Source organism: Pseudomonas sp. EL_65y_Pfl2_R96, from assembly GCF_963970905.1.
Classification (GTDB): Bacteria; Pseudomonadota; Gammaproteobacteria; order Pseudomonadales; family Pseudomonadaceae; genus Aquipseudomonas.
This window is the reverse complement of the sequence record NZ_CAXAQH010000001.1, coordinates 112,464-170,134: the sequence shown is the minus strand read 5'-3', so window position 1 is coordinate 170,134 and position 57,671 is coordinate 112,464. Positions and strand designations below refer to the sequence as shown.

52 protein-coding genes (1 of these 52 only partly in view) are annotated in these 57,671 nt (G+C 60.2%); all 52 read left to right on the top strand.

Annotated features, from left to right (window positions below; genetic code table 11):
- Positions 1-35 precede the first annotated feature (35 nt).
- Entirely contained in the window at positions 36-1,595 is a 1,560-nt protein-coding gene (locus AACY49_RS00805) for a sigma-54-dependent transcriptional regulator (protein ID WP_258696991.1), read from the top strand.
- Positions 1,596-1,908: 313 nt separating this feature from the next.
- A complete protein-coding gene (locus tag AACY49_RS00800) occupies positions 1,909-2,649 on the top strand; it encodes a flagellar basal body rod protein FlgF (protein WP_339521378.1) in 741 nt (246 codons plus the stop codon).
- 45 nt (positions 2,650-2,694) lie between these two features.
- On the top strand, positions 2,695-3,480 hold the full coding sequence (gene flgG / locus AACY49_RS00795) for a flagellar basal-body rod protein FlgG (RefSeq protein WP_258696989.1): 786 nt from the start codon (positions 2,695-2,697) through the stop codon (positions 3,478-3,480).
- A 52-nt stretch (positions 3,481-3,532) separates the two neighbouring features.
- The gene (gene flgH / locus AACY49_RS00790; RefSeq protein ID WP_258696988.1) at positions 3,533-4,228 is read left to right on the top strand and encodes a flagellar basal body L-ring protein FlgH; all 696 of its coding nucleotides are present in this window, start codon (positions 3,533-3,535) and stop codon (positions 4,226-4,228) included.
- An 18-nt stretch (positions 4,229-4,246) separates the two neighbouring features.
- On the top strand, positions 4,247-5,356 hold the full coding sequence (locus AACY49_RS00785; RefSeq protein ID WP_258700773.1) for a flagellar basal body P-ring protein FlgI: 1,110 nt from the start codon (positions 4,247-4,249) through the stop codon (positions 5,354-5,356).
- Between the two features lie 11 nt (positions 5,357-5,367).
- Positions 5,368-6,675, top strand: a complete 1,308-nt coding sequence (gene flgJ / locus AACY49_RS00780; RefSeq protein WP_339521377.1) for a flagellar assembly peptidoglycan hydrolase FlgJ — start codon at positions 5,368-5,370, stop codon at positions 6,673-6,675.
- 10 nt (positions 6,676-6,685) lie between these two features.
- Positions 6,686-8,722, top strand: a complete 2,037-nt coding sequence (gene flgK / locus AACY49_RS00775; RefSeq protein WP_339521376.1) for a flagellar hook-associated protein FlgK — start codon at positions 6,686-6,688, stop codon at positions 8,720-8,722.
- A 13-nt stretch (positions 8,723-8,735) separates the two neighbouring features.
- Positions 8,736-10,301, top strand: a complete 1,566-nt coding sequence (locus AACY49_RS00770; RefSeq protein ID WP_258696985.1) for a flagellar hook-associated protein 3 — start codon at positions 8,736-8,738, stop codon at positions 10,299-10,301.
- A 120-nt stretch (positions 10,302-10,421) separates the two neighbouring features.
- A complete protein-coding gene (locus AACY49_RS00765; protein WP_339521375.1) occupies positions 10,422-14,018 on the top strand; it encodes a glycosyltransferase in 3,597 nt (1,198 codons plus the stop codon).
- Between the two features lie 134 nt (positions 14,019-14,152).
- Complete coding sequence (locus AACY49_RS00760; RefSeq protein ID WP_339521374.1) at positions 14,153-16,753, top strand: beta strand repeat-containing protein; 2,601 nt, start codon at positions 14,153-14,155, stop codon at positions 16,751-16,753.
- Positions 16,754-17,053: 300 nt separating this feature from the next.
- Positions 17,054-17,827, top strand: coding sequence for a glucose-1-phosphate cytidylyltransferase (gene rfbF, locus AACY49_RS00755; protein ID WP_258696983.1), 774 nt, complete (start codon positions 17,054-17,056; stop codon positions 17,825-17,827).
- Entirely contained in the window at positions 17,809-18,891 is a 1,083-nt protein-coding gene (rfbG, locus tag AACY49_RS00750; RefSeq protein WP_339521373.1) for a CDP-glucose 4,6-dehydratase, read from the top strand. Before rfbF ends, rfbG begins: the two co-directional genes overlap by 19 nt.
- Complete coding sequence (locus tag AACY49_RS00745; protein WP_339521372.1) at positions 18,888-19,448, top strand: dTDP-4-dehydrorhamnose 3,5-epimerase family protein; 561 nt, start codon at positions 18,888-18,890, stop codon at positions 19,446-19,448. The genes rfbG and AACY49_RS00745 overlap by 4 nt, the downstream gene beginning before the upstream one ends.
- Entirely contained in the window at positions 19,445-20,671 is a 1,227-nt protein-coding gene (locus AACY49_RS00740; protein ID WP_339521371.1) for a class I SAM-dependent methyltransferase, read from the top strand. Before AACY49_RS00745 ends, AACY49_RS00740 begins: the two co-directional genes overlap by 4 nt.
- Entirely contained in the window at positions 20,668-21,525 is an 858-nt protein-coding gene (locus AACY49_RS00735) for an NAD-dependent epimerase/dehydratase family protein (protein ID WP_339521370.1), read from the top strand. The genes AACY49_RS00740 and AACY49_RS00735 overlap by 4 nt, the downstream gene beginning before the upstream one ends.
- Complete coding sequence (locus tag AACY49_RS00730; protein ID WP_339521369.1) at positions 21,515-22,585, top strand: class I SAM-dependent methyltransferase; 1,071 nt, start codon at positions 21,515-21,517, stop codon at positions 22,583-22,585. The genes AACY49_RS00735 and AACY49_RS00730 overlap by 11 nt, the downstream gene beginning before the upstream one ends.
- Positions 22,586-22,602: 17 nt before the next feature.
- The gene (locus AACY49_RS00725; protein WP_258696977.1) at positions 22,603-23,340 is read left to right on the top strand and encodes a cephalosporin hydroxylase family protein; all 738 of its coding nucleotides are present in this window, start codon (positions 22,603-22,605) and stop codon (positions 23,338-23,340) included.
- Positions 23,341-23,395: 55 nt separating this feature from the next.
- Positions 23,396-26,314, top strand: a complete 2,919-nt coding sequence (locus AACY49_RS00720) for a glycosyltransferase family 2 protein (protein WP_258696976.1) — start codon at positions 23,396-23,398, stop codon at positions 26,312-26,314.
- 30 nt (positions 26,315-26,344) lie between these two features.
- The gene (pseB, locus tag AACY49_RS00715; protein WP_339521368.1) at positions 26,345-27,346 is read left to right on the top strand and encodes a UDP-N-acetylglucosamine 4,6-dehydratase (inverting); all 1,002 of its coding nucleotides are present in this window, start codon (positions 26,345-26,347) and stop codon (positions 27,344-27,346) included.
- Entirely contained in the window at positions 27,343-28,500 is a 1,158-nt protein-coding gene (gene pseC, locus AACY49_RS00710; protein ID WP_339521367.1) for a UDP-4-amino-4,6-dideoxy-N-acetyl-beta-L-altrosamine transaminase, read from the top strand. The genes pseB and pseC overlap by 4 nt, the downstream gene beginning before the upstream one ends.
- A gap of 32 nt (positions 28,501-28,532) precedes the next feature.
- Positions 28,533-29,153, top strand: coding sequence for a pseudaminic acid biosynthesis-associated methylase (locus AACY49_RS00705; RefSeq protein ID WP_258696973.1), 621 nt, complete (start codon positions 28,533-28,535; stop codon positions 29,151-29,153).
- Positions 29,150-29,857 carry a pseudaminic acid cytidylyltransferase gene (pseF, locus tag AACY49_RS00700; RefSeq protein ID WP_339521366.1) on the top strand — a complete coding sequence of 236 codons (708 nt, stop codon included), beginning with the start codon at positions 29,150-29,152 and terminating at the stop codon, positions 29,855-29,857. The genes AACY49_RS00705 and pseF overlap by 4 nt, the downstream gene beginning before the upstream one ends.
- A complete protein-coding gene (gene pseG / locus AACY49_RS00695) occupies positions 29,854-31,356 on the top strand; it encodes a UDP-2,4-diacetamido-2,4,6-trideoxy-beta-L-altropyranose hydrolase (protein WP_339521365.1) in 1,503 nt (500 codons plus the stop codon). Before pseF ends, pseG begins: the two co-directional genes overlap by 4 nt.
- Complete coding sequence (gene pseI / locus AACY49_RS00690) at positions 31,353-32,405, top strand: pseudaminic acid synthase (protein ID WP_258696970.1); 1,053 nt, start codon at positions 31,353-31,355, stop codon at positions 32,403-32,405. The genes pseG and pseI overlap by 4 nt, the downstream gene beginning before the upstream one ends.
- Positions 32,406-32,635: 230 nt before the next feature.
- A complete protein-coding gene (locus tag AACY49_RS00685) occupies positions 32,636-33,562 on the top strand; it encodes a ketoacyl-ACP synthase III (RefSeq protein WP_339521364.1) in 927 nt (308 codons plus the stop codon).
- 86 nt (positions 33,563-33,648) lie between these two features.
- Positions 33,649-34,941: a motility associated factor glycosyltransferase family protein gene (locus tag AACY49_RS00680; protein WP_339521363.1), complete on the top strand. Its 1,293-nt coding sequence runs from the start codon at positions 33,649-33,651 to the stop codon at positions 34,939-34,941.
- The gene (locus AACY49_RS00675; RefSeq protein ID WP_258696968.1) at positions 34,938-35,210 is read left to right on the top strand and encodes a hypothetical protein; all 273 of its coding nucleotides are present in this window, start codon (positions 34,938-34,940) and stop codon (positions 35,208-35,210) included. Before AACY49_RS00680 ends, AACY49_RS00675 begins: the two co-directional genes overlap by 4 nt.
- A 245-nt stretch (positions 35,211-35,455) precedes the next feature.
- Entirely contained in the window at positions 35,456-36,304 is an 849-nt protein-coding gene (locus AACY49_RS00670) for a flagellin domain-containing protein (protein ID WP_258696967.1), read from the top strand.
- 74 nt (positions 36,305-36,378) lie between these two features.
- Positions 36,379-36,735, top strand: a complete 357-nt coding sequence (locus AACY49_RS00665; protein ID WP_258696966.1) for a flagellar protein FlaG — start codon at positions 36,379-36,381, stop codon at positions 36,733-36,735.
- Positions 36,736-36,817: 82 nt separating this feature from the next.
- Complete coding sequence (gene fliD / locus AACY49_RS00660) at positions 36,818-38,233, top strand: flagellar filament capping protein FliD (protein ID WP_339521362.1); 1,416 nt, start codon at positions 36,818-36,820, stop codon at positions 38,231-38,233.
- A gap of 129 nt (positions 38,234-38,362) precedes the next feature.
- A complete protein-coding gene (fliS, locus tag AACY49_RS00655; protein ID WP_258696964.1) occupies positions 38,363-38,758 on the top strand; it encodes a flagellar export chaperone FliS in 396 nt (131 codons plus the stop codon).
- A gap of 10 nt (positions 38,759-38,768) precedes the next feature.
- Positions 38,769-39,065 carry a flagellar protein FliT gene (locus tag AACY49_RS00650; protein WP_258696963.1) on the top strand — a complete coding sequence of 99 codons (297 nt, stop codon included), beginning with the start codon at positions 38,769-38,771 and terminating at the stop codon, positions 39,063-39,065.
- Between the two features lie 172 nt (positions 39,066-39,237).
- Positions 39,238-40,713 carry a sigma-54 dependent transcriptional regulator gene (locus tag AACY49_RS00645; RefSeq protein WP_258696962.1) on the top strand — a complete coding sequence of 492 codons (1,476 nt, stop codon included), beginning with the start codon at positions 39,238-39,240 and terminating at the stop codon, positions 40,711-40,713.
- A gap of 128 nt (positions 40,714-40,841) precedes the next feature.
- Positions 40,842-42,047: a sensor histidine kinase gene (locus AACY49_RS00640; RefSeq protein ID WP_258700771.1), complete on the top strand. Its 1,206-nt coding sequence runs from the start codon at positions 40,842-40,844 to the stop codon at positions 42,045-42,047.
- A 5-nt stretch (positions 42,048-42,052) separates the two neighbouring features.
- Positions 42,053-43,438, top strand: coding sequence for a sigma-54-dependent response regulator transcription factor FleR (fleR, locus tag AACY49_RS00635; RefSeq protein WP_339521361.1), 1,386 nt, complete (start codon positions 42,053-42,055; stop codon positions 43,436-43,438).
- 276 nt (positions 43,439-43,714) lie between these two features.
- A complete protein-coding gene (gene fliE, locus AACY49_RS00630) occupies positions 43,715-44,044 on the top strand; it encodes a flagellar hook-basal body complex protein FliE (protein ID WP_258696960.1) in 330 nt (109 codons plus the stop codon).
- Positions 44,045-44,059: 15 nt separating this feature from the next.
- Positions 44,060-45,847, top strand: coding sequence for a flagellar basal-body MS-ring/collar protein FliF (gene fliF, locus AACY49_RS00625; RefSeq protein WP_339521360.1), 1,788 nt, complete (start codon positions 44,060-44,062; stop codon positions 45,845-45,847).
- Positions 45,840-46,859, top strand: coding sequence for a flagellar motor switch protein FliG (fliG, locus tag AACY49_RS00620; RefSeq protein WP_003184041.1), 1,020 nt, complete (start codon positions 45,840-45,842; stop codon positions 46,857-46,859). The genes fliF and fliG overlap by 8 nt, the downstream gene beginning before the upstream one ends.
- A gap of 7 nt (positions 46,860-46,866) precedes the next feature.
- Positions 46,867-47,676, top strand: a complete 810-nt coding sequence (fliH, locus tag AACY49_RS00615) for a flagellar assembly protein FliH (RefSeq protein ID WP_339521359.1) — start codon at positions 46,867-46,869, stop codon at positions 47,674-47,676.
- Positions 47,666-49,024, top strand: coding sequence for a flagellar protein export ATPase FliI (fliI, locus tag AACY49_RS00610; protein ID WP_258696958.1), 1,359 nt, complete (start codon positions 47,666-47,668; stop codon positions 49,022-49,024). The genes fliH and fliI overlap by 11 nt, the downstream gene beginning before the upstream one ends.
- Before the next feature lie 6 nt (positions 49,025-49,030).
- On the top strand, positions 49,031-49,480 hold the full coding sequence (gene fliJ, locus AACY49_RS00605; RefSeq protein ID WP_258696957.1) for a flagellar export protein FliJ: 450 nt from the start codon (positions 49,031-49,033) through the stop codon (positions 49,478-49,480).
- Between the two features lie 166 nt (positions 49,481-49,646).
- Complete coding sequence (locus tag AACY49_RS00600; RefSeq protein ID WP_320391433.1) at positions 49,647-49,952, top strand: STAS domain-containing protein; 306 nt, start codon at positions 49,647-49,649, stop codon at positions 49,950-49,952.
- Between the two features lie 5 nt (positions 49,953-49,957).
- Complete coding sequence (locus AACY49_RS00595) at positions 49,958-51,661, top strand: ATP-binding SpoIIE family protein phosphatase (protein WP_339521358.1); 1,704 nt, start codon at positions 49,958-49,960, stop codon at positions 51,659-51,661.
- A gap of 31 nt (positions 51,662-51,692) precedes the next feature.
- Positions 51,693-52,040, top strand: coding sequence for an Hpt domain-containing protein (locus AACY49_RS00590; protein WP_258696954.1), 348 nt, complete (start codon positions 51,693-51,695; stop codon positions 52,038-52,040).
- Between the two features lie 105 nt (positions 52,041-52,145).
- Positions 52,146-53,513, top strand: coding sequence for a flagellar hook-length control protein FliK (locus AACY49_RS00585; protein WP_339521357.1), 1,368 nt, complete (start codon positions 52,146-52,148; stop codon positions 53,511-53,513).
- Between the two features lie 226 nt (positions 53,514-53,739).
- Positions 53,740-54,240, top strand: coding sequence for a flagellar basal body-associated protein FliL (gene fliL / locus AACY49_RS00580; RefSeq protein ID WP_258696952.1), 501 nt, complete (start codon positions 53,740-53,742; stop codon positions 54,238-54,240).
- A 9-nt stretch (positions 54,241-54,249) separates the two neighbouring features.
- On the top strand, positions 54,250-55,218 hold the full coding sequence (gene fliM, locus AACY49_RS00575) for a flagellar motor switch protein FliM (RefSeq protein WP_007938639.1): 969 nt from the start codon (positions 54,250-54,252) through the stop codon (positions 55,216-55,218).
- Between the two features lie 68 nt (positions 55,219-55,286).
- Positions 55,287-55,745 (top strand): flagellar motor switch protein FliN, encoded by a 459-nt coding sequence (gene fliN / locus AACY49_RS00570; protein ID WP_008039811.1) that lies wholly within the window; start codon positions 55,287-55,289, stop codon positions 55,743-55,745.
- Positions 55,746-56,195, top strand: coding sequence for a flagellar biosynthetic protein FliO (fliO, locus tag AACY49_RS00565; protein ID WP_258696951.1), 450 nt, complete (start codon positions 55,746-55,748; stop codon positions 56,193-56,195).
- Positions 56,195-56,953, top strand: coding sequence for a flagellar type III secretion system pore protein FliP (fliP, locus tag AACY49_RS00560; protein ID WP_320391425.1), 759 nt, complete (start codon positions 56,195-56,197; stop codon positions 56,951-56,953). Before fliO ends, fliP begins: the two co-directional genes overlap by 1 nt.
- The gene (fliQ, locus tag AACY49_RS00555; protein ID WP_258696949.1) at positions 56,950-57,219 is read left to right on the top strand and encodes a flagellar biosynthesis protein FliQ; all 270 of its coding nucleotides are present in this window, start codon (positions 56,950-56,952) and stop codon (positions 57,217-57,219) included. The genes fliP and fliQ overlap by 4 nt, the downstream gene beginning before the upstream one ends.
- A gap of 3 nt (positions 57,220-57,222) precedes the next feature.
- A protein-coding gene (gene fliR / locus AACY49_RS00550) for a flagellar biosynthetic protein FliR (RefSeq protein ID WP_339521356.1) crosses the window boundary here: on the top strand, positions 57,223-57,671 show its 5' portion. The gene runs 334 nt beyond the window's last position; only the first 449 of its 783 coding nucleotides appear in the window; its start codon is at positions 57,223-57,225; its stop codon lies beyond the right edge, outside the window.

Here is a 57,671-nt window from a genome sequence, read left to right as displayed (position 1 = left end):
CATCAACCTCACTCACCGCTTTTTTGGGCCTTTATATGCGTATCAAAGTCCACTGCCAGAACCGCATCGGTATCCTGCGCGACATTCTCAACCTGCTGGTCGAGTACGGGATCAATGTCGCCCGTGGCGAAGTGGGCGGTGAACATGGCAATGCGATCTATCTGCACTGCCCGAACCTGATCAATATTCAGTTCCAGGCGTTGCGCCCGAAGTTCGAGGCGATTGGCGGGGTATTCGGCGTCAAGCGCGTAGGGCTGATGCCCAGCGAGCGTCGGCACATGGAGCTCAATGCCTTGCTCGGTGCCCTGGAGTTTCCGGTGCTGTCGATCGACATGGGCGGCTCCATCGTCGCGGCCAACCGTGCGGCGGCGCAGTTGCTCGGGGTGCGGGTGGATGAGGTGCCGGGGATTCCGCTGTCGCGGTACGCCGAGGACTTCGATTTGCCGGAGCTGGTGCGCGCCAACAAGTCACGGATCAACGGCTTGCGGGTGAAGGTCAAGGGGGATGTGTTTCTCGCCGACATCGCGCCGTTGCAATCGGAACATGACGAAAGCGAGGCCATGGCCGGCGCGGTGTTGACGTTGCACCGGGCGGACCGGGTGGGCGAGCGCATCTATAACGTGCGCAAGCAGGAATTGCGCGGGTTCGACAGCATTTTCCAAAGCTCGAAAGTGATGGCGGCGGTGGTTCGCGAAGCGCGACGCATGGCACCGCTGGATGCGCCGCTGTTGATAGAGGGCGAAACCGGCACCGGCAAAGAGTTGTTGGCGCGGGCCTGTCACTTGGCGAGCCCGCGTGGGCAATCACCGCTGATGGCGCTCAACTGCGCCGGTCTGCCGGAGTCCATGGCCGAGACCGAACTGTTCGGCTACGGCCCTGGTGCCTTCGAAGGAGCGCGGGCCGAAGGCAAGCTCGGGCTGTTGGAGCTGACGGCGGGCGGTACGTTGTTTCTCGACGGCGTCGGCGAAATGAGCCCGCGCTTGCAGGTGAAATTGCTGCGCTTTCTGCAGGACGGTTGCTTCCGTCGTGTCGGCAGCGATGAAGAGGTTTATCTGGATGTGCGGGTGATCTGCGCGACTCAAGTGGACTTGTCCGAGCTGTGTGCTCGCGGTGAGTTTCGCCAGGATTTGTATCACCGCTTGAACGTGCTCTCGTTGCACATCCCGCCGTTGCGCGAATGCCTCGACGGATTGGCGCCGTTGGTGGAGCATTTCCTCGATCAGGCCAGTCGGCAGATCGGTTGCCCGTTGCCGAAACTAGCCCCGGCGGCGATGGAGCGGCTCAGTCACTATCACTGGCCGGGCAATGTGCGGCAGTTGGAGAACGTGCTGTTTCAGGCGGTTTCCCTGTGCGAGGGCGGGACAGTCAAAGCCGAGCACATTCGTCTTCCGGATTACGGTGTGCGTCAGCCCCTTGGCGATTTCTCCCTCGAGGGCGGGTTGGACGAGATTGTCGGGCGCTTCGAGAAAGCCGTGCTGGAGCGCTTGTATTCCGAGCATCCGAGCAGTCGGCAATTGGGCAAGCGGTTGGGGGTTTCGCATACCACTATTGCTAATAAGTTGCGTGAGTACGAAGTCGGTAAAGACAACACCTGACTGATCGTTCCCACGCTCTGCGTGGGAATGCAGCCCGGGACGCTCTGCGTCCCAAGAGCGGACGCGGAGCGTCCATTGAGGCATTCCCACGCAGAGCGTGGGAACGATCAGGTGACGGAAACTGAGGATTGCCGCGAAGCGGCATAACACCGCCGGTTTTTCGTCTTCGATACATTCCCCCCATCCCCTCTGAAACCCTCAAGTCCTTTGTTTGCCGGGCCCTGCGCCGCCAGAAAAAAGTTGGTCTGCAAATTGCTTATGGCTCAGCAGTACAGCGGTGGGCGGCAAACGTCCGGCATGCAGAGGAAAGAGTGTGGACAAGTACCTTTATGTGGCAATGACCGGCGCCAGCCAGAATGCACTGGCGCAGAAGGCTCATGCCAACAACCTGGCGAACATCTCTACCAACGGTTTTCAGAAGGACCTGGAACAGGCCCGTTCGATGCCGGTGTTTGGTGACAGCTTTCCGGCGCGCGCGTTTGCCATGAGCGAACGTCCGGCCACCGACTTCTCTGCGGGCACGCTGGTGGAAACCGGTCGCGACCTCGATGTCGCGGTGCAAGGCAACGGCTGGATCGCCGTGCAGAACCCCGATGGCGGTGAAAGCTATGTACGCACCGGCAGCCTGAACGTTGACGCATTGGGCGTGCTGCGTGCCGGCAACGGTATGCCGGTGATGGGCAATGGCGGGCCGATTGCCGTGCCGCCTGAGCAGCAGGTCGAAGTCGGCGAAGACGGCACCATCAGCATCCGCGCGATGGGAGAAGGCCCGCGGGTGATGGCCGAAGTCGACCGCATCAAGCTGGTCAACCCGGACTTCAAGAACATGACCAAAGGCCTGGACGGCTCGATCCACACCAAGGACGGCAAGCCGGCGCAAGCCGATGCTGGCGTCAAACTGGTGTCCGGCTTCCTCGAGTCGAGCAACGTCAATGCCGTGGAAGAAATGACCTCGGTGCTGGCGCTGGCCAAGCAGTTCGAGCTGCACATCAAGATGATGAACACCGCCAAAGACGATGACCAGGCCATGGCTCGGGTCTTGCAGATCAGCTAATTATCAGAACGTCGCGCCGTAAAACAGGCGCACGAGGAGAATCGAATGCTTCCGGCTCTATGGGTTGCCAAAACAGGTCTGTCCGCCCAGGACACCAACCTCACCACCATTTCCAACAACCTGGCGAACGTATCGACCACGGGTTTCAAACGTGACCGCGCCGAGTTCCAGGACTTGCTGTATCAGGTCAAGCGCCAACCAGGCGCCCAGTCGACCCAGGACAGCGAACTGCCGTCGGGTCTGCAAGTGGGTACCGGTGTGCGCATCGTAGGCACCCAGAAAAACTTCACCGCCGGCAGCCTGCAAACCACCGAACAGCCGTTGGACATGGCCATCGACGGTCGTGGTTTCTTCCAGATCCTGCAGCCCGATGGCACCACGTCCTACACCCGTGACGGTACCTTCCACCTGGATTCCAACGGCCAGATCGTCAACGCCAGCGGCTTCGCCCTGGAACCGGCCATTGTCATTCCGAACAACGCCCAGACGTTCACCGTTGGCCGTGACGGCACCGTGTCCATCACCGTTGCCGGCAACCCGGCCGCCCAGGTGATCGGCAACCTGCAAACCGCCGACTTCATCAACCCGGCCGGTCTGCAAGCGGTGGGTAACAACCTGTTCCTGGAAACCGCTGCCAGTGGCGCGCCGCAAGTCGGCACCCCGGGCCTGGCCGGTTTCGGCACCACGCTGCAGAACACCCTGGAAACGTCCAACGTCAGCACCGTTGAAGAGATGGTCAACATGATCACCACTCAGCGCGCCTACGAGATGAACTCCAAAGTGATCTCCACCGCCGACCAGATGCTCTCGTTCGTAACGCAGAATCTGTAATCAAGTCTATGAGGCGGCCATGAGGTCGCCTGCAACACCGTGAGGTAGGGTCATGAATCGCTTCGTATCTGTTCTGGCACTGAGTGGGGTCGCCGCGCTGGCGGGGTGCGTCGGTCCGACGCCAAAGCCCAATGACCCTTACTACGCCCCGGTGTTGCCGCGCACGCCGCTGCCGGCTGCCGCCAATAACGGCTCGATCTACCAGGCCGGTTTCGAACAGAACCTGTACAGCGACCGCAAGGCGTTCCGGGTCGGTGACATCATCACCATCACCCTGAACGAGCGCACCCAGGCGAGCAAGAACGCCAACTCTCAGGTCGACAAGACCAGCAAGGCCAGCATCGGTCTGTCCTCGCTGTTTGGTACGGTGCCCAGCGTGAACAACCCGTTAGACACTGGTGATCTCAGTCTGAACGCCGGCTACAGCGGCGATCGCGCGACCAAGGGTGACAGTAAAGCCGGGCAGGGCAACAGCCTGACCGGTTCGATCACCGTGACTGTCGCCGACGTGTTGCCCAACGGCATCATCGCCGTGCGCGGCGAGAAGTGGCTGACCCTCAATACCGGTGATGAGCTGGTGCGGATTGCCGGCCTCGTTCGCGCCGATGACATCGCCACCGACAACACCGTGTCGTCGACTCGTGTTGCCGATGCGCGCATCACCTATTCGGGCACCGGCGCGTTTGCCGATGCGAGTCAGCCAGGCTGGTTCGACCGTTTCTTCCTCAGCCCGCTGTTCCCTTTCTAGGTGGCTTTCCAGTTGAGCATGTTGAACTTCAAACACCTGATGGTGGGTGCCCTGTTGCTGACGGCGGCCTTCGATGCACAAGCCGAGCGGCTGAAGGACATCGCCAGTATTTCCGGCGTGCGTTCCAACCAATTGATCGGCTACGGCCTGGTGGTCGGGCTTAACGGCACCGGTGACCAGACGACCCAGACCCCGTTCACCCTGCAGACCTTCAACAACATGCTCTCGCAGTTCGGCATCAAGGTACCGGCAGGTTCCGGTAACGTGCAGCTGAAGAACGTTGCGGCGGTATCGATCAGCGCCGACTTGCCGGCGTTCGCCAAGCCAGGTCAGCAGATAGATATCACCGTGGCGTCCATCGGTAACTCCAAGAGCCTGCGCGGCGGCACCTTGCTGTTGACGCCGCTCAAAGGTATCGACGGCAACGTCTACGCCGTCGCTCAGGGCAACCTGGTGGTCGGCGGTTTCGATGCCGAGGGTCGTGACGGTTCCAAGATCACCGTCAACGTTCCGTCGGCCGGCCGCATCCCTGGCGGTGCGTCGGTCGAACGTGCCGTGCCAAGCGGTTTCAATCAGGGCAACACCCTGACCCTGAACCTCAACCGTTCGGACTTCACCACCGCCAAGCGCATCGTCGACAAGATCAACGACATGCTCGGCCCTGGCGTCGCTCAGGCCATCGACGGTGGCTCGATCCGCGTGACCGCGCCACTCGATCCGAGCCAGCGGGTCGACTATTTGTCGATCCTCGAAAACCTCGAAGTCGATCCGGGTCAGGCGGTGGCGAAAGTCATCATCAACTCGCGCACCGGCACCATCGTGATCGGCCAGAACGTCAAGGTTTCGCCGGCCGCCGTGACCCACGGCAGCCTGACCGTGACCATTACCGAAGACCCGATCGTCAGCCAGCCCGGCCCTCTGTCCAACGGGCAGACGGCGGTCGTGCCGCGCTCGCGGGTCAACGCTCAGCAAGAAGCCAAGCCGATGTTCAAGTTCGGCCCGGGCACCACCCTCGACGAGATCGTCCGTGCGGTGAACCAGGTCGGCGCGGCACCGGGTGACTTGATGGCGATCCTCGAAGCGCTGAAACAGGCTGGCGCGTTGCAAGCCGACTTGATCGTGATCTGAGGACGGCGATCATGGATATGCGCAAAAGCGGTCTGGTCAGCAGCAGTGATTCGGGTTCCTACTCGGACCTGAACCGCCTGAACCAGCTCAAGGTTGGCGACAAGAACAGCGATGCGAACATGCGCAAAGTGGCGCAGGAATTCGAGTCGCTGTTCCTTGGTGAAATGCTCAAGTCCATGCGCTCGGCCACCGAAGCGCTGGGCCAGGACAACCCGCTCAATACGCCGGCGGCCAAGCAGTACCAGGAAATGTACGACCAGCAGTTGGCCGTTTCCCTGTCCCGCGAGGGCGGCGGTATTGGCCTGGCGGACGTGCTGATGCGCCAGATGTCGAAGAACAAACCGATGGCGCCGGGGGAGGCCGCGGCAGCGTCTGCCGCCAAGCAGGCCGCCGCGCAAGCTGCCGTGGAAACGCCGATTGCCGCCGGTACGGTCGCCACCAACGGGCCGCTGTCGCGCCTCAATGGCGAGCGCCCGTTGTGGGCTTCGCGCTCGGTGAAGGCACCGGCAGGAGCGGGCGAGGGCGCTCACCGCAACGACATGGCACTGATCAATCAGCGGCGTCTGGCATTGCCACCGAAACTGGCCGACCGTTTGCTCGCCGGGCTGGTGCCATCTGCATCGGTATCGACATCGACCACGGCGGCGACCGCCACCGCAACGCAGAACAAAGTCCAGGTGCCGCCGAGCACCACGACCGGTTCCGGCTCTCTGTACAACGGCGATTGGCTGGCTTCGCAAACGGACACGACATCCAGCGGGCGTCTGCAGATTTATGGTCGTGCCATGGCTCAAATCCCACTGGCACCGGCGAAGAAAGCCTTCAGCTCCGCCGACGAATTCGTCAACACCATGCTGCCAATGGCCAAAGAGGCTGCCGACCGTATCGGCGTCGATCCGCGTTACCTGGTGGCTCAGGCTGCCCTGGAAACCGGTTGGGGCAAATCGGTCATGCGCGCCCAGGATGGCAGCAGTAGCCACAACCTGTTCGGCATCAAGGCCAGCAGTAACTGGAAGGGCGATTCGGCGCGGGCGATCACCAGCGAATTCAGAAATGGCCAGATGGTCAAGGAGACGGCCGAGTTCCGTTCCTACGCCTCTTACAAGGACAGCTTCCATGACCTTGTGACGCTGCTGCAAAGCAATAATCGCTATCAAGATGTGCTGAAGGCGGCCGATAACCCAGAACAGTATGTACGCGAGTTGCAAAAAGCCGGGTATGCAACCGACCCGGATTACGCAAGCAAGATTTCGCAGATAGCCAAGCAGATGACGAGTTACCAAAACTACGCTGCGGCGGGCGCTTCCACGAATTTATAAGGTCTGAATCATGAGTTTGCTCAATATCGGGATGTCGGGTCTGTCTACCAGTCAGGCCGCTCTAACGACCACCGGCAACAACATTGCCAACGTCGACACCGCCGGTTATTCGCGTCAGCAAACCGTGCAGAGCACCAGTGCTTCCAATCAATACGGCAACGTATTCATCGGCACCGGCACGACGCTGGCGGATGTTCGCCGGGTATACAACGCTTACCTCGACTCCCAATTGCAGACCGCCACCTCGCTCAACAGTGAAGCGTCCTCGTACCTGACTCCGGCTACTGCGCTGGACTCGACGCTCTCCGACACCAACACCGGGCTAACCGGTGTGCTGCAGAAGTTTTTCACCTCGATGCAGGGTGTGTCGTCATCGGCGACCGACGATACCTCTCGCCAGTCGGTGCTGACCAGTGCCAAGGCATTGAGCAACCGCTTCAATACCATTGCCCAGCAGTTAAACGACCAGAACACCACGATCAACGGCAGCCTGGCGGACATGGCGTCGCAGGTGAACAAGCTGGCCACCTCGATTGCCAACCTCAACCAGAAAATTGGCGAAGTCTCCACCAGCGGCGGCGAGCCAAATGACCTGCTCGACAGCCGTAACGAAGCGGTGCGCCAACTGTCCGAGATGATCGGTGCGCAGGTCGTCGAGCGCGGTACCAACTATGACGTCTATGTCGGCAGTGGCCAACCGCTGGTGATGGGCAACACCACCAATACCCTGGAAACCGTACCGAGCAAGACCGATCCAACCCGTTCCGCGCTGCAGATGAACCGTGGCTCCAGCACAGTCGACATCACCTCGGTGGTCAGTGGCGGTGAAATCGGTGGTTTGCTCACCTACCGCAGTGAAGTGCTCGACCCTTCGCTCAACGAACTGGGACGTGTGGCCCTGGTGGTCGCTGACCAGATCAATAGCCAGCAGGCCCAGGGCATCGACAAGAACGGCGATTTCGGCACCGCGATTTTCAACAACATCAACAGTGCCGAACTGATCAGTCAGCGCAGCGTTGCCAAGGCGAGCAACAGCACGGGCTCCGGAAATTTGGACGTCACCATCAGTGACACCGGCAAGCTGACCACCAGCGACTATCAGGTGACGTTTACCACCGCCACCGACTACAGCGTCAAGCGTTCCGATGGCACCGACATGGGCGCCTTCAGCACCTTGACCACGCCAGCTCCGGTGATCGACGGCTTCAGCCTGGCGCTGAACGGCGGTGCCCTGAGTGCCGGCGATACCTTCAAGGTGACGCCGACCCGTAATGCCGCCAGTTCGATTCAGACCGTCCTCACCGATCCGAAAAAGATCGCGGCTGCCGCCCCGTTGACCGGCGTCACCAGCGCCAGCAACAAGGGCACGTACACCCAGCCGACCCTGACCAGCAAAGTGGACATCTACGACGCTACGGCCAGCGCCGACCTGCAGACCGGGCTCAAGTATTCGACGCCGGTCAAGCTGGTTTTCGATGCCGCCGCCAGCGGAACCCAGGGCTACACGCTCTATGATGCCAAGGGTAACAACATTGGCACGGGCACCATCGTTCCCGGCCAAAGCAACACCCTGAGCCTGCAAGTGGGCATGGTCGATGCCAGCGGCAACGCGATCAACGATACCTCCGGTGTGCAGAAGTCCTTCACCTTCGAGACCACCGTCGGCGGCACTCCGAATGCAAACGAGAGCTTCACCGTTTCCCTGACGGGAGCGGCTTCATCGGATAACCGCAACGCCCAGGCCATCAGCGACTTGCAGACCAAGCAAACCGTCGATACCGGCTCTACGAGCGGGGGCATCAGCCTGACCGATGCCTACAACAAGCTGGTGACTAACGTGGGGACCAAGGCTGCCCAGGGCAAGTCCGACAGCGAAGCCACCACGGCTCTGCTGACCCAGGCCAAGAGTGCCCGCGACTCGGTGTCCGGCGTCAACCTCGATGAAGAAAGCGCCAACCTGGTCAAATACCAGCAGTACTACACCGCGTCTTCGCAGATCATCAAGGCTGCGCAGGAAATCTTCAGCACGCTGATCAACAGTCTTTAAGGAGTCGTAGTTCATGCGCATTTCTACCGCTCAGTATTTCGAAACCACCGCTGCCAACTACCAGCGCAACTACAACAACGTGATCAAGACCGGTGCCGAAGCCAGTAGCCTGACCCGCATCAATACCGCCGCCGATGATCCGCTCGGTGCCGGCCGTTTACTGGAATTGGGTCAGCAGAGCGCGATGCTCGATCAGTACAACAGCAACATCAGCTCGACCAAAAGTGCGTTGAGCCTGCAGGAAACCACGTTGAGTTCCATTGGCACCGCCTTGCAGCGGGCCAAGGAAATCGCCCTCAGTGCCAACAACGGCAATGCCACCGACGATGACCGTAAAGCCTATGCAGCGGAGTTGAGCCAGATCCAGCAACAAGTCATGGGCCTGATGAACTCCAAGGATTCGGCCGGTAGCTACCTGTTCTCCGGTTCGAAAGCCGACACCGCGCCGTACTCGCAGAACTCCGACGGCACCTACACCTACAACGGCGACCAGAGCAGCATCAACCTGGGGATCGGCGATGGTTTGTCGGTGGCCACCAACACCACGGGCTGGGACGCGTTCCAGCAGACCATCAACACCAGCCGTACCCTGACCACCATGACCGCTCCGGCGGTGGATGATGGTCGAGTGGTCCTGTCCAATGGTCAGGTGAGCACCAGCGCGACGTACAACTCCACGTTCGCCGCAGGCGAGCCGTACACCGTCAGCTTCCTGAGCAGCACCCAGCTGCAGATCACCGATGCGCTGGGTAACGACGTGACCACCGAAGCCAGTCAGAACGGCGTGATCAGCAACAGCAACGGTGCCAACCAGGTGGTCAACTTCCGTGGTGTTGATCTGAACCTGAACATCAACCTTCAGGCGGGTGACGTTGCGGACACGGTCATTGCCGGTCACAGCTTTCAGTTGTCGGCCAAGCCGGACACCTTCAATGCCTCGCGCAGTGCCGGTAATTCGTCGACGACGGTCATCACCGGTTCCAGCGTGACCGACCCGGTTGCCTACAACAGCGCATTTCCGGCGGGCGGGGCGATCCTCAAGTTCACCAGCGCCACCGCCTTCGACTTGTACGCGGCGCCGATTACCACCGACAGCCAGCCGGTGTCTTCGGGCACCGTGGCGGCCGGCACCGCCACGGCGGCGGGCGTGACCTTCACACTGAGTGGCACACCGGCAACCGGCGACCAGTTTCCGATCCAGTCCAACAATCACCAGACCCAGAACGTGCTCGACACCCTGGGGCAGATGATCACCGCCCTGAATGCGCCGGTCGATGGGAGTACGACGGCCAAGCAGAGTTTTCAGTCGGCCATGGAATCGGGGCTGGCTAACCTGGACAGCGCCACCGACCAGTTGGGTTCGGCAGTGACCTCGATCGGCGCGCGCGGCCAGTCGCTGGATGATCAAGCCACGAGCAACCAGAGCCTGAGCATGGCGAACACCGCGACCCAGTCGTCGATTCGTGACTCCGACCCGGCCGAAGTGATGACCCGCCTGACCTTGCAGCAGACCATGTTGCAGGCAGCACAACTGGCGTTCAGCAAGATCTCTCAGTTGGGTTTGTTCAACAAACTCTGACGGTGACCGGGCGCCAAGGCGCCCTTCATTTTCGCCGCCGTATACCCACCGTCTTTTTTCAGCGGTTTGCAAGGGGCTCATTCCACCGAGTGGGCTCCCGCCGCTTGAGAGCCCCGCGCCGTGAATCCAGCCCCTCTAGTCAGTCTTGTCATTCCTGCCTTCAATCCACGCTTTTTCAGTCGGGCGTTGCAGGGCGCGCTGGAGCAAAGCTACATCAACCTCGAAATCATCGTCTGCGACGACAGCCGTGGTGATGAGATCAAGGGCATGGTCGATAGTCTGTCCGGGCGCTTCGGGGTCGATGTGCGCTATGTGCGCAACCCGCAGACCCTGGGGCTGGTCGGCAACCTGCAGGCATGCCTGGCCGAGGCTCAAGGCGAGTTCATCAAGTTCCTGTGCGACGACGATCAACTGTTCCCGGCTTGCATTGAACGCCAGGCCCAGGTACTGGCCGAGCACCAGGATGTGAACCTGGTCCTGGCGCAGCGGATGTTCTGGGATGCCGATGACTTCCAGTTGCCGGCGCGCCTGGAAAACAGCCCGCTGGCACCGACCTGCAGCCTGTTCAAGGGCGAAGACCTGCTGGCGATTTTCGAGAATTTCCCGAGCAATTTCCTCGGCGGCTTCAGCAACGCGCTGTTCCGTCGGGCGGATGTGCTGGAACTCCTGCCGGCCCTGACCCAGCCGGGTCATTGCTTTGTCGCGACCCTGGATTTCGCCCTGTACGTGTGTCTGGTGCGGCGCGGTAATGTGGTCGTGCTCAACCATGTGTTGAGTGTCGAGCGCCTGTATCCGGGACGCCTGACCCGTCAACAGCCGATGCTGGAAGCAGCGGCGGCGGAGATGCAATGGCTGGTGCAGATGCTCAAGGCGCGCAGCGGAGAATCCGCACCGGCGCCGGGCTGGGTCCGCTATGTGCCTTACACCAAGGCCCATCAGGCGCCGCGTGTCTGGGAGGAGCTGCCATTGAGCCGCTCCCTGGGCACCAAGCAGACCACGCAGCAGTGGCGGGTGGGGATCGCCAGCGAAAGCTTCCACGATCTGTACCGCCAGTGGCTGGACTGCCGCACCCTGAGCGATGTGCAGCGCACCTTGCTGCCCGACACGCTGGCCGGTTGGCGTCGGCAGCCGAAGATCGTTCCGGTGATCATTGACCGGCAGGGCGGCCGCGCCAGCCTCGATGTCACGCTGCAAAGCCTTGAAGGGCAGCTCTATGCGCCGGAGCTGGTGCTGGTATTGTCCGCTGCCTGCACCGAAGCGGCTCTTGAAGAGCGGGTGTTCAGCCTGCCGTTGCAGGACGACTGGCAGCAGCAACTCAATGAACTGTTGCCCCAGCTCGAAGGCGCGCACTGGTTCTATTTGCTGCGTGCCGGCGATCGCCTGATGGAATCGGCGCTGCTGATGCTGGCGGAGCGCATCGTCACCTCGCCTGAGGCTCAGTGCATCTACAGCGACGAAGGCGGCCTGCGCGAAGGCGAGTCGTCGGACCCGGTCTTCAAACCGGACTTCAACCTGGATTTCATGCGCAGCTACCCCTATGTCGGACGCGCCCTGGCATTCGATCGCCAGCGTTTCCTGGAAACCGGAGGCTTCGATTCGGCCTATGGCGAGCTGGCGCCGCACGATGTGCTCTGGCGCATGGTGGAAAATGGTGGAACCGGGGTGGTCGAGCATGTGGCCGAGATTCTCGTCGAGTCGCAGTTCTCCCTGTCTCAATGGTTGTCCTTGCCTGAAGTGACCGTGCTCAACCCGGTGGTCCTCGAGGCTCACCTGCAACGCCTGGGCGTGGCTCACCGAATCGGCGAAGGCAGCATGCCGCTGCTCAACCGTGTCGACTACCTGCATGCCGAGCGACCGTTGGTATCGATCGTCATTGTCTGCAAGGACCAATTGGCGGTCGTGCAACGTTGCGTGGAAAGCCTGTTGGAGAAAACCCTCTACAGCGAATACGAACTGTTGTTGGTGGATAACGCCAGCGAAACCGCCGAGGCCCGTGCCTGGCTGGCCGGCATGGCGCAACTGGGCAGCGACCGGCTGCGGGTGCTGGAGTATCCGGCCCAAGGCAATGCTGCAGCGATTAACAACTTCGCGGCGCGGCAGGCACGCGGCGAGTATGTGCTGATGCTCAACGCCTATGCCGTGATCACCGAAGGTGACTGGCTGGACGCGCTGCTCAATCACGCGCAGCGTCCGGAAGTGGGGATTGTCGGGGCCAAGCTGTTCAATTCCGTGGGTCGTGTGCTGCATGCCGGTCTGATTCTCGGTCTGCAGGGGCCGGCCGGGGTGCCGTTCTGCGGCGAGACTCTGGATGCGGCCGGTTATATGCATCGGCTGCAGATCGCCCATGACCTGAGTGCGGTGGGCGGCGATTGCCTGATGATCCGCAAGGAAATCTTCGATCACGTCGGTGGCCTGGACGAGCTGAACTTCGCCCATAGTCTCAACGAGGTGGACCTGTGCCTGCGGGTGCGTGAAAACGGCTATCTGGTGGTCTGGACCCCTTATGCCCTGGTGGCCCTCGGAGCGCAGCCGGTATTGGAACTGGATGACTCGGTCCGCGAATCCCGGGGCAAGGAACAGGAGTTGTTCTACCAGCGCTGGTTGCCGGTGGTGGCCCGCGATCCTGCCTATAACCCAAGCCTGATGTTGCAGAGTCTGGGTGGTTCGAGTTTCAGACTGGAGCCGGGCCTGACCAGCGGTTGGACGCCCTTTAGCAGTCGCCAGTTGCCACAGGTGCTGGCATTGCCGATCAACGCCTCGGCGATCGGGCATTATCGCGTGACGCAACCGCTGATCGAGCTGGAAGCCGCAGGCCGGGCCGTGGGGCGAATTCACTATGACCTGCCGTCGATCATCGAGGTCGAGCGCCAGTCTCCTGACGTGATCGTGTTGCAGGGGCGGTATTCCGAAGCGCCGATCAACGAAATCGTCGGCCTGAAAACCTACTCCAATGCCCGACGCATCTTCGAACTCGATGACTATGTCATCAACGTTCCGCACAAAAACGCCCACGTGCGCAATATGCCTGACCGTGCCGAGATGGAACGCCTGGTGCATTGGGGGATCAGCCTGTGCGATCGGGTGGTGGTCTCGACCGCGCCACTGGCCAATGCCCTGTCGTCCATGCACACGGACATTCGCGTGGTGCCGAATATGCTCACTCCCCATGTCTGGAAGGGGCTGAGCAGCCAGCGCCGCACCTCGAAAAAACCTCGGGTCGGTTGGGGCGGTGGCACCAGTCACCATGGTGACCTGGCGGTGATTGCCGATGTGGTCCGTGAACTGGCCAATGAAGTCGATTGGGTGTTCTTCGGCATGTGCCCGGATGATTTGCGCCCTTACATGCATGAGTTCCATGGGGTGATCGGGCTGGATGTCTACCCGGCGAAGCTGGCCAGCCTGAATCTGGACCTGGCGTTGGCTCCGCTCGAGTTCCATATATTCAATGACTGCAAGAGCAACCTGCGTCTGCTGGAATACGGGGCTTGCGGCTATCCGGTGATCTGCACCGACACTGAGGCCTATCGTGGGTATTTGCCATGTACCCGGATCAAAACCAACAGCACGGATGAGTGGCTGCAAGCCATCCGCATGCACCTGGCTGATCCGGACGCCAGCTACCGCATGGGCGATGAATTGCGTGAGATCGTCCTGCGCGACTATATGTTGCGCGGCGACAACCTGCGCTACTGGGAAAACGGTTGGTTGGCGGACTGATCGTTTCACCTGGCTCTTGAAAAGAAGGCGACCTTGGGTCGCCTTTCTGTTGCCTGCAGATTCAAGCTTCAAGCTCCAGCGGTCGATAGCTGCCCAAGGATTTTGTTTTTTCTCACCAAGGCACGGAAGAAGATATGGCAGTTATTAATGGAGCAAACGGCACGGATACGCTGATCGGTACGAATGAGGATGACGTCATCAATGGACGGCGCGGCGATGATGTCTTGATCGGCGGCGCCGGCGCGGACACGCTCGACGGCGGCGCGGGATTCGATACGGCGGATTATTCCTGGTCCATGGCCGGCATCAATATCGACCTGCACAGCGGCGTCAGCCAGCCTGGGATCGGCGGTGATGCCGAAGGCGATACGCTGAAAAACATCGAGAAAGTCATTGGCAGCGAATTCGGTGACACCTTTACCACCACGTTGGCTGGCCGGACCTTTGAAGGTGGACGGGGCAACGACACGTACATCGTCAATGCGGGCGGCGGCAAAATCATTGAGGAAAGCGGTTGGGGTGGTGGTTATGACGATCAGGTCCTGACCCGCCTGGCTCACTACCGGCTGGACGAGAATATCGAACGCCTGACCTATACCGGCACCGGCAAATTCACCGGTTACGGCAATGCCAGCGATAACGTGATCACCGGCGGTGCCGGTAACGATGTGCTGCTGGGTGGCGGCGGTGCCGACCATTTGATCGGCGGCACAGGTTGGGATACCGCGAGCTACACCGACAGCACCGAGGGCATGACTTTCGATCTGAAGTTCGGTTACAACACTTCCGGTATCGCCGTCGGCGATACGTTCACCGATATCGAAGCGATCCGCGGCTCGAACTACGACGACGTGTTTATCAGTGGTGCCGCGTTCAAGGCGTTGGACGGCGCCGATGGTTTTGACACGGTGGACTACTCGATGTCGGAAGCGGGGATCACCCTCGATATCCGTAACGGCGTGGGCAAACCGGGCATTGGCGGCGACGCCGAAGGCGTTACGCTGAAAAACATCGAGCACGTCATTGGCACCCTCTGGGATGACGTCTACGTTATCAACTCCCGCGGTATCACGATCTCCGAGCGCAACATCTCTGCGGGCACCGACGAGATCCGTACCAGTCTGGCCTCCTACACCATGGACGCCAACATCGAAGCGCTGACCTATACCGGAGAAGGCTCGTTTACCGGTTATGGCAATGCCGGCGACAACACCCTCACCGGCGGCGCCGGTAACGACGTGCTGGTGGGCGGCGAGGGCGCGGACCACCTGGTCGGCGGCGCTGGCCTGGACACCGCGAGCTACGCCGACAGCACAGAAGGTGTGACGGTTGACCTGATATCCGGGCAGCGGAGCACAGGCGTGGCGGTGGGTGATACCTACACCAGTATCGAGCTGATTCGTGGCTCGAACTACGACGACTATTTCCGGGCGAATGACTTGCCGATCGGCTTCGACGGCGGGGACGGCTTCGATACTGTGGATTACTCCTGGTCCAATGGTGCGGTGACCATCGACATCCGCGAAGGTGTCGGCATGCCTGGCATCGGCGCTGACGCTGAGGGCGATACGTTGACCCATGTGGAAAAGGTCATCGGTTCGTTCGATGCCGACACCTTCACCAGTTCCATCGGCGGCGTCATTTTCGAAGGTGGCCGGGGCGACGACGTCTACAACATCAATGCCGAGGACGTGAAAATCATCGAACAGGATTTCCTCGGCGGCACCGATGAGTTGCGCACCAACCTGGCGGTGAAGACCCTGGACTCGTTCATCGAGAACCTGACGTACACCGGCGCCGGGGACTTCACCGGTTACGGCAATGAAACGGACAACACCATTACCGGTGGTGCAGGCAACGACGTGCTGTTCGGAGGCGGTGGTGCAGACACCTTCGTTGGTGGCGACGGTGTGGATGTTGTCAGTTATGGCGACAGCAACATCGGGATCTCCCTCAATCTGGCGACATGGGAGCATTCCGGTATCGCGATGTATGACCGGTATTTGGATATCGAAATCCTGCGCGGCAGCCACTTCAATGACACGCTGACAGGCAGTGTCGGCGATAACTACTTTGAGGGAGGTCTGGGGGATGACGTCATCTACGGTGGTTATGGCGCCGATCACCTCTATGGCGGATTGGGGCCATTGAGCGGGCGTTCCACCGAGGCCGATACTGACGGTGTTCCCCAGGCCGACATGCTGTATGGCGGCGAAGGTGACGACGTCATTGTTACCGCTGTCGATGATCGGGGAAGCTTCGCCTATGGCGAAGGTGGCAATGACACCATCGCGGTGGCCAGCGGCACGGCCGATGGTGGTGGCGGTGAAGATGTGTTGACCGGCACGAGCAACAACTACGTGTTGCTGGGCGGTGAGGGCTACGACCAGTTGATCATGAACGCCGGCGGCTTTGCCAATGGCGGGGAGAATGACGACACCTATATCGTCAACACCAGCAACCTGGTGACGATCCGTGATGACGGCCAGGGCATGTTCTCCAATGACACACTGATACTGAACAACGTCGCCACCGCTGCCGACCTGAATGTCATGCGGGTTGGCGATGATCTTTACCTCAGTAACACCAACCCTGCGTCGGGAGCGGCTCCGGATAACGGCGTGAAGCTCCAGGATTGGTTCGCTGGTTTCGCGACCATCGAACACATCCAGACCGCTGACGGCCAGGCCTTCAACCTGCCGGCCAACGCCGATGCCTTCGCCATGTTCGGCTGATGACCTGATCTACGTTTAAGCATCATCCCTTGTGGGAGCGAGCCTGCTCGCGAAAGCGGTATGTCAGTCGACATCAATGTCGGATGACCGATTGCCTTCGCGAGCAGGTTCTCTTCACTGGGCGTCTTCCGGGTTCATGGAGCTGGCGCGTTTCCTGCAAGTCCCCCTTTATATCGCCATAAAACGAGCACTTGCAGCGTAGCGGGCAGTGCACACAACGGCGTTGAGCGTTTTATCCAGAAGGCCTGCAAAAGCTTGATACAGCTTGGCTGAGCCCTGTGACGAACAAGAGGGGAGACGATGAAGGCAGTTATTTTGGCGGGTGGCCTGGGCACGCGAATCAGCGAAGAGTCGCACCTCAAGCCCAAGCCGATGATCGAGATTGGCGGCAAGCCAATTCTCTGGCACATCATGAAGCAGTACTCCGCGCACGGAATCCACGATTTCGTGATCTGCCTTGGCTACAAGGGCTATGCGATCAAGGACTTCTTCGCCAACTACTTCCTGCACACCTCCGACGTCACCTTCGACATGTGCAATAACCGTATGGACGTTCACCAGAACTACAGTGAGCCGTGGCGCGTCACGCTGGTCGATACGGGCGATGACACCATGACGGGTGGCCGCCTGCGCCGTGCTGCCCGTTATCTGGAAGGTGAGCAGGCCTTCTGCTTCACCTACGGCGACGGTGTTTCGGACCTCAATATCGGCGCCCTGGTGGACTTCCACCTGACCCACGGCAAGCTCGCTACCGTGACGGCGGTGCAGCCACCGGGACGTTACGGCGCACTGGAACGTGATGGCGACAAGGTATTGGGTTTCACCGAAAAACCCCGGGGCGACGGTGGCTGGATCAATGGCGGCTTCTTCGTCCTGTCACCCAAGGTCTTGCCGTACATTGCTGACGATCAAACCTCCTGGGAAGCCGAGCCGCTGGCGGCCCTGGCCACCGAGGATCAGTTGCAGGCCTTCCAGCACGAAGGTTTCTGGCACCCGATGGATACCCTGCGCGACAAAAATCACCTTGAAGCGTTGTGGCAGAGCGGGGAGGCCCCATGGAAGCAATGGGACTGAGCCCGGAATTCTGGCGCGGCAAGCGCGTCCTGCTGACCGGCCACACCGGTTTCAAGGGCAGCTGGCTGACGTTGTGGCTGCAAAGCCTCGGTGCCGAGGTCAGCGGATTTTCGCTCGATCCGTCGACCGAGCCGAGCCTGTTCGAACTGGCCCGGGTGCACGAAGGCATCAACGATCAGCGCGGCGACCTGCGTGACCTCGGCGCCTTGCTGGAATTGATCGCCGACGTGCAGCCGGAAATCGTCCTGCACCTGGCGGCCCAACCGCTGGTGCGCGAAGGCTATCGCGACCCGCTCGGCACCTATTCCAGTAACGTCATGGGCACGCTCAATCTGCTCGAAGCGATCCGCCAGGTCGGCGGCGTGCGCGCCTGTGTTTTGGTGACGACCGACAAGGTCTACGCCAACAAGGAATGGCTGTGGCCCTACCGCGAAAACGAAGCCCTCGGCGGCCACGATCCTTACAGCAGTAGCAAGGCTTGCTGCGAATTGTTGGCGCAGTCTTATGCGGCGTCGTTCTTCCCGGCCGAGCGTTACGCCGAGCACGGTCTGGCCCTGGCCACGGCCCGTGCCGGCAACGTGCTGGGTGGCGGTGACTTCGCGCCTGAGCGCCTTATTCCCGATGTGCTCAAGGCCTGGTCGGCCGACCAGCCAGTGACCCTGCGCTACCCGCAGGCCGTGCGCCCATGGCAGCACGCCCTGGAGCCGCTGGCCGGCTATCTGCAACTGGCTGCCGGTCTCTACGAACAAGGCCCGGAGTTTGCCGGCGCGTGGAACTTCGGTCCGAGCGAAGCAGACATGTGCAGCGTCGGCGAAGTGGTCGAGTTGCTCGCCAACCGCTGGCCGCAAGCACGCGGATTGCGTATCGAACCGAGTGATCTTCATGAGGCCGGCCTGCTGCGTCTGGACAGCAGTCGCGCCCGTCAACTGTTGGCCTGGCAACCGCGCTGGTCGTTGCAGCAGTGCCTGACCCAGACCCTCAATTGGCACCTGGCGTGGCAGAACGGCGATGACATGCGTGAAGTCACCCTGGGCCAGTTGAACCTGTACCGAGGCGCGTTGTGAGCGAATTTCTGTTGAAAGCCTTGCCGCTGGCCGGTCTGTTCAGCGTGCAGCACAAACGCTTTGAAGACGATCGCGGGCACTTCGCCCGGCTGTTCTGCGAAGGCAGCCTGAGCGCTTTCGGCCAGCCGTTTCATATCCGCCAGATCAACCACTCCTGCACCCGTGAGCGGGGCAGTGTGCGGGGGCTGCATTATCAGAATTCCAATGCGCCGGAAGCCAAGCTGATTACCTGCTTGCGCGGCGAGGTCTGGGATGTGGCGGTGGACTTGCGCCCCGACTCCGAGACGTTCCTGCACTGGCACGCCGAACACCTGCGGGCCGGTGACGGTCGCAGCCTGTTGATCCCGGCCGGGTTCGCCCATGGTTTCCAGACCCTTACCGACGACGCCGAATTGCTCTACCAGCACAGCGCCGATTACACGCCTGCGCATGAGGGTGGGTTGTCGGTGAACGATCCACGGCTGGCGATTGCCTGGCCGTTGCCTGTCAATAATCTGTCGGCCAGGGATTCCAGCCATCCCTTGCTCGATGAACACTTCGCTGGAGTGCGTCTATGAACTGTCGTGGTTGCGGTACTCCTCTGGCCTTGCCGCTGATCGATCTCGGCACCTCGCCGCCATCCAACGCCTATGTGCACGCCGATCGCCTGGAACAAGCCGAGCAATGGGTGCCACTGAAGGTTGCGGTGTGCCAGCAATGCTGGCTGGTGCAGACCGAGGATTACACCAGCGCCGACAGCCTGTTCGACGCCGAGTATGCCTATTTCAGTTCGTTCTCCAGCACCTGGCTGGCCCATGCCGAGCGCTATGTGACGGAGATGGTCGAGCGCTTCGGCCTGACCGCCGACAGCCGTGTGGTGGAAATCGCCGCCAACGACGGTTACCTGTTGCAGTACGTCGCCGGGCGCGGCATCCCTTGTCTGGGCGTTGAGCCGACCCGCAGCACCGCGCAAGCGGCGCGGGGAAAAGGCCTGGAGATTCGCGAGCTGTTCTTCGGTCGCGACACCGCTGCGCAGCTGAAAAACGAAGGCTGGGCTGCCGACCTGATGGCAGCCAACAACGTGTTGGCCCACGTCCCGGACATCAATGATTTCCTCGGTGGTTTCGCCACCTTGCTCCAGCCGACCGGTGTGGCGACGTTCGAGTTTCCGCAACTGTTGACGCTGATGGCCGGGCAGCAGTTCGACACGCTGTATCACGAGCACTATTCCTACCTGTCCCTGACCGCTGTGCAAACCTTGTGCGAGCGTAATGGCCTGGAAGTGTTTGACGTCAGCCAGCTGTCGACCCATGGCGGTTCGTTGCGGGTGTTCGTCCAGTGTGCCGACGGTGTTCGCCGTGAGGTGCGGCCAGCCGTTCAGCAGCAGTTGCAGGCCGAACTTGCGGCGGGTGTGAAAACCCCCGAGTACTACGCGACCCTGGCGTCAGCGGCCGAACGCATCAAGCACGAGCTGCTGCGCTTCCTGTTGCAGGCCAAGGCCGACGGCAAGCGCGTGGTCGGTTATGGCGCGGCGGCCAAGGGCAACACATTGCTCAATTACGCAGGGGTCAAACCGGATCTGTTGGCTTGGGTCGCTGATGCCAACCCGCACAAGCAGGGCAAGTACCTGCCGGGCAGCCGCATTCCGATCGTTTCACCGGCACAGATCGATCTGGAAAAGCCGGACTACATCCTGGTACTGCCATGGAACCTGTTACACGAAGTCAGTCAGCAACTGGCTCAGGTGCGTGAGTGGGGTGGCCGCTTCGTGATTGCCGTTCCCGAGTTGACCGTCCTGTGAAGGTGCTGGTCACCGGCGCTACCGGATTCGTCGGCCGGCATCTGGTCGCGGCATTGCTCGCCCGGGGTTGCGACGTTCGCGCCGTGGCGCGCAATGCCGAGACTGCTGCGGGTTTGCCGTGGATCAATGAGGTGGAATTCATCGCGGCGGATATTCATGCCGCCGACCTGGACATTGCCACGCTGACCGATGGCGTCGATGCCTTGGCACATCTCGCCTGGCCGGGGTTGCCGAATTATCAGGCGCTGTTTCACTTCGAGCACAACCTGATGGCTGATTACCGGTTCATCAAAGGTGCGGTCGAGGCGGGCGTGTCGCAAGTGTTGGTCACCGGCACCTGTTTCGAATACGGCCTGCAGAGCGGGCCGCTCAGTGAGCAGACCGAGGCACAGCCAAGTAACCCTTATGGGCTGGCCAAGAACACCTTGCGTCTGTTCCTCGAAAACCTGCAGCGCCAACAGCCCTTCACCCTGCAATGGGCGCGGCTGTTTTACCTGCACGGCGCCGGGCAAAACCCCAACAGTTTACTGGCGGCGCTGGACCGGGCGATCGAGGCCGGGGACGACAGCTTCAACATGTCGGCCGGTGAGCAGTTGCGCGATTACCTGGCGATCGACACGGCCGCCCATTACCTCGCCGCGATCCTGCAACAGTGCGAATTCGACGGTGTGATCAATTGCTCCAGCGGCCAGCCGATATCGGTCAGAGCGCTAGTCGAGCAGCGGCTGCGTGAGCGCGGCGCGTCGATCCGTTTGAACCTGGGCCATTACCCATACCCGACCCATGAGCCGATGGCGTTCTGGGGCGTGGCGGACCGCTTGCAACAGCTACTGGGAGCAGAGTATGAGGCATGAGTTGTATCGGGTCGCCGACCTGCCGGTGTTGCAGAACCGTACCTTTGCCGACGCGCAATCGGCGAAAGCTTCGGCCTGCGCCGACATGGTGTTGGTGCAAGACGAGACGAGCGGGCTGATCTTCAATCAGGCCTTCGACGCCGACAAGCTCAGCTACGACGCCGACTATCAGAACGAGCAGGCGCATTCCGGCCAGTTCCAGCAGCACCTGAGCGATGTCGAAGGGATCATTGCCCGTCACTTCAAGGGCCAGGAACTGATCGAAGTCGGTTGCGGCAAAGGCTACTTTCTTGAACTGCTAAAAGGCCTGGGCTACGCCATCACCGGCATCGACCCGGCCTACGAGGGCGACAACGCCGACGTGATCAAGGCGCCGTTCACTCGCGGCCTGGGTCTGTCGGCGGACGCCATCGTGCTGCGGCATGTGCTGGAACATATCCAGGCCCCGGTGAATTTCCTCGCCGAAATGGCCGACGCCAATCAGGGCGGGCAGATCTACATCGAAGTGCCGTGCTTTGACTGGATCCTCGAGCACCGTGCCTGGTTCGATCTGTTCTATGAGCACGTCAATTATTTCCGCCTCGATGACCTGCGCCGGATGTTCGGCACCGTGCATGAGGCCGGTCACCTGTTCGGTGGCCAATACCTGTACATCGTCGCCGACCTGGCGACCTTGCGCCTGACCCCGGAACAACCGGTGCCACGCCTGGACCTGCCCGACAACTTCACCCGCAGCCTCGAGCGCGCGGTGCAGATCATTCAGGCAAACCCGGAGCAAGGTTCGGCGATCTGGGGGGCGTCGTCCAAAGGCGTGATCTATTCGCTGTTCCTGCAACGAGCGGGCGTGGCGGTAGATCGTGTGGTGGACATCAATCCGGCCAAACAGGGCCGATATCTGCCCCTGAGTGGCGTGCGGGTGTCTTCGCCGCAAGAGGCCATGGATGCCTTGCCCGAAGGCGCCAACCTGTTTGTGATGAACTCCAACTACCTCGAAGAAATCAAGCGGATGACCGGTGGACGCTACGTCTATCACGCCGTCGACAGCGCTTCGTTCCAGTGACTATTGAGATTATGAAAATGACCGACAACAGCATCAATAAAGCCTTCGAAGCCGAGTGCCAGGAACAGATCGCCCAGCAGGGTGACAACCAGAAACTCACCGGCCTGGCCCGGGATTTCTTCAACGAATCGGCCAAACACAAGTACAGCTACCACTTCTCGTGGATGGGCCGTCCGATCATCCAGCTGCCCCAAGACATGATGGCGATGCAGGAAATCATCTGGCAGGTCAAACCGGACCTGGTGATCGAATGCGGTATCGCCCACGGCGGTTCGATCATCTACTACGCCTCGTTGCTGGAGCTGCAAGGCCACGGTGAAGTGCTGGGCATCGATCTCGACATTCGTCCGCACAACCGTGAAGCCATCGAAAGCCACCCGATGAGCAAGCGCATTTCGATGATCGAAGGCTCGAGCATCGATCCTGCGATTGCCGCGCAAGTACGTGCCATTGCCGAAGGCAAGAAAGTCATTCTGGTACTGGACTCCAACCACACCCACGATCACGTGCTCGAAGAGCTGCGCCTGTACGCACCACTGGTTTCGGTGGACAGCTACTGCGTGGTCATGGACACCGTGGTCGAAGACATGCCGGCCGATTTCTTCCCGGATCGTCCGTGGGGCCCGGGTGATAACCCGAAAACTGCGGTGTGGAAGTACCTGGAAGAAAACAAGGACTTCGAGATCGACCAGCAGATGCAGAACAAACTGCTGCTCACCGTTGCTCCGGACGGCTACCTGCGTCGCGTTCGTTGATTTCGGCACATCATTAAAGCGTTAACCAGGCGATTCGCCGGTTGTGGGAGAGGTTATGCAAGGCAAGTCCGTTTCTGAGCACACGTTGCCACTCAATGAGTTGCTGACGGTGGTGTTGATTTCCCACAACCGTCCGGCTTTTTTGCGCAGGGCGATGAAGTATTACGGCGACTTGCCTTGCAAAGTGCTGGTGCTCGATTCCGCCACCGAGCATTTCAAGGGCGAGATCCCCGACGTCGAATACCGACACGTGCCGCAGTTTGCCTACAGTGGCTTCCAGGCCAAAATCGCCTATGGCGTGGAGCAAGTGACCACCCCGTACATGGTGCTGGCAGCCGACGATGACTTCATCGTGCATGAGGCGGTGGCCGAGTCGGTGGACTTCCTGGAAGCAAACCGCGACTACGGGATGTGCCATGGCTATTGCCTGATGTACCTGACCCTCGCTGGCAGCGTGAGCTACTACCGCCGCGACAAGAAGGTGTGCGAGGACTATTCCTCCGAGCGTCCTCAGGATCGCGTGGTCGAGTACATGGGCCAGTACCTGCCGCCGTTTTACGCCGTGACCCGTACCTCGCTGATGAAATCCTGGTATTCGTTGTTGCCGCCGGGCACCAGTTTCCAGTGGCAGGAAATCGGTCATGTGTACTACATGCTGGCGTGCGCCAAGGCGCGGATCCTGCCGACTGCTTATGTGGTGCGTGAGATCAACTACGGCAACTCCGAGCACAACACCGAGGTGTATCACTCGTTGACCTACACCGATGCCAAATCGGTGGCCGAGCGTGACGCCTTTGCCGAGTTCCTGGCCTCGTTGCCAACCGGGATCAAGGGCCTCGACCCGGTGCAGGGCAAAGCCTTCGTCATGGAAAGTTTCGACGCCATGATCGACAGCCTGCAAACCGGACGCGCCCTAACCGCGGAGCTGATTTTCCAGTCCATCTGGAACAACGCCCTCAAGGCACCTGATCGTCGTTTCGGGCCACAGCAGTACGTCGAAATGCCGTTCTACAATCAGGCATTTTTCGATCAGTTGACTCAGTTCGAATTCATGCTTCACGCGATGCCGGCCGGGCGTCTTCAGTTAGAACAGCTTGAAGGCGTGTGGACTCGTCAGGAACACTTGCTGAGCCCGCGCAACAACGACACGCCGGAAAGTGTGGTCGACCGTTTGTGGCAGGCCTACGACGCCAATGGATTCAACCGAACGGTGGTCAAGCGGCTGGCGGCGCAACTGGAGGTGTTGGGCGAAGACGAAGAGGCGCAGTCGATGCGGGACTGGAGCGGGCGCCTTGATGCGTTGTCGGTCGTGGATCATCACCCAACGTTCGACACCATGCGCTCGGGGCGCCTGCTCAAGTGGCTGGAGTCCCGTCAACCTGACACCGAACAGGCTGAGTCGATTGCCCGGCACTTGGCAGCCAATGATGGTGGCCCACAGTTCGGCATCCTTTTGCTGGACCTGGATAACAACGTCGAGAAATTGCAGGTCACTCTCGATAGCCTGCTTGAAGGCCACAGCAAGGCGTTCAAGGTCGTAGTCTTCACTACCGGCGAAGCGCCGGCGGCGACCACGGCACAGAACACGCTGCACTTTGTCCGAGTCACGCCAGGCAGCTTTGTCGACAAGCTGAACCAGAGCGCCCGTCAGTCGCCATGTGACTGGCTGTTGCTGGCCGAGGCGGGTGATGAGTTCACCGCGGGCGGTCTGTTACGTGCCAGTCTGGAGCTGTTGTCTGCCGACGACTGTCGCGCCGTGGCCACCGACGAAATCCAGCGTACCGACAATGGCGCACTGGTGGATGTGTTCCGTCCGGGCTTCAATCCTGACCTGCTGCAAAGCCTGCCGGCCTTGATGGCGCGGCACTGGTTGATCCGTCGCGATGTGTTGATTGAGGCCGGTGGTTACCAGCCTGACTTCAGCAAGGCCCTGGAGTTCGACCTGCTGCTGCGCATCATCGAGGCGGGTGGCCTGAGCGGTCTGGCCCACCTCGACGAGCCATTGCTGATCACTCAGGCACCGGTGCGGGAAGAGAATGCCCATGAACGCCTGGCGTTGCTGCGTCATCTGGGCAACCGTGGCTACAAGGCCAAAATCACCTCAGCGACCCCTGGCACCTATCAGATCGACTACCGTCACACTGAGCGTCCGCTGGTCTCGATCATCATCCCGGCCGGGGACGACTTGGCCCTGCTGCGACAGTGCTTGCAAGGCGTGTTGCTGCGTACCCGCTACACCCACTACGAAGTGCTGATCGCGGCAAATCCGACTCAGTCGGCCGAGCTCAATGATTGGCTGGGCACGCTGCAGAACGCCAAAGTACGTGTGCTGTATGCCGACCGAACGCTGAGCAATGTGGCGTTGTACAACGCCGCCAGTCAGCAAGCGCGGGGTGAATACCTGGTGCTGCTGGCTGCGGGCGGTGAAGTGGTCAATCCGAACTGGATCGAGTCACTGCTCAACCATGCCCAGCGTCCTGAAGTGGGCATTGTCGGCGCCAAGCTCGTCGATCGCGAAGGCAAGGTCACGCAAGCCGGTTTGATTCTGGGGATGAATGGCGGCGTGGGGTCGGCCTTTATCGGTGATCGGTATGACGCCAGCAACAGCTATCTGCAGCGATTGGTGCTGGAGCAGAACTACTCGGCAGTGTCGCAGGTGTGTCTGATGGTGCGCAAAGAGCTGTTCGACGCCCTGGGTGGCCTGGATGACGAGACATTTGCAGACGGCTTGAGTGACGTCGATCTGTGCCTCAAGGCTGGTCAGGCGGGTTACCTCACCGTGTGGACGCCGATGGTTCAGGTCATTCACCCGGGCGTGGTGGCGCAGGCTCCAGAGGTGCTCGACGCCCTGCGTGAAAAATGGACCGCTGCCTTCGCGCAGGACCAGGCCTACAACGCCAATCTGGCGCTGACCGGCAAGGGTTTTGCCCTGGGTGAAAGTACCCCGGTGAACTGGGCGCAGCTGCTCGCATAAGCCTGGCTGACAGGTAGAAGGACTCAAGGCATGTTCAACGGTAAATCGATTTTCATCTCTGGCGGCACCGGCTCGTTCGGGCGTAATTTCATCCGCCGGTTGCTGGAGCAATACCAGCCCAAGCGGGTGGTGGTGTTTTCCCGCGATGAGCTCAAGCAGTACGAGATGCAACAAACGTTCAACGCACCGTGCATGCGGTACTTCATCGGTGATGTGCGCGACGCCGACCGTTTGCGTCAGGCCATGCGTGGTATCGATTACGTGGTGCATGCCGCGGCCCTGAAGCAAGTGCCGGCGGCGGAATACAACCCCACCGAATGCATCCGCACCAACGTCAACGGCGCGGAAAACATCATTGCCGCCGCCATCGACAATGGTGTGAAAAAAGTCGTCGCGCTGTCCACCGACAAGGCCGCCAGCCCGATCAACCTGTATGGCGCGACCAAGCTGCTGTCGGACAAACTGTTCGTGGCCGCCAACAATATTGCCGGCGAACAGCAAACCCGCTTTGCCGTGGTGCGCTATGGCAACGTCGCCGGCTCGCGGGGGTCGGTGGTGCCGTTCTTCAGCAAGCTGATTGCCGAGGGCGCCAAAGAGCTGCCGATCACCGATGAGCGCATGACGCGTTTCTGGATCACCCTGGATCACGGTGTGAAGTTTGTGCTCGACAGCTTCGCCCGCATGCACGGCGGTGAAGTGTTTGTGCCGAAGATCCCGTCGATTCGCGTCGTCGATCTGGCGCTGGGCATGGCTGAACATTTGCCGCACAAACACGTCGGCATTCGTCCGGGGGAAAAACTCCATGAACTGATGGTGCCGCTGGACGACGCGCGCATGACCCTGGAATTCGATGATCACTACACCATTCAGCCGTCGATCCGTTTCACCAGCGTCGACGTGGATTTTGCCGTCGACAAACTGGGCGAGCAGGGCCAGCCGGTGAGCGAAGACTTCGAGTACCGCTCCGACACCAACCCGCACTTCCTGTCGGTGGGCCAGATCGCTGACCTGCACGCGGAGCTGTCGGCATGATTCCCTACGGTCGGCAAAGCCTCGATCAGGCGGACATCGATGCGGTGGTCGCCGTGTTGCAGTCCGACTGGCTGACTCAAGGGCCGACCATCGAGCGTTTCGAACAGGCCATGGCCGAGCGTTGCCAGGCCGATTTCGCGGTAGCGGTGTGCAATGCCACGGCGGCGTTGCACATTGCCTGTCTCGCCGCGGGCCTGGGGCCGGGCGATCGGTTATGGACCACGCCGAACACCTTTCTGGCCTCGGCCAACTGCGGTCGCTACTGCGGCGCCGACGTCGATTTTGTCGACATCGATCCGCTGACCTGGAACCTCGACGCCTACACCTTGGCGTCGAAGCTTGAAATCGCCGAACGCGACGGCAAGCTGCCGAAAGTGCTGGTGGCGGTGGCGTTCTCCGGGCAGAGCTGCGATATGCGCATGATCGCCGAACTGGCCGAGCGCTATGGTTTCACGGTGATCGAAGATGCCTCCCACGCGGTCGGTGCGTCCTATGCCGGGCGCCCGGTGGGTTGCGGCGAATTTGCGGCAATGACCGTGTTCAGTTTCCACCCGGTGAAGATCATCACCAGTGCCGAAGGCGGCATGGTGCTGACCAATCGCCCGGAACTGGCCGAGCGCTTGCAGCGCCTGCGCAGCCACGGCATGACCCGTGACCCCGAGCAGATGAGCGAACCCAGCCACGGTCCCTGGTACTACCAGCAAGTGGAACTGGGCTTCAATTACCGCATCACCGACCTGCAGGCGGCCCTCGGCCTGTCGCAGTTGAACAAGCTCGATGGTTTCATCGAGCGTCGTCGCGAACTGGCGGCGCGTTATGACCGGTTGCTGGCGTACTTGCCGCTGACCTTGCCCAGTGCGCAGCCTGAAGCCGAGTCGGCGTGGCATCTGTACGTGGTGCGCTTGCAGCCGGAGCGGATCACCCTCAGCCATCGACAGGTGTTCGAAGGCTTGCGAGCGGCAGGGGTGGGTGTGAACCTGCACTATATTCCACTGCACTTGCAGCCGTACTATCGCGACCTGGGCTTTGCCGAGGGGGATTTCCCAGAGGCCGAACGTTATTACGCCGAGGCCATCAGCCTGCCGCTGTTTCCTCTGCTGAGCGATGAACAACAGGACTATGTGGTCGAGCAACTGCGACGGCTGACCGAATAAATGCTGCCATGGGCCGCTGATGGGAAAGTGTGATGCGTGAACTGAGTGAACAGGAAAAATTCTGGCAGGGCGACTTTGGTAATCAGTATGTCGAGCGCAATGTCGGGCAGCCCCTGGTGGCTGCCAACCTGGCATTGTTTGCCAAGGCACTGACCCGGGCAGGGCGGATTGAGAGCCTGGTCGAGCTGGGTACCAATGCCGGTAACAACCTGCAGGCGTTACGTCAGCTGTTGCCTCAGTGCGATTTGTTTGGGGTGGAAATCAATAGCAGTGCTTGCGCCCAGGCCCGGGCACTGGGAATCGCGCAGATCTGGCAGGGGTCGCTATTCGATTTTCCTCGCGAGCGCACCTTTGACCTGACACTGAGCAAAGGCGTGCTGATTCATCTGGCGCCAGAGTTGCTGGCCGCCGCTTATGCGCAGCTGTATGAGTTGAGCAATCGTTACGTGCTGATCGCCGAGTACTACAATCCGGCACCGGTCGAGGTGTCGTATCGTGGTAACAGCGGCAAGCTGTTCAAGCGCGATTTTGCCGGCGAAATGCTCGATCGTTATGAGGACCTGCAATTGGTCGATTACGGTTTTGGTTACCATCGCGACCCGCAATTCCCGGTGGATGACATCACCTGGTTCCTTCTGGAAAAACGCCGGTGAACAGCGTCGCAATCATCCCGGCTCGGGGTGGCAGCAAACGCATACCCCGCAAGAACCTCAAACCGTTCGACGGTGTGCCGATGATTGCCCGCTCGATTCAGACGGCGATCAGCTCAGGGCTGTTTGCTCACGTAGTGGTCAGCACCGACGACGAAGAAATTGCCGAGCTGGCCCGTGCCAGCGGTGCGCAGGTACCGTTCATGCGGCCTGCGGCCCTGGCCGATGACTTCACTGGCACTGCCTCGGTGATTGCGCACGCTCTGGATGAATTACATCGACAGGGTCAGGATTTTGACTATGCCTGTTGCATCTACGCCACGGCGCCGCTACTGCAGACGCGGTTCCTGCATCAAGGGTTGAATCTGCTGGAGCAGCATCCGGAAAAATCCTTCGCGTTCTCGGTGTGCGATTTCGGCTTTGCGGTGCAGCGTGCCCTGACCGTTGACGATCAGGGCGCATTAACCGCGTTGTACCCGGAGTTTCGCGACACCCGCTCGCAGGATTTGCCAGCGGCCTATCAGGATGCCGGTCAGTTCTACTGGGGGCGCAGCGAGGCCTGGTTGCGTGGCGATGTGTTGTTCTCGCCGGCGAGCCTGCCGGTGATTCTGCCGCGACATCTGGTGCAGGACATCGACACCCTGGAGGACTGGAAACGCGCCGAATACCTTTACGCCGCATTGAAGGCCGGTGGTGAGTTGCAATGAGGGTGCTGATCCGCGCCGACGCGTCGCCGACCATTGGCAGCGGCCATATCGCCCGCTGCCTGACCCTGGCCAGGGTGTTGCGCAAGCAGGGCGCGCATGTAGCCTTTGCGTGTCGGCTGTTGCCGGGGCATCGACTGGACAACCTGGCAAGCGAGGGTTTCGAGACCTTCGCGCTGCCGGACCGTTATCGCGATGAAGACCCGCAGCAGGCCATCGAGTCGATGTTGCCGTGGCAGGCGGACATTGCCGCGCTGGCGCAAGCATTGGAAGGCCATACGGCTTTCGACTGGATCATCGTCGACCACTATGGCCTCGATCATCACTGGCAGACCGCCGCCCGCCGCTGGGCACCACGAATCGCGGCGGTGGACGACCTGGCCACTCGGCAGTACCGCGTCGACCTGCTGCTCAACCAGAATCTGTCGGGCACGCCAGAGTCCTATGGCTCACTGCTGACGCCCGACTGCCAGACATTGCTCGGCCCACGGTTTGCCCTGCTGCGCGATGAGTTTTGCTGCCCGGCGATCGAGATCAAACCTCGGGCCAGGCGAGTGCTGGTGAACTTCGGCGGCTTCGATGCGGCCATGCAGACCCACCACGCGATGTTGGCGCTGGCGGATTTCCATGAGCTGGAGGTCGATTTCGTGGCGGGTGCCGACAACCCGGCCTGGGAGCAGATGCAGACGTTGGCGGACTATCGCCCGAACTGGCGCCTGCACAGTTTTGTCGGTGACTTCTACCGGCTGATGACCGAAGCCGACCTGTTCGTCGGTGCCGGTGGCGGCACCAGTTGGGAGCGAGCGGCCATGGGGCTGCCGACGATTTGCATTGCGGTCTCGAATAATCAGCAGGCCAACGGCGAGGTGATGGCGACCTCGGGGGCTCATGTGTTCCTGGGCAACCGCGAGCAGGTCAGCGTCGAGCAGCTGCGCCAGGCCATCGGTTTTGTCGTGGGCAATCAGGGGGTTCGTCAGAGTCTGGCCGACCGCTCGCGACAGTTGGTCGATGGCCGTGGGGCACTGCGGGTGGCGGCAGCGCTCGCCGGTGCGGTGCTGCAAGTTCATCAGGCCACTCAGGACGATGCGCAATTGTTGTTCAACGGGCGTAATGCCGAGGCGGTTCGGCGCTGGTCTTTGGACACCCACGTCATTGATTGGCAACGGCATCAGGCCTGGCTGGCCGCGAGCCTGAGCAATCCGCGGCGGTTGCTGTTGATCGCCGAGGCGGATGACGGCCCGGTCGGCGTGCTGCGCTATGACCTTGACGGTACTCGGGCCGAAGTCTCGATTTATCTGTTCGAAGGCCGATTCGGCCTGGGCTGGGGCAGGGCGCTGCTGGCGCGGGGTGAAGCGTTCGTTACTGCTCATTGGCCACAACTTGAGGCCATCACCGCTCAGGTGTTGCCGGCCAATCAGCCATCGCTGAAGGTTTTCCGCGAGGCAGGTTTTACTCAGAATACTTGCGCGTTCACGCGCGTATTGAAGGATCCAAAACAATGACTAGCTTCAAGATCGGCAACCGCTCGATCGGTGCCGATGCGCCGCCGTTCATCATTGCCGAGATGAGCGGCAACCATAACCAGTCGCTGGAGGTGGCGCTGCAAATCGTCGAAGCGGCGGCCAAGGCCGGCGCCCACGCCTTGAAGCTGCAAACCTACACTGCCGAGACCATGACCCTGGACTTGGCCGAAGGCGAGTTCTTCATCAAGGACCCCAACAGCCTGTGGGCCGGGTCTTCGCTGTACGCGCTGTACGAGAAGGCCCACACGCCGTGGGAATGGCACGCGCCGATTTTTGCCCGGGCCAAGGAACTGGGCATGCTGGCGTTCTCCACGCCGTTTGATGACACCGCAGTGGACTTCCTCGAAAGCCTGGACGTGCCGGCTTACAAAATCGCCAGTTTCGAGAACACTGATCTGCCGCTGATCCGCCGGGTCGCCGCCACCGGCAAACCGCTGATCATTTCCACTGGCATGGCCAGCATCGCCGAACTCGATGAAACCGTGCGCGCCGCCCGTGAGGCCGGTTGCAAGGACCTGGTGTTGCTCAAGTGCACCAGCACTTACCCGGCAACGCCGGCCAACAGCAATGTGCGCACGATCCCTCATCTGCGTGAACTGTTTGGCTGTGAAGTCGGTTTGTCCGATCATTCGATGGGCGTTGGGGTGTCCGTCGCCGCGGTGGCGCTAGGGGCGACAGTGGTGGAAAAACATTTCACCCTCGACCGCGCCGCCGGTGGGGTGGATGCCAGTTTCTCCCTGGAACCGGCCGAACTCGCCAGCCTGGTGATCGAAACCGAACGCGCCTGGCAGGCCATGGGCCAAGTGCATTACGGCGTGACTGAAGCCGAGCGCAAGTCCCTAGTGTACCGTCGGTCGCTGTATGTCACCCAGGACATGGTTGCCGGTGAACCCTTCACCGTCGCCAATCTGCGGGCCATCCGTCCTGGCCTGGGGCTGGCCCCCAAACACGCTGAAACCCTTCTGGGCCGCCGCGCCCGCCAGGCCATCAAGCGCGGAACGCCGCTGGAATGGTCGTTGGTCGAATAACCGCTTGTGGGGCTGATTCGGCGAAATAGCGTGACCTGTGAGTCATAACGCGCATCTTCACTGTATTGTATAAAAAGGGGAGATGGCGCCTGGTCTGTTTTTTAGCCCAGTGATGGCCCTTTACTCTTCCCTCTGTCACCCCCTTGAGGGCGACGTTATTCGTTGTTTGTCGGCGCCCCTCGAATCCTTGCGAGCGGTGGTATTGGGCTGTTTATTATTGGGAAGCCGTAATGATTGGCATAAAGAGCATTGCGAGCTACGTTCCTGTAGCCGGCGTGGACAATTACGCACAAGGTGCAAAATTCGAAAAGGATGAAGAGTTCATCCTGGGCAAGATCGGTTCGGCCTTCCTGCCGCGCAAAGACGCCGGGCAAGAAACTTCGGACCTGTGTGTCGAAGCAGTCAACGCGCTGTTCGCCAACAACCCTGATTTGAAACGTGAAGCCATCGAGGTGCTGATCGTCGTGACCCAGAACGGCGACGAAGAAGGTCTGCCGCACACCGCCGCCATCGTTCAGGACAAACTGGGTCTGCCGACGACCGTGGCCGCGTTCGATATTTCCCTGGGTTGCTCCGGTTACGTCTATGGCATCTACGCCATCAAGGGTTTCATGGAAGCCGCGGGCCTGAAAAATGGCCTGCTGGTGACCGCCGATCCGTACTCGAAGATCGTCGACCCGGAAGACCGCAACACCACCATGCTCTTCGGCGACGCCGCCACCGCCACCTGGATGGGCGAAGACGCGCCATGGCAGTTGGGCAAGGCCAAGTTCGGCACCGACGGTTCCGGCGCGCCGCACCTGAAGGTTTCCGACGGGGTTTTCTTCATGAACGGCCGTCAAGTGTTCAACTTTGCGCTGCTCAAAGTGCCGGCGCATTTGCATGAGCTGCTCGCTGACTCGGGCCTGACGGCCGACGATATCGATGCCTTCTGCATTCACCAGGGCAGTGCGGCGATTGTCGATGCCGTGGCACGGCGTTTCGAGGGCGAGCCTGAGAAGTTCATCAAGGACATGGTCGAGACCGGTAATACCGTATCGTCGAGCATCCCGTTGCTGCTGGAAAAACACGTGCTCGACTCCAAGTGGAAGCGTGTGGCACTCAGCGGTTTCGGTGTTGGTTTGTCTTGGGGTTCGGCGATCATCTATCGCCCGTGACCTGAACGTCCCGGCAGTTAAAAAATAGCGCTCAAGGTGTAACCTTGAGCGCTATTTTTTTATGTATGAATCAAGAACGAGGCAGCATGAGCGACAGTTTTGAGGGTAATGCCCGGGTGATAGGGGCCCGCTGGCCGGCACTGCTTGAGCGGTTGATGGCTGAAGACAGTGCCTCGCTGCAGGCGGATCTGGTCGAGGGTCTGGGCTCGACCCTGCGCATTGGCGGTGTTCAGCTGACCAGTCGACATGATCGTGTGGCTGAAGCCCGTTTTCAGGCGAACAGTCTGCCTTCCGGCTGCCCGCAACTGCATGTGTACGGTACCGGCCTTGGGGATTTGCAGCAGCAGCTGCTGCTGCGTCCAGAGCTTGAGCGCCTGCATGTCCACATTCTCAACGGCGCGGTGTTCGCGCTGGTACTGCGGTTGCTCGACCAGCAGCAATGGCTCGAGGATCCGCGTGTCGAACTGGTTTACGCAGGGGACGCAGCAGAAATCTGCCTGCCGTTCTTTGCGTTGCCTGCCGAGCTGGTGCTGGCAGATGAATTCAACGCCCGGATTCGCGATCGTCTGATCAGTGAAGTGCACCTGAGTTTCAACAACCGTGAGTTCGACCCGCACAACCCCAAGGTCATCGAGCGCTTGCAGGCCAGTCTCGAGTTGTTGCGTGCCGACCGTGATGTGGCTGAGCTGTTTGCCACTTGTCCGGGGCGTGAAGCCTATGTCATCGGCACCGGCCCGAGCCTGGAGCAGCACTTCGAAAAATTGCGGGCCATTGGCGCTCAGGCGCAGCGGCCGCTGTTCATCTGTGTCGACACGGCGTTTCTGCCTTTGCTCAGGCACGGCATCCGGCCGGATCTGGTGGTCAGTATCGATCACCGCATCAGTACGCGGCATTTGTCGGCGGAGGATTCTGCCGACATCCCGCTGGTCTATTTGCCAATGATCGACCCACAGGTTCTGGGCGCCTGGCGCGGTCCGCGCTACGTCGGTTACTCCGCCAGCCCCGTTTACAGGAACGTCCGCCAGCAAATCCAAAGGGCTCAGCTCTATGTCGGCGGCAGTGTGATCCATCCGGCAGTGGATCTGGCGGTACAGATGGGGGCGGATCGAGTCACGCTGTTCGGTGCCGACTTCGCCTTCCCGATGAACAAGACTCACGCCGGATGGGGCGATGGGGATCTGGGGCCGACGCTGAACGTGGCCAGGCATTGGGTGCTCGATGGATATGGGAAGCGGGTCAAGACTCAACTGAATTTCCGCAGCTATCTGTGCGAGTTGGAGCGTTACATCGCCGGGCACCCTGAAGCGCGTTTCTATAACAGCAGTCGCGAGGGGGCGATGATCATGGGCGCAGCGTTCAACCCGGAGTTCGTGCAATGAGCCGAATCGAGCAATGTGCGCGTGAGTGCCGGCAATGCGCCGGGCTGTTTCGGCTGGGACGTGATGTCGAAGCGGTGCTGAACATGGTCGAGGTGTTCGAGCATGTGCAGGCGGTCGTTCAAGGGGCGGAGCCGGACATCCAGCAGCAATGGGCCCGGTTACTGGCCGGCATGCTCGATTGCCAGGAAGCGCAGGACTGGCTGGGGTTGGCCGATTCGATGGAATACGAGCTGGTCGATTTACTGGAGGCCGCCCGCGCGTCTTATTGACGCCTGTCTACGGCTTCATTTTTGCTCGTTGTGTTTTCATCGGCGGTTTACTGACGTCATTTTTTCTCCCCTCGTTGCCTTGGAGGCCTTTGTTTTCAGGGGGTGGCAGTGTGATGGCAAAAAAATTCAAAAAAGCCCTCAAGCAACCTGCCAACCCGACGATAACTATTACGAAGGTTCTCTAGGCCACACCCGGCGGTTGCCAGGGCCGGAAGCCGCAGTACCCAACCAACGAGGATTTCGTCATGGCTTTAACCGTAAACACCAACGTTACATCTTTGGCTGTTCAGAAGAACCTGAACAAGGCTGCCGATGCACTGTCCACTTCGATGAGCCGCCTGTCTTCTGGCCTGAAAATCAACAGCGCCAAAGACGACGCCGCCGGCCTGCAGATCTCTACCCGTATGACCAGCCAGATTCGTGGCCAGAACGTTGCCGTGAAGAACGCCAACGACGGTATCTCGATGGCTCAGACCGCTGAAGGCGCTCTGCAAGAGTCCACCAACATCCTGCAACGTATGCGTGAACTGGCTGTCCAGTCGCGAAACGACACCAACAGCAGCGTTGACCGTACCGCTCTGAACTCTGAATTTGCTCAGATGTCGGACGAACTGACCCGTATCGCCAACTCCACCCAGGTCAACGGCAAGAACCTGCTGGACGGCACCGCTGGTACCATGGCTCTGCAAGTGGGTTCCAACACTGGCTCGTCCAACCGTATCGACCTGGTTCTGAGCAGCGCGTTCGACGCCGCCACTCTGTCCGTAGCCAGCGGTTCTGTTGTGATCAGCGGCACCAGCGCCACTGCCAGCGGTAACATCGACAACGCAATCACCGCAATTGACGCGGCTCTGGCGACCATCAACGCCACTCGTGCAAACCTCGGTGCTTCGCAAAACCGTCTGACCAGCACCATCTCCAACCTGCAGAACATCACTGAAAACGTGACTGCTGCACAAGGCCGTATCCAGGATACCGACTTCGCTGCTGAAACGGCTAACCTGACCAAACAGCAAACTCTGCAACAAGCTTCCACCGCAGTTCTGGCTCAAGCCAACCAGCTGCCTTCTTCCGTACTGAAACTGCTTCAGTAATTCCGGAATGAGTATTGGCGGGGGGGCGCGCTAGTCGTGCTCTCTCGCTTTTTTACTTTCAAGAGGTGATGGACATGGATATGAGCGTCAAGCTGAACTTGTCTTACCCGGCCGCGAAACAGGTCAATCCTGTTGCGGACAACCCGGCTGAGGTGCCTCGGGTCGACAGTGTCAAGGCTGTTGCAACCAACAAGGGTTCGAATTCTGATCCGGAAAAGTTGAAAACGGCCGTTCAGGAAATCGAAAAGTTCGTGCAGTCGATCAAGCGCAATCTTGAATTCTCGATTGACGAAAGCTCGGGCAAGGTGGTCGTGAAAGTGATTGCCACCGAATCGGGAGAATTGGTGCGGCAAATTCCTTCCGAAGAAGCCTTGAAGCTGGCGGACAGCTTGAATACTGCAAGTAATGTGTTGTTCGACGCAAAAGCCTGACAACTGGCACGAATAGTGTTTGCAATACGTTTGCCGACACTGATGGTCAAAAGTTCGGCGACAGACCGATAGGGAGAGTTACATGGCAAGTCCAATTACGACGAGTACGGGTCTTGGTTCCGGCCTGGATGTCAGTTCGATCGTTACGGCGTTGGTGAATGCTGACAAGTCGGCCAAGCAGACCCAGATCAACACTCAGACGACGCTCAATACTGCGAAGATTTCCGCTGTCGGCTCGCTCAAGAGTGCTCTGACAACCTTCCAGACTGCCATGACCACGCTCAAAAGCACCACGACTCCGGCGTTTTCGGGGTTTGCTGCGACCTCTTCGGCAACCAGCGTCTTGACGGCAACGTCCGACAACACCGCTGTAAACGGTAGTTATTCCGTTACGGTCAAGAACCTGGCCACCAGTTCGAAAGTTGCCAGTGCCTCCTTTGCCGGTGGAGCTACCAGTGCCATTCCGAGTGGTACTCTGAAAATCAGTCAAAATGGCACTGACTACGATGTGACTATCCCATCCGGTGCGACGCTGCAGTCGACCCGCGATGCGATCAATACCACGCTGCAAACCAAAGGCATTACCGCCAACATCGTCACCGACACCAATGGCTCGCGCCTGGTGATCGGCTCGACCACCACCGGTGCGGGCTCCGATATCTCTGTCAGTGGCATTGCCGGGCTGGAAATCGACGGCAGTACCAAAATGGATGGCACCACGACCAGCGCCGGTTATATCGGTAGTCTGGCCGCAGATGCGACCGTCGAAATCGACGGTCTGACAGTCACCAGCGCAAGCAATACCATCAGCCAGGCCGTTGGTGGTCTGAATATGACACTGGTGGCGGCCAGTACTACGCCCGTAACCGTGACAGTAGCCAACAACACCGCCGGCCTGAAAACCTCGCTCCAGTCGTTTATAGATGCCTATAACGGGCTGATCACCAGCATCAATACCTTGACCAAGGCTACCGAGGACAGCGATGGCAATCTGACCGTGGCCGCCGCGCTGACAGGCGACTCCATGCCGCGCTCGCTGATTGCAGCCGTGCGCAACGAGCTGGTTGCCCCAGGGGCCGGCAGTTCGCTGTCGGTGTTGGCGCAGCTCGGGATTCGGACGAGTCAGAGCGACGGTACGTTGAGTCTGGACAGCACCAAATTCACTGCGGCGATGGACAAAGGGCTGGGCGGTGAAATTCAGACCCTGTTCAACGGCACCGACAGCACCAATGGCCTGATCTCGCGCATGAGTGCGGCGATCGAGCCTTATACCAAGGCCGGCGACGGTATTCTCGCTCAGCGCTCCACTAACCTGAGCAAGCAAAAGAGCGATCTGGCCGACCAGCAAGATGCGCTTGACCTGCGGATCACCAACCTGACCGCTATGCTGACGGCCAAATACAACGCAATGGATCTATTGGTCGGGCAAATGAAGGCGACGGCGACCAGTATCACGTCCTTCTTCGATACGTTGAATGCACAGCAATCCAATAGCTAACCATAAGCTGATGCCAAAAACCCGGCTGCATTTTCATGCATGCCGGGTTTTTGCCATTCGCTCTAAAGTATTCCGGTTCGTAGACGATACATTGCCTATACGAACTCTTGAGTTGTGATGAGGTAGAACATGAATCCGATGTTAGCCCTTCGGCAATATCAGAAGGTTGGAGCCCAGGCTCAGACCTCCGAGGCCAGTCCGCATCGTCTGGTGCAAATGCTCATGGAAGGCGGGCTGGATCGCATCGCCCAGGCCAAGGGCGCCATTGATCGCAAGGATATTCCTGCCAAGGGCGAAGCCATCGGCAAGGCGATTGGAATTATCGGCGGTTTGCGTGAAGGTCTGGATCTTGAACAGGCGGCTGAGGCAGTCGGTGAACTCGATCGTCTTTACGCCTACATGATGAAGCGTCTCGCCGAGGCCAACATCAAGAGCGATGCTCGGATTCTCGATGAAGTCGCTGGTTTGCTGCGCACGGTGAAAGAAGGCTGGGATGCTATTGCCGCGCCGGGTCCGCAGTTTTAAGGAGATCACCATGAGTCTTGTCTTGCAGCGAATCGAACAAACCCGGGACGCCCTGGTCGATGCATTGGCCGAGCGCAATTGGGAGGCCATTGGTGAGTTGGACCTGGCTTGCCGTTCCTGCATGGAAGACGTTTTGAGTGAAGCTTCGGTGGACGAGGCCGCGTTGCGCGACAACCTTGAGGAGTTGCTGGGGGTGTATAAACAGCTTCTGGCGGCGGCGACGGGTGAGCGGCAGGCAATAGTCGACGAGATGTCGCAGATCCACCAAGCACAGAGCGCGGCAAAGGTTTACCATCTGTTTGGTTAATTAACCCTCAGTTAATCCAAACATAGTGCGCCATAAATTTGACTGTGCACGTTTTTTTGACTTAACTAGTGGCTGGTTCCAGATTTCAGGCGTCTACAGGCACACTGTGTCTGCAAGCGTCTAGCTTGCCCCTCATTTTGGGCATTGAGTTGACTAGGGAAGTTGCTATTGCATGTGGCGTGAAACCAAAATTCTGCTGATTGATGACGATAGCGTCCGCCGCCGCGATTTGGCGGTGATTTTAAATTTTCTCGGTGAAGAAAATTTACCCTGTGGCAGCCATGACTGGCAGCAGGCTGTCGGCTCTTTGTCATCAAGTCGTGAAGTAATCTGTGTCCTCATCGGGACGGTCAATGCTCCTGGTGCACTCATGGGCTTGTTAAAGACACTCTCAACCTGGGATGAGTTCCTTCCAGTTTTGTTAATGGGCGATAATTCTTCCATTGACTTGCCGGAAGACCAGCGTCGCCGAGTGCTTTCGACCCTCGAAATGCCACCCAGCTACAGCAAATTGCTCGACTCGCTGCATCGTGCCCAGGTCTATCGCGAGATGTATGACCAGGCCCGTGAGCGCGGTCGTCACCGTGAACCCAATCTTTTCCGCAGCCTTGTCGGCACCAGCCGGGCGATTCAACACGTCCGTCAGATGATGCAGCAAGTTGCCGACACCGACGCCAGTGTGCTGATTCTCGGTGAGTCCGGGACCGGCAAGGAAGTGGTCGCGCGTAACTTGCACTACCACTCCAAGCGTCGTGACGCGCCGTTCGTTCCGGTCAATTGCGGGGCGATCCCGGCCGAGTTGCTGGAAAGCGAATTGTTCGGTCACGAGAAGGGCGCCTTCACCGGGGCGATCACCAGTCGTGCCGGGCGTTTCGAGCTGGCCAACGGCGGTACCCTGTTCCTCGATGAGATCGGCGACATGCCGCTGCCGATGCAGGTCAAGCTGCTGCGTGTCTTGCAGGAGCGCACCTTCGAGCGTGTGGGCAGCAACAAGACTCAAAGCGTCGATGTGCGGATCATCGCGGCGACTCACAAGAATCTCGAAAGCATGATCGAGATCGGCACCTTCCGCGAAGACCTCTACTATCGCCTGAACGTGTTCCCGATCGAGATGGCGCCGTTGCGCGAGCGCGTCGAAGACATCCCGTTGCTGATGAACGAGTTGATCTCGCGCATGGAGCACGAGAAGCGCGGTTCGATCCGTTTCAACTCGGCGGCGATCATGTCGCTGTGCCGTCACGGCTGGCCGGGTAACGTTCGTGAGCTGGCCAACCTGGTGGAGCGCATGGCGATCATGCACCCGTACGGGGTGATCGGCGTGGTCGAGTTGCCGAAGAAATTCCGCTACGTCGACGACGAAGACGAGCAGCTGGTCGACAGCCTGCGCAGCGATCTCGAAGAGCGGGTGGCCATCAACGGTCATACCCCGGATTTCACCGCCAACGCCCTGCTGCCGCCGGAAGGCCTGGATCTGAAGGACTACCTCGGCGGTCTGGAGCAAGGGTTGATTCAGCAGGCGCTGGATGACGCCAATGGCATTGTGGCGCGGGCGGCCGAACGGCTGCGCATTCGTCGCACGACCCTGGTGGAGAAGATGCGCAAGTACGGCATGAGCCGTCGTGACGGTGATGAACAGGCGGATGATTGACGCCTGTTTTTCAACCCCTTCATTTATAGGCGGTTTTTTTTAGGCACGGGTATTGCTACATCCCTCGCAACGTTCCGTTTAACTGACGGTCAACCACGCGAGAGAGCACGATGCCCCAAGCCGCCCAGATGTCTCCTGTCCCTGATGCTTCGGGGCAACCGTCGTCCGTAGAGCAGGCAAGCCGGCTTGGCCTTGAGCAGGCGTTTGCGCTGTTCAATCAGATGTCGAGCCAATTGACCGATTCCTACAGCATGCTTGAAGCCCGGGTCACCGAGCTCAAGGGCGAGCTGGCGGTGGTCAGCGCTCAGCGCATGCAGGAGCTGGCGGAAAAAGAGCGTCTGGCCAACCGGCTGCAAAACCTCCTCGATCTATTGCCCGGCGGCGTCATCGTCATCGATGCCCAAGGGATCGTGCGCGAAACCAATCCCGCCGCGCGTGAACTGCTCGGTCTGCCCCTTGAGGGAGAGTTGTGGCGCAAGGTGATTGCTCGATGCTTTGCGCCCCGCGAAGACGACGGTCACGAAATCTCTCTCAAGGACGGTCGGCGTCTGTCGATTGCTACCCGCTCGCTGGATGCCGAACCCGGTCAGTTGGTGTTGCTCAACGACCTGACTGAAACCCGTCATCTGCAAGATCAACTGGCTCGCCACGAGCGCCTGTCGTCTCTCGGTCGCATGGTTGCGTCGTTGGCTCATCAGATTCGCACGCCGTTGTCCGCCGCGTTGCTCTACGCCAGTCATTTGACTGAGCAGGAGTTGCCGGTCGCCACGCAGCAGCGTTTTGCCGGCCGTCTGAAAGAGCGTCTGCATGAGCTTGAACACCAGGTTCGCGACATGCTGGTGTTTGCTCGCGGCGAGCTGCCGTTGACCGATCGGGTGACGCCCAAACTGTTGATGCAGGCGCTGCAAGCGGCCGCACTGACCCATGTTCAGGATCTGCCGATTCGCTGGCAGTGCGACAGCCATGCCGGTGAGTTGCTGTGCAATCGCGACACGTTGGTCGGGGCGATCCTCAATCTGATCGAGAACGCCATTCAGGCCAGTGTCGGCGGCGTCCGTTTGAAGGTTCACCTGTATACCCGCGGCAACAACCTGCGCCTGTGCGTCAGCGACAGCGGCAGCGGTATCGACGGGGTGGTGCTGGCGCGTTTGGGTGAGCCGTTTTTTACCACCAAAACCACCGGTACCGGCCTGGGACTTACCGTGGTCAAGGCGGTGGCCCGTGCTCATCATGGAGAACTGCAGTTGCGCTCGCGGCCGGGGCGTGGCACTTGCGCGCAGGTGATCCTGCCGCTTTTTTCCAGTGGGCAGCCCAGCGTTCAAGGAATGGAATGAAGGCCATGGCAATCAAGGTTTTACTGGTCGAGGATGACCGTGCGCTTCGGGAGGCATTGGCCGATACGCTATTGCTCGCCGGGCACGAATACATCGCTGTCGGTTCGGCGGAAGAGGCGCTGACTGTGGTCGGCGCCGAGGCGTTCAATCTGGTAGTCAGTGACGTCAACATGCCGGGCATGGACGGTCATCAACTGCTCGGATTGCTGCGGGCTCGTCAGCCGCAATTGCCGGTGTTGCTCATGACGGCGCATGGCGCTGTCGATCGAGCGGTCGATGCGATGCGTCAAGGCGCGGCGGATTATCTGGTCAAACCGTTCGAGCCCAAAGCCTTGCTCGATCTGGTGGCGCGTCACGCGCTGGGCAATCTCGGCGCGACCGAGAGTGAAGGGCCTGTGGCGTTCGAGCCGGCCAGTGCGCAATTGCTGGAATTGGCCGCGCGCGTGGCGCGCAGTGACTCCACGGTGTTGATCTCCGGTGAGTCGGGGACCGGTAAGGAAGTGTTGGCGCGTTACATCCATCAGCACTCCCATCGCGCCTGTCAGCCGTTCATTGCGATCAACTGCGCAGCGATCCCGGACAACATGCTTGAAGCCACTTTGTTCGGTCACGAGAAGGGTTCGTTCACCGGCGCCATCGCGGCGCAGGCCGGTAAGTTCGAGCAGGCTGATGGCGGGACGATCCTGCTCGACGAAATTTCCGAAATGCCCCTCGGCCTTCAGGCCAAGTTGCTGCGCGTATTGCAGGAGCGTGAAGTCGAGCGAGTCGGCGCCCGCAAGCCAATCGCACTGGACATTCGAGTGGTTGCCACCACCAACCGCGACCTGGCTGCTGAAGTGGCGGCGGGGCGTTTTCGCGAAGACCTTTACTATCGCCTGTCGGTGTTCCCGCTGGCCTGGCGTCCGCTGCGCGAGCGCACCGCCGATATCCTGCCGCTGGCCGAGCGTCTGTTGGTCAAACACGTCAATAAAATGAAGCATGCCGCGGCGAGGCTGTCGCCTGAGGCGCAGGCGTGTCTGATCGGCTATCAGTGGCCGGGTAATGTAAGAGAGCTGGACAACGCGATCCAGCGTGCCTTGATTCTGCAGCAGGGCGGTTTGATCCAGCCGCAGGATTTCTGTCTCGCCGGGCCCGTGGCGTGTGCGCCGCTGTCGACGTTGGCGGCGACGCCGGCGCGTGTTGTAGAAGTCGAAGCGGAATCGGCGGGGGCGCTGGGCGATGACCTGCGGCGTCGTGAATTCCAGATGATCATCGACACCTTGCGCTCCGAGCGTGGCCGTCGCAAGGAAGCCGCCGAGCGATTGGGCATCAGCCCGCGCACCTTGCGCTACAAGCTGGCGCAAATGCGCGACGCCGGAATGGATGTAGAAGCGTACTTGTTCGCCACGTGAAAGTTGACGCAAGCACACCGATCTAAATGTGGGAGCGAGCCTGCTCGCGAAGGCGGTGTAACAGGTACATAAATGTTGACTGACACTCCCTCTTCGCGAGCAGGCTCGCTCCCACAATGGTTTTGCGGTGATTCACGGTTAAGGCAAAGCTCGGAAGCTTTTGTTTAGAGCGGCCACGGAGCTGGCACCCTTGTTGCTAACACCTCACTACCCGCCGAGTGAGTGTCAAAAAAATTGCGGGTAGCCAAAGACGTAGCTTCGTCAAAGAGAGAAACCATGAGCCAAGGTATTGAATTCAATCGGTTGATGCTGGACATGCGCTCCATGCAAATGGATGCGATGTCTGCGCCGAAATCGACTGCCGCAGTCCCTGAAATGGGTGGCAGCAGCTTTTCCGACATGCTCGGTCAGGCCGTCAATAAAGTGAACGACACCCAGCAGGCGTCCAATCAGTTGGCCAGTGCCTTCGAGATTGGTAAAAGCGGCGTCGACCTGACGGACGTGATGATTTCCTCACAGAAGGCCAGCGTGTCTTTTCAGGCGCTGACCCAAGTGCGTAACAAGCTGGTTCAGGCTTACCAAGACATCATGCAGATGCCGGTTTAAGGACGAGATTGAGTCATGGCAGAAGCAGTCGTCGATAATGTTCCGGCCAAGGCCACTCCAATAGGCGGCAAACCGCCGCTGTTCGGGTTGTCCTTCCTGGAAAACCTCTCCGAGATGACCATGTTGCGTCAGGTGGGCCTGTTGGTCGGCCTGGCTGCGAGCGTGGCGATTGGTTTTGCCGTGGTGTTGTGGTCCCAGCAACCGGACTACCGGCCTCTGTACGGCAGCCTTGCCGGTATGGACGCCAAGCAGGTCATGGAAACCCTGGCCGCAGCTGATATTCCCTATACCGTTGAACCGAACTCCGGTGCCTTGCTGGTCAAGGCCGATGACCTGTCCCGTGCGCGGCTCAAGCTCGCGGCCGCTGGTGTCACTCCCAGCGACGGTAACATCGGTTTCGAGATCCTCGACAAGGACCAGGGGCTGGGCACCAGCCAGTTCATGGAAGCGACCCGTTATCGTCGCGGCCTCGAAGGCGAACTGGCCCGGACCATTTCCAGCCTGAACAATGTCAAGGGTGCCCGTGTGCACCTGGCGATTCCGAAAAGCTCGGTGTTCGTGCGTGATGAGCGCAAGCCCAGCGCTTCTGTTCTGGTTGAGCTGTATTCCGGGCGCTCGCTGGAGCCAGGTCAGGTCGTCGCCATCATCAATCTGGTGGCGACCAGCGTTCCTGAACTGAGCAAATCGCAGATCACCGTAGTCGACCAGAAGGGCAACCTGCTGTCGGATCAGGCGGAAAACTCCGAACTGACCATGGCCGGCAAGCAATTCGATTACAGTCGTCGCATGGAAAGCATGCTCACTCAGCGTGTGCACAACATCCTGCAACCGGTGCTCGGCAACGACCGCTATAAAGCCGAAGTTTCCGCCGACGTGGATTTCAGCGCCGTCGAATCGACTTCCGAGCAGTTCAACCCGGACCAGCCGGCATTGCGCAGCGAGCAGTCGGTCAACGAACAGCGCACTGCCAGCAATGGCCCGCAAGGTGTGCCGGGTGCCCTGAGTAACCAGCCTCCTTCGCCAGCCTCGGCGCCGCAAACCACCGGTGGCGCCACCGCGTCGGCCGGTATGGTGCAGCCAGGCCAGCCATTGCTCGATGCCAACGGTCAGCAAATCATGGACCCGGCCACCGGCCAGCCGATGCTGGCGCCGTATCCGGCGGACAAGCGTCAACAATCCACCAAGAACTTCGAACTCGACCGTTCCATCAGCCATACCAAACAACAACAGGGCCGTTTGAATCGCCTGTCGGTGTCGGTGGTGGTGGATGATCAGGTCAAGGTCAACGCGGCCAATGGTGAAACCACTCGTGCGCCATGGAGTGCCGATGAATTGGCGCGCTTCACCCGTCTGGTGCAGGATGCGGTCGGTTTCGACGCCAGCCGTGGCGATAGCGTCAGTGTGATCAACATGCCGTTCTCCGCCGAGCGCGGTGAAGTGATTGCCGATATTCCGTTCTACTCCCAGCCGTGGTTCTGGGACATCGTCAAGCAAGTGCTGGGTGTGTTGTTCATCCTGGTGCTGGTGTTCGGTGTGCTGCGTCCGGTGCTCAACAACATCACCGGTGGCGGCAAAGACAAGCAACTGGCAGGCCTGGGCAGCGACATGGAGCTCGGTGGCGTGGGCGGTCTGGACGGCGAACTGGCCAACGACCGCGTCAGCCTCGGTGGCCCGACTAGCATTCTGCTGCCGAGCCCGAGCGAAGGCTATGACGCACAGTTGAACGCAATCAAGAGTCTGGTGGCAGAAGATCCGGGTCGCGTGGCCCAGGTCGTGAAAGAGTGGATTAACGCAGATGAGTGATAACCGAGCCGCTGTCGCCAAACTGTCCCGGGTTGATAAAGCCGCGATTCTGCTGCTGTCCCTGGGTTCTACAGACGCCGCGCAAGTGCTGCGCCACATGGGGCCCAAAGAGGTCCAGCGTGTGGGTGTGGCCATGGCCCAGATGGGTAACGTGCACCGCGAGCAGGTCGAACAGGTCATGAGCGAGTTCGTCGACATCGTCGGCGACCAGACCAGCCTGGGCGTCGGCTCCGATGACTACGTGCGCAAAATGCTCACCCAGGCCCTGGGCGAAGACAAGGCCAACGGCCTGATCGACCGGATCCTGCTGGGCGGCAACACCAGTGGCCTCGACAGCCTGAAGTGGATGGAGCCGCGTGCTGTTGCCGACGTGATCCGTTACGAGCACCCGCAGATCCAGGCGATCGTGGTGGCATACCTCGATCCGGATCAGGCCGGTGAAGTGCTGGGCAACTTCGACCACAAGGTCCGGCTGGATATCATTCTGCGGGTGTCCTCGCTGAACACCGTGCAGCCGGCGGCCCTGAAAGAACTCAACCAGATTCTCGAGAAGCAGTTCTCCGGCAACTCGAATGCCTCGCGCACCACCCTGGGTGGCATCAAGCGCGCGGCCGACATCATGAACTTCCTCGACAGTTCGATCGAAGGTCAGCTGATGGACTCGATCCGCGAAGTCGACGAAGACCTGTCCGGTCAGATCGAAGACCTCATGTTTGTGTTCAACAACCTGTCCGATGTCGACGACCGCGGCATTCAGGCGCTGTTGCGCGAAGTCTCTTCCGATGTGTTGGTGCTGGCCCTCAAGGGCTCGGACGAAGGCGTCAAGGAAAAGATCTTCAAGAACATGTCCAAACGGGCGGCCGAACTGTTGCGCGACGACCTCGAGGCCAAAGGCCCGGTGCGTGTCAGCGACGTGGAAACGGCGCAGAAAGAAATCCTCACCATTGCCCGCCGTATGGCCGAAGCCGGAGAAATCGTTCTCGGCGGGAAGGGCGGCGAAGAGATGATCTAAGGTCACTATGTCGTCCAAACATGATGAGTCCAATACCGACCTGATCCGTGCCAAGGACGTCAGTGGTTTTGACGTCTGGTCGTTGCCCAGCTTCGACCCGTTCGTGCCGGAACCCGAGCCGGAGCCGGAACCCGAACCGCCGGAAATGGAAGAAGTGCCGCTGGAAGAAGTCCAGCCACTGACCCTTGAAGAGCTCGAAAGCATTCGCCAGGAGGCCTACAACGAGGGCTTCGCCATCGGTGAAAAAGAAGGTTTCCACAGCACCACACTCAAGGTCCGTCAGGAAGCCGAAGTCGCCCTGGCGGCCAAGATCGCTGGCCTGGAACAATTGATGGTCAACCTGTTCGAGCCCATTGCCGAGCAGGACACCCAGATCGAAAAGTCCCTGGTCGACCTCGTGCAGCACATCACCAAACAAGTGATTCAGCGCGAACTGGCCATCGACTCGACGCAGATCGAACACGTCATGCGCGAAGCGCTCAAGCTCTTGCCGCTGGGCGTAGGCAACGTGCGGTTGTACGTCAATCCGCAGGATTTCGCACAGGTCAAAGCCTTGCGCGAGCGCCATGAAGAAACCTGGCGCATCGTCGAGGACGAATCCCTGTTGCCGGGCGGTTGCCGGGTCGAGACCGAGCACAGCCGTATCGACGCCACCATCGAAACCCGTGTGACCCAGGTCATGGCCAAGCTGTTCGATCAATTGCACGATCAGGCGCTGCACCCGGCCGCGCCAGACCTGAGCCTGGAGCTGCCGACTGACGAAAAGCCAGCGGTTGCCCCGGTCGAGCCAGAACTGGACGATCCCGATGCGCCTTGATCGCACCAGCTTCGCCAAGCGCCTCGGTAGCTACGCCGAGGCCACGGAGCTGGCTGGCGCGCCAATCCTTGAAGGTCGCCTGCTGCGCATGGTCGGCCTGACCCTCGAAGCCGAAGGCTTGCGCGCCGCCATGGGCAGCCGCTGCATGGTCATCAACGATGACAGCTATCACCCGGTGCAGGTCGAAGCCGAGGTCATGGGCTTCTCTGGCAGCAAAGTTTTTCTGATGCCGGTCGGCAGTGTTGCCGGCATCGCCCCTGGGGCGCGCGTGGTTCCCCTGGCGGACAACGGTCGTTTGCCGATGGGCATGAGCATGCTCGGGCGGGTACTCGACGGTGCCGGTCGTGCGCTGGATGGCAAGGGCGGGATGAAGGCTGAAGACTGGGTGCCGATGGACGGCCCGACCATCAACCCGCTCAAGCGTGACCCGATCAGCCAGCCGCTGGACGTCGGTATTCGTTGCATCAACGGTTTGTTGACGGTCGGTCGCGGTCAACGGCTCGGGTTGTTCGCCGGTACTGGCGTGGGCAAGAGTGTGCTGCTGGGCATGATGACCCGCTTCACCGAGGCCGACATTATCGTGGTCGGGCTGATCGGCGAGCGGGGGCGAGAAGTTAAAGAGTTCATCGAGCACATCCTCGGTGAAGAAGGGCTCAAGCGTTCGGTGGTGGTGGCGTCGCCGGCGGACGATGCGCCGCTGATGCGTCTGCGCGCGGCCATGTACTGCACGCGGATCGCCGAGTATTTCCGCGACAAGGGCAAGAATGTCCTGTTGCTGATGGATTCCCTGACCCGTTTCGCCCAGGCCCAGCGGGAAATCGCCCTGGCTATCGGCGAACCTCCAGCGACCAAGGGCTATCCGCCGTCGGTGTTCGCCAAGTTGCCGAAACTGGTGGAGCGGGCCGGTAACGCCGAAAAGGGCGGCGGTTCGATCACGGCGTTTTACACCGTATTGTCTGAAGGCGACGACCAGCAGGACCCGATCGCCGACTCGGCGCGGGGTGTGCTCGACGGGCACATCGTGCTGTCCCGGCGCCTGGCCGAGGAAGGGCATTACCCGGCCATCGATATCGAAGCGTCTATCAGCCGGGTCATGCCGTCGGTGGTGACGCCGGAGCACATGGCCCGCGCACAGTATTTCAAGCAGTTGTGGTCACGTTATCAGCAGAGTCGCGACCTGATCAGCGTCGGTGCCTACGTGGCCGGCGGTGACCGGGAAACCGACCTGGCGATTTCGCTGCAACCGCAGTTGGTCAAGTACCAGCGTCAGGGGCTGAACGACAGCATCAGCCTGGGCGAAAGCGAAGCGCACCTCGGGTCGATCTTCGCCCCGGCGGCCGGCGGCTAACCGGCCATGGCCCAGAGCCGCGCAGCACGCCTGGCGCCCGTGGTGGAAATGGCTGAAAAGGCCGAGAAAACCGCCGTTCAGCGCCTGGGACACTTCCAGGGCCAGGTTCGTCTGGCGGAAAGCAAACTGGCCGACCTGGAAAAGTTCCGTCTCGAATATCAGGAGCAATGGATCGTGCGCGGCAGCAGTGGCGTCTCGGGCCAGTGGCTGCTGGGTTATCAGGGCTTTCTCGCGCAACTGGGCACAGCCATCGACCAGCAGCGCCAGAGCCTGAACTGGCATCAAAACAACCTGAACAAGGCCCGGGAAGCCTGGCAGCAGGCGTTTGCCAGGGTCGAAGGCTTGCGCAAGCTGGTTCAGCGCTACATGGATGAGGCACGGCAACTGGAAGACAAGCGTGAGCAGAAGCTGCTGGATGAACTGTCCCAGCGGTTGCCGCGACAGGATCCGTATTGAGTGTCGGTTTTAAAAGATCGCAGCCTTCGGCAGCTCCAACAGGATCGGGTTTGCATACGGTCAATGTAGGAGCTGCCGAAGGCTGCGATCTTTTGACCTTGCTCCTGCCCCCATCAGGTGCTAAACCTTCTACACGTACGTTCGCCAATGACAAGGAAGCCGTGAAATGTCAGTCGTTACAGAAGTATCTCCAGATGGGCAAAAGCTGACGATCTCGATCAAGGGGCGATTCGATTTTGGTCGACATCAGGAGTTTCGCGAGTCCTACGAAAAACTCAACAAGAAACCCGATTCCATTGTGGTGGACCTGAAGGAAGCCACGTATCTCGATAGCTCTGCTCTGGGCATGTTGCTCTTGCTGCGTGATCACGCCGGTGGCGACAGTTCCGATATTCGCGTCGTCAACAGCAGTTCCGATGTGAAGAAGATTCTCGCCATCTCCAACTTCGACAAGTTGTTCGACATCAGTTGAGCGTCATGCAGCCGCTCGAGCCGCTGACGATACTGATCGCCGAAGACAGTGCGGCCGATCGCCTGCTGCTGTCGACTATCGTCCGTCGTCAGGGCCATGAGGTGCTGACGGCTGCCAATGGTGCCGAAGCGGTCGAAGCGTTTCGCTCGCAGCGACCGCACCTGGTGCTGATGGACGCCATGATGCCGGTGATGGACGGCTTCGAGGCTGCGCAGCAGATCAAGGCACTGGCCGGGGAAACCCTGGTGCCGATCATCTTTCTGACGTCGTTGACCGAAAGCGAAGCCCTGGCCCGTTGTCTGGAGGCCGGGGGCGACGACTTTCTGGCAAAGCCTTACAACCAGGTGATCCTCGCCGCCAAGATCAAGGCGATGGACCGCTTGCGGCGTTTGCAGGCCACGGTGCTGGAGCAGCGAGACCTGATCGCCAGGCATCACGATTACCTGCTCAACGAACAGCGCGTCGCCAAAGCCGTGTTCGACAAGGTCGCCCACTCCGGTTGCCTGAGTGCGCCGAACATCCGTTACCTGCAATCACCCTATGCGCTGTTCAACGGCGATCTGTTGCTGGCTGCGTTCACCCCGGCCGGCGACATGCACGTGCTGCTCGGCGATTTTACGGGTCATGGTTTGCCGGCTGCCGTCGGCGCCATGCCGTTGGCCGAAGTCTTCTACGGCATGACGGCCAAGGGCTATGGCTTGTCCGAAACCCTGCGTGAAATGAACGCCAAGCTCAAGCGCATCCTGCCGGTGGACATGTTCTGCTGTGCGGCCCTGCTGTGCCTGAGCTTTCAGCGAGGTTCGGTGGAGGTCTGGAACGGTGGGATGCCGGACGGTTACTTGCACAACACCGCCAGCGGCGAACGTATGGCGCTGACGGCACGGCACTTGCCGCTGGGGGTGCTGAGCCCGCAAGCCTTCGATGATCGCACCGAGGTGTTCCCGATGGCCGTCGGCGATCGGGTGTTCTTGCTGTCTGACGGGGTGATCGATACTTGCGATGCCAATGAACAGTTGTTTGGCGTAGAGCGATTGGAGCAGGTGTTTGCAGCCAATCGTCAGCCTGATGCGCTGTTCGAAGAAATCGAACAGGCCCTGCGGGACTTTCGCGGCGAGGCCCGGGATGACGTGAGCATGGTCGAGGTCCGCCTGCTGGAGGCGGCGAAATTGAGCCCGCCGACGCCCGTGTATTCCGACAGCGGCCAGTCCTCCCCGCTGGACTGGTCGGTGAGTTTCGAGTTCCGCGCCGCCACCCTCAAACGCTTCAATCCGCTGCCGTACTTGTTGCAACTGCTGCTTGAGGTCCATGGTCTGCGGGCTCAGAGTGGCACACTCTACAGTGTGCTGGCAGAGCTTTATTCCAACGCTCTGGAGCACGGCGTGCTGGGGCTGGATTCAAATCTGAAACGCGATGCGTCGGGGTTTGCGCGTTATTATCAGCAGCGCAACACACGCCTGGACGAATTGCGGGACGGCTATGTGCGGGTGCATTTGCAGGTGATGCCAAAAGGCGAGGGCGGTTGCCTGACGGTCCGGGTCGAAGACAGCGGCAAGGGCTTCGATGTGGCGCGGGTAATGGCGCGTCCCGTCGATGATGTCCGTCTGTCGGGACGCGGAATCAATTTGATCCGCCAGTTGAGCCAAAATGCGAGCTGGTCCGATAATGGTCGAAGTGCTCGCGTGGAGTTTTTCTGGGAGGCTCTGGCATAATCCCAGGCGTTCTTGATCAAGGAGTGAACAAGTGGCTGACACACATCTGGATCGCGACGTGCTGAGCGCGTTGCAGGAAGTTATGGAGGACGGGTATCCAGAATTGCTCGATACCTTTCTCGCTGATTCCGAAGAGCGCTTAAGCCTGCTGCGAAAAGCTGACGATGCCGAGAAGTTGGGCGCCGCTGCGCACAGCTTCAAAGGCAGCAGCAGCAATATGGGCGCTACCCGGCTGGCCGAGCTGTGTCATGAGCTGGAGCAGCGAGCCAAGCAAAAAAGCCTCGAAGGTATTGAAGCGCTGGTCGGAGAAATTGACGGCGAATTCGCCATTATCCGCCCGCTCTACGAAGCGGAGCGCCAGCGCTCCCTCGCTGAATAACGCAACCGTCCGACGCTTTTAGCGGCTAGCGAGCAAAGCTGGCTCGACCTTTGCAGTCAACTTGCTCAACTGTACCTACGACCCCAGTGCAGCGGAGACCGTTTTATGCCCGTTACCCCCAACATTCTTCTTCAGGCCGCCGCTGCGGCCAAGACTCAAGCCGTGTCCGCCAATACACCGGCACTGACGGCTGAGCCCGGGGACAAGGCGTCCAGCTTCGCTCAGGTCTACGCCAATCAGGCCCAGAACAAGCCCTCGGTCGTGGCGGACGGATCGACTAAGCCCGTACGCGACAAAACTACGGACAACGCCAGCAAAAAGGACGTGAACAACGACCAGTCTGCCGCCCCGGAACCGACGGTTGCCGATAGCGGCAAATCCTTGCCCGCCGATAAACCGGCGCAGACCGACGACAAGACAGCCAGCGATGACGCGCAGGATACTGCTGAGTCGTCGACGTCGGTGGCCGATACCGCGCCTGTTGATCCGTCCCTCGATCCTGCGTTGATGCAAGTTATACAACCGGTGGTGCCAGCCCCTGTACCGGAAGCCCCGCCGGTTGTGGCGTCTGTGCAGCCACAAGTTGAAGCACCTGTCGCAGTCACCGTTACCTCAGTAGCGACGCAGGCTGTTGCGACCGCCGATTCTGATTTCGATCCCGAAGCCGATCCTCTCGATGCACTGCCAGCGGTACGCATGGCCATGGAACAGAGCGGGCACGTTTCGGCCGCCAGCCAGGCCCAGCCAAAAGCGGCTCCGACCCCGGCTCAAGCCGACGGCGAGCTGACTTCGGCACAAAACTTTGCCGCGGGCATGGCGAGCATGCTTGATGTGCAGACCGATCAGGACAGCACCAGCCAGGGCGGCGAGAAGGCTTTCAGTGGCCTGATCGATGATGGTCTCAAGGACCTCAAGTCCGCCAGCAGCGATACCCGTGTCGATGACTTCGCCAACCGTCTGGCGGCGTTGACCCAGGCCGCAACGCCGAAGACGGCCAATGCATTGCCGGTGAACCAGCCGATCGCCATGCATCAGAGCGGTTGGACCGAAGAGGTGGTCAATCGGGTCATGTACCTGTCCAGCGCCAATCTCAAGGCGGCGGATATCCAGCTACAACCGGCCGAGCTGGGACGCCTCGATATTCGGGTGAACATGGTTCCGGATCAGCAGACCCAGGTGACCTTCATGAGCGCACATCCAAGCGTTCGCGAAGCACTCGACGGGCAAATGCATCGCCTGCGTGACATGTTCGCGCAGCAGGGCATGGGCCAGGTTGACGTCAACGTTTCCGATCAGTCCCGTGGCTGGCAAGGCCAGGGTCAGGAACAGGCTCAACAAGGGCAGGGTGGACGTACCCATTCCAGTGGCGGTCGCCTCGATTCCGTCGATGAAGAGCTTCCTGCGACGGTTGCTGAAGTAGCCGCCAACACCACCAGCGTGATCGGTTCCAGCGCGGTCGATTATTACGCCTGATCAAACGCCAACCCCTTGTGTGGGAGCGAGCCTGCTCGCGATGAGGCAGTAACATTCAACACTTGCGTTGATTGTTGCACCGCTATCGCGAGCAGGCTCGCTCCCACATTTGTTTTGTGGTGGCTGATGATCCTCTGCCTCCACTCCCTCCCGACACTTCTGGCATAACACTTGCTCTTGCCTTGCCGTGCGACTGTGAAAACCCGAATAGTGACGGATTATTGGCATGGCGAAGAGCGAAGCAGTAGTAAAAGACCCCGCAACCAAAGGCAAAATCAAGCTGATCATTGTGGTCGTCGTGGCCTTGGTGCTGGCGATCGGCTTGTCCGTGGGGGCGACCTGGTACTTCATGCACAGCGCCCAGAGCAAGCCTGCCGCCGCGGCTGAAACCGCTGTGGTCGGCAAGCAGCCGGCGATCTTCGAGCCCATGGCGCCGGCCTTCGTGGCCAACTACACCCAGAACGGCCGTCAGCGCTACATGCAGGTGAGCATCACCATGCTGGGCCGCAATCAGGCTGATCTGGAGGCGCTCAAAGTCCACATGCCGGTGATCCGCAATAACCTGGTCATGCTGTTTTCCGGTCAGGATTTCGCCACGCTGGCGACCCCGGTCGGTCAGGAGATGTTGCGTCAGAAGGCCACGGCCAGCGTCCAGGAAGTGGCGCAGAAAGAGCTTGGCAAAGTGGTGATCGAACAGTTGCTTTTCACTAATTTCGTACTGCAGTAGGAACACGACATGGCCGTGCAGGACCTGCTGTCCCAGGATGAGATCGATGCGCTGTTGCATGGCGTCGACGATGGTCTGGTACAGACCGATAACGCTGCCGAACCCGGCAGCGTCAAAAGCTACGACCTGACCAGCCAGGATCGCATCGTCCGTGGACGCATGCCGACCCTGGAAATGATCAACGAGCGTTTCGCCCGCTACACCCGCATCAGCATGTTCAACATGCTGCGCCGCTCGGCGGACGTTGCCGTCGGTGGCGTACAGGTGATGAAGTTCGGCGAATACGTGCACTCGCTGTACGTGCCGACCAGCCTCAACCTGGTCAAGATCAAACCGCTGCGCGGCACTGCGTTGTTCATCCTCGACGCCAAACTGGTGTTCAAGCTGGTGGACAACTTCTTCGGCGGCGATGGCCGTCACGCGAAGATCGAAGGGCGTGAATTCACCCCCACCGAACTGCGTGTGGTGCGCATGGTGCTGGAGCAGGCCTTCGTCGATTTGAAGGAGGCCTGGCAGGCGATCATGGAAGTGAACTTCGAGTACATCAACTCGGAAGTGAACCCGGCCATGGCCAACATCGTCGGCCCGAGCGAAGCCATTGTGGTGTCGACGTTCCACATCGAACTCGATGGCGGTGGCGGCGACCTGCACGTGACCATGCCGTACTCGATGATCGAGCCGGTGCGCGAAATGCTCGACGCCGGCTTCCAGTCGGACCTCGACGATCAGGACGAGCGCTGGATCAACGCCTTGCGCCAGGACGTGCTGGACGTCGACGTACCGATCGGGGCCACCGTTGCCCGTCGCCAGTTGCGCCTGCGCGACATCCTGCACATGCAGCCGGGGGATGTGATCCCGGTCGAGATGCCGGAAGAAATGATCATGCGCGCCAACGGCGTGCCGGCCTTCAAGGTCAAGATGGGCTCGCACAAAGGCAACCTCGCGTTGCAAGTGATCGAACCGATCGAGCGCCGCTGACCGGCGCTTCAACCCTTTCGCTTTTAACTGACGGCTTCTGATTGAAGGTTGCCTGCCGAGGACAAATGATGGCTGACGATATGAATACCCAGGACGACCAGGCACTGGCTGATGAGTGGGCTGCGGCCCTGGAAGAAACCGGTGATGCAGGGCAAGACGATATCGATGCCTTGCTGGCCGCCGACGCCGCCGGTTCGTCGTCCAACCGTCTGCCGATGGAAGAGTTCGGCAGCGTGCCGAAGAACAACGATCCGGTGACGCTGGACGGTCCGAACCTGGACGTGATTCTCGACATCCCGGTGTCGATTTCCATGGAAGTCGGCAGCACCGACATCAACATCCGCAACCTGCTGCAACTCAACCAGGGTTCGGTGATCGAGCTCGATCGTCTGGCCGGTGAGCCGCTGGACGTGCTGGTCAACGGCACGCTCATCGCCCACGGCGAAGTGGTGGTGGTCAACGAAAAGTTCGGCATCCGCCTGACCGACGTGATCAGCCCAAGCGAACGCATCAAGAAGTTGCGCTGAGTGAAAAAGGTTCTGGGTTTTGTGCTGGCCCTGCCATTCAGTGTGCTGGCTGCCGAGCCGGTGACGACGGCTGCGACAGCGGCTGCCGCGCCGGCCGTCAGCAGCGGTGTGGCTGGGCAATTGACGCAATTGGTGTTCGGCTTGCTGCTGGTGCTGGGGTTGATCTTCTTCCTTGCCTGGCTGCTGCGCCGGGTTCAGCAGGCCGGGCCGGCCGGCAAGGGGCAGGTGATCGAGCTGATCGGTTCCCGGGCGCTGGGTCCCCGTGACCGTTTGATGCTGGTGCAGGTCGGCAACGAGCAGATTCTGCTTGGCCTGAGCCCGGGCACCATCACTGCGTTGCATGTGCTCAAGGAGCCGGTGCAAGTGCCGAGCGGGACTGAAAAAGCGACCCCGGAGTTCGCCCAGCGCCTGTTGGAGTTGTTGGGCAAGGATCAGAAGGATAAGAAGTAATGGGTGCGTTACGCATCGTCTTGACGCTGGTCCTGATGCTGGCCGCGCCGCTGGCGTTCGCTGCCGATCCGTTGTCGATCCCGGCAATCACCCTGGGCACCAACGCCGAAGGCGCGCAGGAGTATTCGGTCAGCCTGCAAATCCTGCTGATCATGACCGCGCTGAGTTTCATCCCGGCGTTTGTCATGCTGATGACCAGTTTCACCCGGATCATCATCGTTTTCTCGATCCTGCGTCAGGCCCTGGGCCTGCAGCAGACACCGTCGAACCAGATCCTCACCGGCATGGCACTGTTCCTCACCATGTTCATCATGGCGCCGGTGTTCGATCGGGTGAATCAGGATGCCTTGCAGCCGTATCTGGCGGAAAAACTCACCGCGCAGGATGCCGTGGCCAAGGCCCAGGTGCCGATCAAGGACTTCATGCTGGCCCAGACTCGCAGCAGCGACCTGGAGCTATTCATGCGCCTGTCCAAGCGTACCGACATTGCTGCGCCGGATCAGGCGCCGCTGACGATTCTGGTGCCGGCTTTCGTGACCTCTGAGCTGAAAACCGCGTTCCAGATCGGCTTCATGATCTTCATTCCGTTCCTGATCATCGACCTGGTCGTGGCCAGTGTGCTGATGGCGATGGGTATGATGATGCTCTCGCCATTGATCATTTCCTTGCCGTTCAAAATCATGCTGTTCGTGCTGGTGGATGGCTGGGCGTTGATCATCGGCACCTTGGCCAGTAGCTTCGGCGGCGTTTCACCATGACGCCGGAAGTTGCCGTAGACATCTTTCGCGAAGCGCTGTGGCTGACCACCATGATGGTCGCCGTGCTGGTGATTCCGAGCTTGCTGGTGGGGCTGTTGGTGGCGATGTTCCAGGCGGCCACGCAGATCAACGAACAGACCCTGAGCTTCCTGCCGCGTCTGCTGGTGATGCTGGTGACGCTGATCGTTGCCGGTCCGTGGATGGTGCAGACCTTCATGGAATACATTCTGCAGCTGTACCACAGCATTCCTCAGGTCATCGGTTAAGCCATGTCGCTGCTGCAGCTGACCGATACCCAGATCAGTACCTGGGTGGCGACGTTCATGTTGCCGCTGTTTCGCGTCGGTTCGTTGCTGATGGTCATGCCGATTTTCGGTACGACGCTGGTGCCCCAGCGTGTGCGCTTGTACTTGGCCCTGGCGATCACCTTCGTGATCGCTCCCGGTCTGCCGCCGATGCCGCCGGTCAATGCGCTGGACCTGAGCGCGCTGCTGCTGATCGCCGAGCAGATCATCATCGGCGCGGTGTTGGGCTTCTCCTTGCAGCTTTTCTTCCAGGCTTTTGTGGTCGCCGGGCAAATCGTCGCGATCCAGATGGGCATGGGTTTCGCGTCGATGGTCGACCCTACGAACGGCGTATCGGTGGCGGTGATCGGGCAGTTCTTCACGATGTTGGTGACGCTGCTGTTCCTGTCGATGAACGGCCACCTGGTGGTGTT

Excerpts from the sequence above, each read along its gene's own strand:
- AACY49_RS00805 (WP_258696991.1), top strand. The coding sequence starts at position 36 with ATGCGTATCAAAGTCCACTGCCAGAACCGCATCGGTATCCTGCGCGAC.
- flgG (WP_258696989.1), top strand. The coding sequence starts at position 2,695 with ATGCTTCCGGCTCTATGGGTTGCCAAAACAGGTCTGTCCGCCCAGGAC.
- flgH (WP_258696988.1), top strand. The coding sequence starts at position 3,533 with ATGAATCGCTTCGTATCTGTTCTGGCACTGAGTGGGGTCGCCGCGCTG.
- AACY49_RS00785 (WP_258700773.1), top strand. The coding sequence starts at position 4,247 with ATGTTGAACTTCAAACACCTGATGGTGGGTGCCCTGTTGCTGACGGCG.
- flgJ (WP_339521377.1), top strand. The coding sequence starts at position 5,368 with ATGGATATGCGCAAAAGCGGTCTGGTCAGCAGCAGTGATTCGGGTTCC.
- flgK (WP_339521376.1), top strand. The coding sequence starts at position 6,686 with ATGAGTTTGCTCAATATCGGGATGTCGGGTCTGTCTACCAGTCAGGCC.
- AACY49_RS00770 (WP_258696985.1), top strand. The coding sequence starts at position 8,736 with ATGCGCATTTCTACCGCTCAGTATTTCGAAACCACCGCTGCCAACTAC.
- AACY49_RS00760 (WP_339521374.1), top strand. The coding sequence starts at position 14,153 with ATGGCAGTTATTAATGGAGCAAACGGCACGGATACGCTGATCGGTACG.
- rfbF (WP_258696983.1), top strand. The coding sequence starts at position 17,054 with ATGAAGGCAGTTATTTTGGCGGGTGGCCTGGGCACGCGAATCAGCGAA.
- rfbG (WP_339521373.1), top strand. The coding sequence starts at position 17,809 with ATGGAAGCAATGGGACTGAGCCCGGAATTCTGGCGCGGCAAGCGCGTC.
- AACY49_RS00740 (WP_339521371.1), top strand. The coding sequence starts at position 19,445 with ATGAACTGTCGTGGTTGCGGTACTCCTCTGGCCTTGCCGCTGATCGAT.
- AACY49_RS00730 (WP_339521369.1), top strand. The coding sequence starts at position 21,515 with ATGAGGCATGAGTTGTATCGGGTCGCCGACCTGCCGGTGTTGCAGAAC.
- AACY49_RS00725 (WP_258696977.1), top strand. The coding sequence starts at position 22,603 with ATGACCGACAACAGCATCAATAAAGCCTTCGAAGCCGAGTGCCAGGAA.
- AACY49_RS00720 (WP_258696976.1), top strand. The coding sequence starts at position 23,396 with ATGCAAGGCAAGTCCGTTTCTGAGCACACGTTGCCACTCAATGAGTTG.
- pseB (WP_339521368.1), top strand. The coding sequence starts at position 26,345 with ATGTTCAACGGTAAATCGATTTTCATCTCTGGCGGCACCGGCTCGTTC.
- pseC (WP_339521367.1), top strand. The coding sequence starts at position 27,343 with ATGATTCCCTACGGTCGGCAAAGCCTCGATCAGGCGGACATCGATGCG.
- AACY49_RS00705 (WP_258696973.1), top strand. The coding sequence starts at position 28,533 with ATGCGTGAACTGAGTGAACAGGAAAAATTCTGGCAGGGCGACTTTGGT.
- pseG (WP_339521365.1), top strand. The coding sequence starts at position 29,854 with ATGAGGGTGCTGATCCGCGCCGACGCGTCGCCGACCATTGGCAGCGGC.
- pseI (WP_258696970.1), top strand. The coding sequence starts at position 31,353 with ATGACTAGCTTCAAGATCGGCAACCGCTCGATCGGTGCCGATGCGCCG.
- AACY49_RS00685 (WP_339521364.1), top strand. The coding sequence starts at position 32,636 with ATGATTGGCATAAAGAGCATTGCGAGCTACGTTCCTGTAGCCGGCGTG.
- AACY49_RS00680 (WP_339521363.1), top strand. The coding sequence starts at position 33,649 with ATGAGCGACAGTTTTGAGGGTAATGCCCGGGTGATAGGGGCCCGCTGG.
- AACY49_RS00675 (WP_258696968.1), top strand. The coding sequence starts at position 34,938 with ATGAGCCGAATCGAGCAATGTGCGCGTGAGTGCCGGCAATGCGCCGGG.
- AACY49_RS00670 (WP_258696967.1), top strand. The coding sequence starts at position 35,456 with ATGGCTTTAACCGTAAACACCAACGTTACATCTTTGGCTGTTCAGAAG.
- AACY49_RS00665 (WP_258696966.1), top strand. The coding sequence starts at position 36,379 with ATGGATATGAGCGTCAAGCTGAACTTGTCTTACCCGGCCGCGAAACAG.
- fliD (WP_339521362.1), top strand. The coding sequence starts at position 36,818 with ATGGCAAGTCCAATTACGACGAGTACGGGTCTTGGTTCCGGCCTGGAT.
- fliS (WP_258696964.1), top strand. The coding sequence starts at position 38,363 with ATGAATCCGATGTTAGCCCTTCGGCAATATCAGAAGGTTGGAGCCCAG.
- AACY49_RS00650 (WP_258696963.1), top strand. The coding sequence starts at position 38,769 with ATGAGTCTTGTCTTGCAGCGAATCGAACAAACCCGGGACGCCCTGGTC.
- AACY49_RS00645 (WP_258696962.1), top strand. The coding sequence starts at position 39,238 with ATGTGGCGTGAAACCAAAATTCTGCTGATTGATGACGATAGCGTCCGC.
- AACY49_RS00640 (WP_258700771.1), top strand. The coding sequence starts at position 40,842 with ATGTCTCCTGTCCCTGATGCTTCGGGGCAACCGTCGTCCGTAGAGCAG.
- fleR (WP_339521361.1), top strand. The coding sequence starts at position 42,053 with ATGGCAATCAAGGTTTTACTGGTCGAGGATGACCGTGCGCTTCGGGAG.
- fliE (WP_258696960.1), top strand. The coding sequence starts at position 43,715 with ATGAGCCAAGGTATTGAATTCAATCGGTTGATGCTGGACATGCGCTCC.
- fliF (WP_339521360.1), top strand. The coding sequence starts at position 44,060 with ATGGCAGAAGCAGTCGTCGATAATGTTCCGGCCAAGGCCACTCCAATA.
- fliG (WP_003184041.1), top strand. The coding sequence starts at position 45,840 with ATGAGTGATAACCGAGCCGCTGTCGCCAAACTGTCCCGGGTTGATAAA.
- fliH (WP_339521359.1), top strand. The coding sequence starts at position 46,867 with ATGTCGTCCAAACATGATGAGTCCAATACCGACCTGATCCGTGCCAAG.
- fliI (WP_258696958.1), top strand. The coding sequence starts at position 47,666 with ATGCGCCTTGATCGCACCAGCTTCGCCAAGCGCCTCGGTAGCTACGCC.
- fliJ (WP_258696957.1), top strand. The coding sequence starts at position 49,031 with ATGGCCCAGAGCCGCGCAGCACGCCTGGCGCCCGTGGTGGAAATGGCT.
- AACY49_RS00600 (WP_320391433.1), top strand. The coding sequence starts at position 49,647 with ATGTCAGTCGTTACAGAAGTATCTCCAGATGGGCAAAAGCTGACGATC.
- AACY49_RS00595 (WP_339521358.1), top strand. The coding sequence starts at position 49,958 with ATGCAGCCGCTCGAGCCGCTGACGATACTGATCGCCGAAGACAGTGCG.
- AACY49_RS00585 (WP_339521357.1), top strand. The coding sequence starts at position 52,146 with ATGCCCGTTACCCCCAACATTCTTCTTCAGGCCGCCGCTGCGGCCAAG.
- fliL (WP_258696952.1), top strand. The coding sequence starts at position 53,740 with ATGGCGAAGAGCGAAGCAGTAGTAAAAGACCCCGCAACCAAAGGCAAA.
- fliM (WP_007938639.1), top strand. The coding sequence starts at position 54,250 with ATGGCCGTGCAGGACCTGCTGTCCCAGGATGAGATCGATGCGCTGTTG.
- fliN (WP_008039811.1), top strand. The coding sequence starts at position 55,287 with ATGGCTGACGATATGAATACCCAGGACGACCAGGCACTGGCTGATGAG.
- fliP (WP_320391425.1), top strand. The coding sequence starts at position 56,195 with ATGGGTGCGTTACGCATCGTCTTGACGCTGGTCCTGATGCTGGCCGCG.
- fliQ (WP_258696949.1), top strand. The coding sequence starts at position 56,950 with ATGACGCCGGAAGTTGCCGTAGACATCTTTCGCGAAGCGCTGTGGCTG.